At 60.0% G+C, this 56,386-nt stretch carries 53 protein-coding genes (1 of these 53 running past the window's edge); 31 read left to right on the top strand and 22 right to left on the bottom strand.

Annotation, left to right across the window (positions count from 1 at the left end):
* Both ACIPZE_RS18140 and ACIPZE_RS18135 read left to right on the top strand, forming a co-directional pair.
* Nucleotides 1–376: the end of an efflux transporter outer membrane subunit gene (locus tag ACIPZE_RS18140; RefSeq protein ID WP_400774351.1), read on the top strand. It extends 1,001 nt beyond the left edge of the window; only the last 376 of its 1,377 coding nucleotides appear in the window; the start codon falls outside the window, past its left edge; the stop codon is at nt 374–376.
* 381 nt (nt 377–757) lie between these two features.
* Nucleotides 758–955, top strand: a complete 198-nt coding sequence (locus ACIPZE_RS18135) for a hypothetical protein (protein WP_096818055.1) — start codon at nt 758–760, stop codon at nt 953–955.
* Between the two features lie 176 nt (nt 956–1,131).
* Here ACIPZE_RS18135 and ACIPZE_RS18130 read toward each other — a convergent pair whose 3' ends face one another.
* A complete protein-coding gene (locus ACIPZE_RS18130) occupies nt 1,132–4,026 on the bottom strand; it encodes a ribonucleoside-diphosphate reductase subunit alpha (RefSeq protein ID WP_400774348.1) in 2,895 nt (964 codons plus the stop codon).
* An 852-nt stretch (nt 4,027–4,878) separates the two neighbouring features.
* Between ACIPZE_RS18130 and ACIPZE_RS18125 the strand changes: the two genes are divergently transcribed.
* Complete coding sequence (locus tag ACIPZE_RS18125) at nt 4,879–5,601, top strand: response regulator (RefSeq protein WP_283439154.1); 723 nt, start codon at nt 4,879–4,881, stop codon at nt 5,599–5,601.
* Entirely contained in the window at nt 5,598–7,208 is a 1,611-nt protein-coding gene (locus ACIPZE_RS18120) for an ATP-binding protein (protein ID WP_283439153.1), read from the top strand. Before ACIPZE_RS18125 ends, ACIPZE_RS18120 begins: the two co-directional genes overlap by 4 nt.
* 116 nt (nt 7,209–7,324) lie before the next feature.
* On the opposite strand, the gene ACIPZE_RS18115 is transcribed toward ACIPZE_RS18120, so the two are convergent.
* On the bottom strand, nt 7,325–8,050 hold the full coding sequence (locus tag ACIPZE_RS18115; protein ID WP_400774345.1) for a 4'-phosphopantetheinyl transferase: 726 nt from the start codon (nt 8,048–8,050) through the stop codon (nt 7,325–7,327).
* A 139-nt stretch (nt 8,051–8,189) separates the two neighbouring features.
* Complete coding sequence (locus tag ACIPZE_RS18110) at nt 8,190–8,981, bottom strand: dienelactone hydrolase family protein (RefSeq protein ID WP_400774343.1); 792 nt, start codon at nt 8,979–8,981, stop codon at nt 8,190–8,192.
* Between the two features lie 144 nt (nt 8,982–9,125).
* Between ACIPZE_RS18110 and ACIPZE_RS18105 the strand changes: the two genes are divergently transcribed.
* From ACIPZE_RS18105 to ACIPZE_RS18095, 3 genes are all read left to right on the top strand, one after another.
* Nucleotides 9,126–9,731 carry a hypothetical protein gene (locus tag ACIPZE_RS18105; RefSeq protein WP_400774341.1) on the top strand — a complete coding sequence of 202 codons (606 nt, stop codon included), beginning with the start codon at nt 9,126–9,128 and terminating at the stop codon, nt 9,729–9,731.
* A gap of 149 nt (nt 9,732–9,880) precedes the next feature.
* On the top strand, nt 9,881–10,558 hold the full coding sequence (locus ACIPZE_RS18100; RefSeq protein WP_008079190.1) for a response regulator transcription factor: 678 nt from the start codon (nt 9,881–9,883) through the stop codon (nt 10,556–10,558).
* A complete protein-coding gene (locus ACIPZE_RS18095) occupies nt 10,555–11,901 on the top strand; it encodes an ATP-binding protein (RefSeq protein WP_129395091.1) in 1,347 nt (448 codons plus the stop codon). Before ACIPZE_RS18100 ends, ACIPZE_RS18095 begins: the two co-directional genes overlap by 4 nt.
* 122 nt (nt 11,902–12,023) lie before the next feature.
* Here ACIPZE_RS18095 and ACIPZE_RS18090 read toward each other — a convergent pair whose 3' ends face one another.
* Nucleotides 12,024–13,022, bottom strand: coding sequence for an AraC family transcriptional regulator (locus ACIPZE_RS18090; protein WP_400774339.1), 999 nt, complete (start codon nt 13,020–13,022; stop codon nt 12,024–12,026).
* 351 nt (nt 13,023–13,373) lie between these two features.
* Here ACIPZE_RS18090 and ACIPZE_RS18085 point away from each other — a divergent pair, with 351 nt between their 5' ends.
* Nucleotides 13,374–14,708: a dicarboxylate/amino acid:cation symporter gene (locus tag ACIPZE_RS18085; protein WP_129395089.1), complete on the top strand. Its 1,335-nt coding sequence runs from the start codon at nt 13,374–13,376 to the stop codon at nt 14,706–14,708.
* Between the two features lie 231 nt (nt 14,709–14,939).
* Nucleotides 14,940–16,121 carry a CaiB/BaiF CoA transferase family protein gene (locus ACIPZE_RS18080; RefSeq protein ID WP_400774336.1) on the top strand — a complete coding sequence of 394 codons (1,182 nt, stop codon included), beginning with the start codon at nt 14,940–14,942 and terminating at the stop codon, nt 16,119–16,121.
* Between the two features lie 85 nt (nt 16,122–16,206).
* Here ACIPZE_RS18080 and ACIPZE_RS18075 read toward each other — a convergent pair whose 3' ends face one another.
* Nucleotides 16,207–16,701 carry a SprT family zinc-dependent metalloprotease gene (locus ACIPZE_RS18075; protein WP_283439147.1) on the bottom strand — a complete coding sequence of 165 codons (495 nt, stop codon included), beginning with the start codon at nt 16,699–16,701 and terminating at the stop codon, nt 16,207–16,209.
* Nucleotides 16,702–16,840: 139 nt separating this feature from the next.
* Complete coding sequence (locus ACIPZE_RS18070) at nt 16,841–17,443, bottom strand: Yip1 family protein (RefSeq protein ID WP_129395086.1); 603 nt, start codon at nt 17,441–17,443, stop codon at nt 16,841–16,843.
* 426 nt (nt 17,444–17,869) lie between these two features.
* Between ACIPZE_RS18070 and ttcA the strand changes: the two genes are divergently transcribed.
* Both ttcA and ACIPZE_RS18060 read left to right on the top strand, forming a co-directional pair.
* Nucleotides 17,870–18,694: a tRNA 2-thiocytidine(32) synthetase TtcA gene (ttcA, locus tag ACIPZE_RS18065; protein WP_129395085.1), complete on the top strand. Its 825-nt coding sequence runs from the start codon at nt 17,870–17,872 to the stop codon at nt 18,692–18,694.
* A 135-nt stretch (nt 18,695–18,829) separates the two neighbouring features.
* Nucleotides 18,830–19,504, top strand: a complete 675-nt coding sequence (locus ACIPZE_RS18060; RefSeq protein ID WP_400774332.1) for a DNA-3-methyladenine glycosylase I — start codon at nt 18,830–18,832, stop codon at nt 19,502–19,504.
* Nucleotides 19,505–19,589: 85 nt separating this feature from the next.
* Here ACIPZE_RS18060 and ACIPZE_RS18055 read toward each other — a convergent pair whose 3' ends face one another.
* From ACIPZE_RS18055 to arsC, 3 genes are read right to left on the bottom strand one after another with little or no spacing between them, the layout of a single operon-like run.
* Nucleotides 19,590–20,015: a DUF2069 domain-containing protein gene (locus ACIPZE_RS18055; protein WP_283439145.1), complete on the bottom strand. Its 426-nt coding sequence runs from the start codon at nt 20,013–20,015 to the stop codon at nt 19,590–19,592.
* A 2-nt stretch (nt 20,016–20,017) separates the two neighbouring features.
* Nucleotides 20,018–20,614 (bottom strand): NAD(P)H:quinone oxidoreductase, encoded by a 597-nt coding sequence (wrbA, locus tag ACIPZE_RS18050; protein ID WP_283439144.1) that lies wholly within the window; start codon nt 20,612–20,614, stop codon nt 20,018–20,020.
* Nucleotides 20,611–20,964 (bottom strand): arsenate reductase (glutaredoxin), encoded by a 354-nt coding sequence (gene arsC, locus ACIPZE_RS18045; protein ID WP_283439143.1) that lies wholly within the window; start codon nt 20,962–20,964, stop codon nt 20,611–20,613. Before arsC ends, wrbA begins: the two co-directional genes overlap by 4 nt.
* A gap of 113 nt (nt 20,965–21,077) precedes the next feature.
* Between arsC and ACIPZE_RS18040 the strand changes: the two genes are divergently transcribed.
* Nucleotides 21,078–21,545: a TlpA disulfide reductase family protein gene (locus tag ACIPZE_RS18040; protein WP_400774327.1), complete on the top strand. Its 468-nt coding sequence runs from the start codon at nt 21,078–21,080 to the stop codon at nt 21,543–21,545.
* A 95-nt stretch (nt 21,546–21,640) separates the two neighbouring features.
* Here ACIPZE_RS18040 and ACIPZE_RS18035 read toward each other — a convergent pair whose 3' ends face one another.
* Nucleotides 21,641–22,045, bottom strand: coding sequence for an META domain-containing protein (locus ACIPZE_RS18035; RefSeq protein WP_400774324.1), 405 nt, complete (start codon nt 22,043–22,045; stop codon nt 21,641–21,643).
* Nucleotides 22,045–22,479 carry a hypothetical protein gene (locus ACIPZE_RS18030; RefSeq protein WP_400774322.1) on the bottom strand — a complete coding sequence of 145 codons (435 nt, stop codon included), beginning with the start codon at nt 22,477–22,479 and terminating at the stop codon, nt 22,045–22,047. The genes ACIPZE_RS18035 and ACIPZE_RS18030 overlap by 1 nt, the downstream gene beginning before the upstream one ends.
* A gap of 133 nt (nt 22,480–22,612) precedes the next feature.
* On the opposite strand from ACIPZE_RS18030, the gene ACIPZE_RS18025 reads away from it, so the two are divergent.
* Entirely contained in the window at nt 22,613–23,080 is a 468-nt protein-coding gene (locus tag ACIPZE_RS18025) for a hypothetical protein (RefSeq protein WP_400774319.1), read from the top strand.
* Between the two features lie 12 nt (nt 23,081–23,092).
* On the opposite strand, the gene ACIPZE_RS18020 is transcribed toward ACIPZE_RS18025, so the two are convergent.
* Both ACIPZE_RS18020 and ACIPZE_RS18015 read right to left on the bottom strand, forming a co-directional pair.
* Nucleotides 23,093–24,082, bottom strand: a complete 990-nt coding sequence (locus ACIPZE_RS18020) for a 2-hydroxyacid dehydrogenase (RefSeq protein ID WP_400774316.1) — start codon at nt 24,080–24,082, stop codon at nt 23,093–23,095.
* Between the two features lie 83 nt (nt 24,083–24,165).
* Nucleotides 24,166–26,919, bottom strand: coding sequence for a response regulator (locus ACIPZE_RS18015; RefSeq protein WP_400774368.1), 2,754 nt, complete (start codon nt 26,917–26,919; stop codon nt 24,166–24,168).
* A gap of 219 nt (nt 26,920–27,138) precedes the next feature.
* On the opposite strand from ACIPZE_RS18015, the gene ACIPZE_RS18010 reads away from it, so the two are divergent.
* The 8 genes from ACIPZE_RS18010 (at nt 27,139) to ACIPZE_RS17975 (ending at nt 36,878) form a co-directional block, all read left to right on the top strand.
* Nucleotides 27,139–27,861 carry a response regulator transcription factor gene (locus ACIPZE_RS18010; RefSeq protein WP_400774315.1) on the top strand — a complete coding sequence of 241 codons (723 nt, stop codon included), beginning with the start codon at nt 27,139–27,141 and terminating at the stop codon, nt 27,859–27,861.
* Nucleotides 27,848–29,272, top strand: a complete 1,425-nt coding sequence (locus ACIPZE_RS18005; protein WP_400774313.1) for a histidine kinase sensor domain-containing protein — start codon at nt 27,848–27,850, stop codon at nt 29,270–29,272. The genes ACIPZE_RS18010 and ACIPZE_RS18005 overlap by 14 nt, the downstream gene beginning before the upstream one ends.
* 255 nt (nt 29,273–29,527) lie before the next feature.
* Nucleotides 29,528–30,430 (top strand): cysteine synthase CysM, encoded by a 903-nt coding sequence (gene cysM, locus ACIPZE_RS18000; RefSeq protein ID WP_026000780.1) that lies wholly within the window; start codon nt 29,528–29,530, stop codon nt 30,428–30,430.
* Nucleotides 30,430–31,806 carry a 23S rRNA (uracil(1939)-C(5))-methyltransferase RlmD gene (rlmD, locus tag ACIPZE_RS17995; protein ID WP_400774311.1) on the top strand — a complete coding sequence of 459 codons (1,377 nt, stop codon included), beginning with the start codon at nt 30,430–30,432 and terminating at the stop codon, nt 31,804–31,806. The genes cysM and rlmD overlap by 1 nt, the downstream gene beginning before the upstream one ends.
* Nucleotides 31,807–31,907: 101 nt before the next feature.
* Nucleotides 31,908–34,151 (top strand): GTP diphosphokinase, encoded by a 2,244-nt coding sequence (gene relA / locus ACIPZE_RS17990; protein ID WP_129395074.1) that lies wholly within the window; start codon nt 31,908–31,910, stop codon nt 34,149–34,151.
* A 147-nt stretch (nt 34,152–34,298) separates the two neighbouring features.
* Nucleotides 34,299–35,132, top strand: a complete 834-nt coding sequence (gene mazG / locus ACIPZE_RS17985; protein WP_400774309.1) for a nucleoside triphosphate pyrophosphohydrolase — start codon at nt 34,299–34,301, stop codon at nt 35,130–35,132.
* 25 nt (nt 35,133–35,157) lie between these two features.
* The gene (locus ACIPZE_RS17980) at nt 35,158–35,700 is read left to right on the top strand and encodes a DUF2058 domain-containing protein (protein ID WP_129395073.1); all 543 of its coding nucleotides are present in this window, start codon (nt 35,158–35,160) and stop codon (nt 35,698–35,700) included.
* Nucleotides 35,701–35,930: 230 nt separating this feature from the next.
* Complete coding sequence (locus ACIPZE_RS17975) at nt 35,931–36,878, top strand: hypothetical protein (protein WP_400774306.1); 948 nt, start codon at nt 35,931–35,933, stop codon at nt 36,876–36,878.
* A gap of 67 nt (nt 36,879–36,945) precedes the next feature.
* Here the strand turns inward: ACIPZE_RS17975 and ACIPZE_RS17970 are convergent, their stop codons facing one another.
* The 6 genes from ACIPZE_RS17970 to ACIPZE_RS17945 form a co-directional block, all read right to left on the bottom strand.
* The gene (locus tag ACIPZE_RS17970) at nt 36,946–37,134 is read right to left on the bottom strand and encodes a hypothetical protein (RefSeq protein WP_007917473.1); all 189 of its coding nucleotides are present in this window, start codon (nt 37,132–37,134) and stop codon (nt 36,946–36,948) included.
* A gap of 437 nt (nt 37,135–37,571) precedes the next feature.
* Complete coding sequence (gene fabB, locus ACIPZE_RS17965; RefSeq protein WP_008087472.1) at nt 37,572–38,792, bottom strand: beta-ketoacyl-ACP synthase I; 1,221 nt, start codon at nt 38,790–38,792, stop codon at nt 37,572–37,574.
* An 11-nt stretch (nt 38,793–38,803) separates the two neighbouring features.
* Nucleotides 38,804–39,319 (bottom strand): 3-hydroxyacyl-[acyl-carrier-protein] dehydratase FabA, encoded by a 516-nt coding sequence (gene fabA / locus ACIPZE_RS17960; protein ID WP_400774302.1) that lies wholly within the window; start codon nt 39,317–39,319, stop codon nt 38,804–38,806.
* A gap of 247 nt (nt 39,320–39,566) precedes the next feature.
* On the bottom strand, nt 39,567–41,471 hold the full coding sequence (locus tag ACIPZE_RS17955; protein WP_283439134.1) for a response regulator: 1,905 nt from the start codon (nt 41,469–41,471) through the stop codon (nt 39,567–39,569).
* A complete protein-coding gene (locus ACIPZE_RS17950) occupies nt 41,468–42,400 on the bottom strand; it encodes an ABC transporter substrate-binding protein (RefSeq protein ID WP_400774299.1) in 933 nt (310 codons plus the stop codon). The genes ACIPZE_RS17955 and ACIPZE_RS17950 overlap by 4 nt, the downstream gene beginning before the upstream one ends.
* A gap of 1 nt (nt 42,401) precedes the next feature.
* Nucleotides 42,402–44,525: a TonB-dependent receptor plug domain-containing protein gene (locus tag ACIPZE_RS17945; protein WP_400774296.1), complete on the bottom strand. Its 2,124-nt coding sequence runs from the start codon at nt 44,523–44,525 to the stop codon at nt 42,402–42,404.
* 196 nt (nt 44,526–44,721) lie between these two features.
* Here ACIPZE_RS17945 and ACIPZE_RS17940 point away from each other — a divergent pair, with 196 nt between their 5' ends.
* The 9 genes from ACIPZE_RS17940 (at nt 44,722) to ACIPZE_RS17900 (ending at nt 52,878) form a co-directional block, all read left to right on the top strand.
* Nucleotides 44,722–45,747, top strand: a complete 1,026-nt coding sequence (locus ACIPZE_RS17940) for an NAD(P)H-dependent glycerol-3-phosphate dehydrogenase (RefSeq protein ID WP_400774293.1) — start codon at nt 44,722–44,724, stop codon at nt 45,745–45,747.
* Nucleotides 45,748–45,780: 33 nt separating this feature from the next.
* Nucleotides 45,781–46,128 carry a DUF4389 domain-containing protein gene (locus ACIPZE_RS17935; RefSeq protein WP_283439131.1) on the top strand — a complete coding sequence of 116 codons (348 nt, stop codon included), beginning with the start codon at nt 45,781–45,783 and terminating at the stop codon, nt 46,126–46,128.
* Nucleotides 46,125–46,577: a phosphohistidine phosphatase SixA gene (gene sixA / locus ACIPZE_RS17930; protein WP_283439130.1), complete on the top strand. Its 453-nt coding sequence runs from the start codon at nt 46,125–46,127 to the stop codon at nt 46,575–46,577. Before ACIPZE_RS17935 ends, sixA begins: the two co-directional genes overlap by 4 nt.
* 190 nt (nt 46,578–46,767) lie before the next feature.
* Nucleotides 46,768–48,423: an AMP-binding protein gene (locus ACIPZE_RS17925; protein ID WP_400774289.1), complete on the top strand. Its 1,656-nt coding sequence runs from the start codon at nt 46,768–46,770 to the stop codon at nt 48,421–48,423.
* A gap of 31 nt (nt 48,424–48,454) precedes the next feature.
* Nucleotides 48,455–48,898 (top strand): hotdog fold thioesterase, encoded by a 444-nt coding sequence (locus tag ACIPZE_RS17920; RefSeq protein WP_095051070.1) that lies wholly within the window; start codon nt 48,455–48,457, stop codon nt 48,896–48,898.
* A 278-nt stretch (nt 48,899–49,176) separates the two neighbouring features.
* Nucleotides 49,177–49,983, top strand: coding sequence for an alpha/beta fold hydrolase (locus ACIPZE_RS17915; protein ID WP_400774286.1), 807 nt, complete (start codon nt 49,177–49,179; stop codon nt 49,981–49,983).
* Nucleotides 49,980–50,834, top strand: a complete 855-nt coding sequence (locus ACIPZE_RS17910; RefSeq protein WP_129395064.1) for an alpha/beta hydrolase — start codon at nt 49,980–49,982, stop codon at nt 50,832–50,834. Before ACIPZE_RS17915 ends, ACIPZE_RS17910 begins: the two co-directional genes overlap by 4 nt.
* Before the next feature lie 115 nt (nt 50,835–50,949).
* On the top strand, nt 50,950–51,756 hold the full coding sequence (locus ACIPZE_RS17905; RefSeq protein WP_283439127.1) for a DUF4892 domain-containing protein: 807 nt from the start codon (nt 50,950–50,952) through the stop codon (nt 51,754–51,756).
* 69 nt (nt 51,757–51,825) lie between these two features.
* Nucleotides 51,826–52,878: an AI-2E family transporter gene (locus ACIPZE_RS17900; RefSeq protein WP_400774283.1), complete on the top strand. Its 1,053-nt coding sequence runs from the start codon at nt 51,826–51,828 to the stop codon at nt 52,876–52,878.
* A 136-nt stretch (nt 52,879–53,014) separates the two neighbouring features.
* Here ACIPZE_RS17900 and xopAW read toward each other — a convergent pair whose 3' ends face one another.
* From xopAW to ACIPZE_RS17885, 3 genes are all read right to left on the bottom strand, one after another.
* Complete coding sequence (gene xopAW, locus ACIPZE_RS17895) at nt 53,015–53,869, bottom strand: EF-hand domain-containing protein (protein ID WP_283439125.1); 855 nt, start codon at nt 53,867–53,869, stop codon at nt 53,015–53,017.
* A 230-nt stretch (nt 53,870–54,099) separates the two neighbouring features.
* Nucleotides 54,100–55,149 carry a HAMP domain-containing sensor histidine kinase gene (locus ACIPZE_RS17890; RefSeq protein WP_283439124.1) on the bottom strand — a complete coding sequence of 350 codons (1,050 nt, stop codon included), beginning with the start codon at nt 55,147–55,149 and terminating at the stop codon, nt 54,100–54,102.
* Nucleotides 55,149–55,910, bottom strand: coding sequence for a response regulator (locus tag ACIPZE_RS17885; RefSeq protein ID WP_129395059.1), 762 nt, complete (start codon nt 55,908–55,910; stop codon nt 55,149–55,151). Before ACIPZE_RS17885 ends, ACIPZE_RS17890 begins: the two co-directional genes overlap by 1 nt.
* Before the next feature lie 283 nt (nt 55,911–56,193).
* On the opposite strand from ACIPZE_RS17885, the gene ACIPZE_RS17880 reads away from it, so the two are divergent.
* A partial coding sequence (locus tag ACIPZE_RS17880; protein WP_400774365.1) for an orotidine 5'-phosphate decarboxylase / HUMPS family protein occupies nt 56,194–56,386 on the top strand: 193 nt, incomplete at its 3' end.

Raw genomic sequence — 56,386 nt, 5'->3', positions numbered from 1 at the left:
AGGTATCAGTCTGCCGTTTGTGCAATGGAATGTTCGCAAGTACACAGTGGGTATATCGGCGGTGGACTATGAGGCGGCGATAATCGATTTTCGCCAGAGCCTTTATATCGCTCTGGCGGAAGTTGAAAATGCGCTGTCGGCGCAAGTGCAGTTTGCTGATCAGGGGGTACGGCGAGAGCAAGCTCTGGTCGCCGCAATGAAAGCCGAAGGGTTGGCCGAAATTCGTTATCGCAGCGGGCAAACGGGTATCAAGGAGTGGCTGGATCTACAAGAGAGCCGTCGTGCCGCGCAAATTTCGCTGGCGCAGAATCGCTTCGAGCGACTGAAGGCACAAATGGGGTTGTACCTGGCGCTGGGCGGAGGCTTCGCGCGTTAATTTATTGTGCAGACAAACGTTAACTTGTTGGAACGTTATTTTTATTAAGGAAGATTGTGTCGCGTGTCTGGTTTTAGTTAGCGTATTTTTTTGATTTGGGTCAATGGTTTATATGCAATTAAGGTTGTAGGTTTTTGCGTGTTTGTTGGTTTTTTTGAGTTTATTTAATTAATAAATAATTTTGGTTGTGAGAGTTTTCGTTATTGTTTTTAGTTGTTTCGCAATGTAAGGTGCGCGCTCTTTCGTCAGGGTCTTGATGAAGGGTTGAGTGTTCGGTTGCAACACTCTTACTGCTGTCTCTGGTTGTGTCGGCAAGATGATGAACTATGAAGTTATTGCGCTGACGGCCGTTTGAGACGTTTATTTGAAATGGAGATCGTTATGTCGCTGCGTATTGGTTTTGGTCTGACTTTGGCCGCAAGTTTGCTGTTGGGCGCAGTCGTTGTTCAAGCTGCTCCGGCTTCCTGGTGGCTTTATGAGTCGGCTTCGACCGGCCGTACTATGTGCAGCAACGTTCCGCAAGCCAGTGGCTGGGTTCGTGTTGCCGGTCCTTTCAACAACGGCGGCTGCCGTCGGTAAGTACCGATAGGGAGGCTCCTTCTGTGAAGGGGCCTTTTTTGTATCTGCTGAAACCTGTTCGTTAGAGCGTTGGTGTTTGGCAGACAAAAGAAAACCCCCGACAAACCAGAAGTCTGTCGGGGGTTTTCTTTTGTCTGGAGCAATCAGGCGTCTCGCAACGCCTGACTCCGCTCAGCTTATTGGCAAGCTTCGCAATCCGGCTCGTCAATCGCGCAAGCCTTTGGCACTGGCGCCGGACCGGCAGGTGCTGCCAGAACCGAATCGTCGCCGTGGTTGCCGCCGCTGGAAACAGCATTCAGCTTGCCGGTGTTGATGGTCGACTTCTCGGTGCTGGTCGCGGCCAGGGCACGGAGGTAGTAAGTGGTTTTCAGACCACGGTACCAGGCCATGCGGTAGGTCACGTCGAGCTTCTTGCCCGATGCACCAGCGATGTACAGGTTCAGCGATTGGGCCTGGTCGATCCACTTCTGACGACGGCTGGCCGCGTCAACGATCCACTTGGTGTCCACTTCGAACGCGGTCGCGTAGAGCTCTTTGAGTTCTTGCGGGATGCGCTCGATCTGCTGAACCGAACCGTCGTAGTACTTCAGGTCGTTGATCATGACCGAGTCCCACAGACCGCGAGCCTTGAGGTCGCGAACCAGGTACGGGTTGATCACGGTGAATTCGCCCGACAGGTTCGATTTCACATACAGGTTCTGATAAGTCGGTTCGATCGACTGCGATACGCCAGTGATGTTGGCGATGGTCGCGGTCGGTGCGATGGCCATGATGTTCGAGTTACGAATGCCTTTCTGTACACGGGCGCGAACCGGTGCCCAGTCGAGGGATTCGTTCAGGTCGACATCGATGTACTTCTGGCCACGCTGCTCGATCAGGATCTGTTGCGAATCCAGCGGCAGGATGCCTTTGGACCACAGCGAGCCCTGGAACGTCTCGTAGGCACCGCGCTCATCAGCCAGGTCGCAGGAAGCCTGGATCGCGTAGTAGCTGACCGCTTCCATCGACTTGTCGGCGAACTCGACGGCAGCGTCGGAACCGTAAGGGATGTGCTGCAGGTACAGCGCGTCCTGGAAGCCCATGATGCCCAGACCGACCGGACGGTGCTTGAAGTTGGAGTTCTTCGCTTGTGGCACCGAGTAGTAGTTGATGTCGATAACGTTATCGAGCATGCGTACTGCGGTGTTCACGGTGCGTTCCAGCTTGGCGGTGTCCAGCTTGCCGTTGACGATGTGGTTCGGCAGGTTGATCGAGCCCAGGTTGCAAACGGCGATCTCGTCCTTGTTGGTGTTCAAGGTGATTTCGGTGCACAGGTTCGAGCTGTGAACCACGCCGACGTGCTGCTGCGGGCTGCGCAGGTTGCACGGGTCTTTGAAAGTCAGCCAAGGGTGGCCGGTTTCAAACAGCATGGAGAGCATTTTGCGCCACAGGTCTTTGGCCTGGATGGTCTTGAACAGTTTGACCTTGCCCGGGTATTCGGTCAGGGCTTCGTAGTACTCGTAGCGCTCTTCGAAGGCTTTACCGGTCAGGTCGTGCAGGTCCGGAACTTCGGATGGCGAGAACAGGGTCCACTTGCCGTCATCGAAGACACGATTCATTAACAGGTAAGCGATCCAGTTGGCAGTGTTCATGTCGTGGGTACGACGACGATCATCACCGGTGTTCTTGCGCAGCTCGATGAACTCTTCGATGTCCATGTGCCAGGTTTCCAGGTAAGCACAGACAGCGCCTTTGCGCTTGCCACCCTGGTTAACGGCTACCGCGGTGTCGTTCACCACTTTCAGGAACGGAACCACGCCTTGCGACTTGCCGTTGGTGCCCTTGATGTACGAACCCAGTGCACGCACCGGCGTCCAGTCGTTGCCCAGGCCACCAGCGAATTTCGACAACATGGCGTTGTCGTGGATCGCGTGGTAGATGCCCGACAGGTCATCCGGCACGGTGGTCAGGTAGCAGCTCGACAGCTGTGGACGCAGAGTACCGGCGTTGAACAGTGTTGGCGTCGACGACATGTAGTCGAAGGACGACAGCAGGTTGTAGAACTCGATCGCACGGTCTTCTTTGTTCTTCTCTTCGATCGCCAGGCCCATGGCCACGCGCATGAAGAAGATCTGCGGCAGTTCGAAACGCACGCCATCCTTGTGGATGAAGTAACGGTCGTACAGGGTCTGCAGGCCCAGGTAGGTGAATTGCTGATCGCGCTCGTGGTTGATCGCCTTGCCCAGTTTTTCCAGGTCGAAGGAGGCCAGCACAGGGTTCAGCAGTTCGAACTCGATACCTTTGGCGATGTAGGCCGGCAGCGCCTTGGCGTACAGGTCGACCATTTCGTGGTGAGTGGCGCTTTCGGCCACACCGAGGAAGCCCAGGCCTTCGGCACGCAGGGTGTCCATCAGCAGGCGGGCGGTCACGAACGAGTAGTTCGGCTCGCGCTCGACCAGCGTACGGGCGGTCATCACCAGAGCGGTGTTGACGTCGGTCAGCGCTACGCCGTCGTAGAGGTTTTTCAGGGTTTCACGCTGGATCAGGTCGCCGTCGACTTCGGCCAGGCCTTCGCACGCTTCGGTGACGATGGTGTTCAGGCGGCCCATGTCCAGCGGCGCCAGGCTGCCATCAGCGCGGGTGATGCGGATCGACGGGTGAGCGTTGACCGCTTCTTCCGCCGGGGCGTGGGCAGCGCGTTCTTTCGAACGACCGTCACGATAGATCACGTAGTCGCGCGCCACTTTCTGCTCGCCGGCACGCATCAGGGCCAGTTCAACCTGGTCCTGGATTTCTTCGATGTGGATGGTGCCGCCCGATGGCATGCGACGCTTGAAGGTCGCGGTGACTTGTTCGGTCAGGCGCGCAACAGTGTCGTGGATTCGCGACGAAGCGGCAGCAGTGCCGCCCTCAACTGCGAGAAACGCTTTGGTGATAGCGACGGTGATCTTGTCATCGGTGTAAGGAACGACAGTGCCATTACGCTTGATCACGCGCAGTTGACCAGGCGCGGTGGCTGCCAGATCCGAAGTCGAATCGGCGGCCTGCGGCAAGGTTCCCTGCGGGTTCTCGCGAGTTGTGTCGGTTTGCATGGGGGGTGATCTCCACATTCTCTATGTTTGTTTGGGCACCATCATGGTGCCCACCGTTCTGGCCAGAAGCACTACAACCGACGGGCGTCGGGCATAACAACTTCGGACCAGTAGGAAAAAGGCTAATGACGCCGCGTCCCTGCCGAAGTTTTTGGCTGCGAGCCAAGGCTCGAGCCTGGTTCCTTCCCGGGTGACAGTAATGACTGCAACACCCGTACCGTTTCGGTCGTTTCCGAGCTAAAAAACGGTGCCATCCGCAAGTGCGGTTTGGGCTTCAGAAAACTTGCTTGGTTCAACCGGAAACCGGCAATAAATCGCTTGAGTTTCAGGTCTGAAATGTGGTTGGGCGTTTGAGTCGAAAACCCTATATGTAGGGTTTTTTTTGCGCCGTGCTACAAGATAATGCGTTTTGAGGGGTGTTGCAACGTACTACCTGTGGATAAACCTGTGCGTAAATTGTGTAAGAAAGGTCGAATTCTCGTGTAGGCCGCGAACCTGCTGAGCTAGACCGTTTGTCACCGATTTCTCACCGGGAAAAACGCTTCAGCGGATTTTTAAGGGCGCGAACCCTACCACAAAAAACCGCCGTGTCCGAACGCATTTACCGACTTGTGTTCTGGCTGTACGCCGTTTATACAATCGGGCCATGTGAACGCATTCTTATCCTCCCGAAACATGACAAAAAGACGGGAGGATCCCTGTAGGAGCTGCCGAAGGCTGCGATCTTTTGATCTTGAAAAAACAAAATCACAAGATCGCAGCCTCGTTTCACTCGTCAGCTCCTAAAGGGGATCGTGTGTATTCGGGCAAGCGCCTTCTTCTATTAATAAAAACAGCAAGCAGAGGTCACCGGTGGAGCAACAAGCCTTTCAGGTTTTGATCGTCGAGGATGACCAGCGACTGGCCGAACTCACGCGCGACTACCTGCAAGCCAATGGACTGCGCGTCGACATTGAAGGCAACGGCGCGCTGGCGGCGGCACGCATCATCAAGGAACAACCGGATCTGGTGGTCCTCGACCTGATGTTGCCCGGTGAGGATGGCCTGAGCATTTGCCGCAAGGTGCGCAATCAATTCGACGGGCCGATCCTGATGCTCACCGCGCGCACCGACGATGCCGACCAGATTCAGGGCCTCGACCTCGGCGCCGACGATTACGTCTGCAAACCGGTGCGTCCACGATTGCTGCTGGCACGAATTCAGGCGTTGCTGCGCCGCAGTGACAGCGCCGAGCCAGTCGCGGAAAAATCCCGCCGGTTGCAATTCGGCCCGTTGGTGGTCGACAACGCCTTGCGCGAAGCCTGGCTGAGCGACACCGGCATCGAGTTGACCAGCGCTGAATTCGACCTGCTCTGGCTGCTGGTGTCCAACGCCGGGCGGATTCTCTCGCGCGAAGAAATCTTCACCGCCCTGCGCGGCATTGGCTACGACGGCCAGGACCGCTCGATCGATGTACGCATCTCGCGGATCCGCCCGAAAATCGGTGACGACCCCGATCATCCGCGCCTGATCAAGACCATTCGCAGCAAAGGTTATCTGTTCGTCCCTGAAGCCTGCGTAGACCTGTCGCTGTGAATTCGATCTTCCTGCGCATCTACGGCGGCATGTGCGCAGCGCTGATTCTGGTGGCGGTGCTCGGCGTCCTGGCGTTGAACCTGCTCAATCAGGTGCGCAGCGAGCAATACCGCGAGCGCCTGGCCCACGGCACGTTTTCGCTGATGGCGGGCAACCTGCAACCGATGAACGAGACCGAGCGCCATCGGGCGCTGCTGGTGTGGGAACGTCTGCTGGGGATTCCGCTGGCGCTGAAGAAAATTTCCGAGACCGATCTTGATCTGTCCCAGCGCACCCGCGTGCAGCGTGGTCAGGCGCTGGTCGAGCAGACCGGGCCGCACGCGGCCAAGGTCTATCGAATGGTCAGCGACAAGGAACAACTTGTGCTCACGGGCGAGGTGCAGCAGATCAGTGAGCAGTTGGCCCGCGCGACTATTTATCTGCTGGCCGATGAACTGGTGCGCGTGCCGGTCGGCGAACAGCCGAAACGTCTTGCGCAGATAAAGGAAGAAAAAGGCTTTGGTTTTGACCTGCGGCTGGTCACGGTGAACGATGCCGACATGGACGAAGACCAGAGCCGTCGCGTGGCAGAAGGCGACACGGTGATGGCGTTGGGCAAGGGCGGCGACTCGATCCGCGTGTTTGCCGGCATGGTCGGCACGCCGTGGGTGCTTGAGATCGGCCCGCTGTACCAGATGAATCCGTACCCGCCGGAATGGCTGGTGCTGATTGCTGCGCTGGGGCTGAGCTTGATCGGCCTGATCGTTTATCTGTTGGTGCGCCAGCTCGAGCGACGTTTGCGCGGCCTCGAAGCGGCGGCCACGCGGATCGCCAAAGGCAGTCTGGAAACCCGTGTGCCGGCGCGCGGTGCCGACTCGGTCGGGCGTCTGGCCTCGGCGTTCAATGGCATGGCCGAACACTTGCAGCAGTTGCTGGCGATCCAGCGTGAACTGGTGCGCGCGGTGTCCCATGAATTGCGCACACCGGTGGCGCGTCTGCGTTTCGGCCTGGAGATGATCGGCTCGGCGACCACCCCGCAAGCGCTGGAGAAGTACCGCGAGGGCATGGATCACGACATCGAAGACCTCGATAAACTGGTCGACGAAATGCTCACCTATGCGCGACTGGAGCAGGGCTCGCCGGCGCTGACGTTCCAGCGGATTGATCTGGATGCGCTGGTCAATCAGGTGATCGAAGAGCTGGCGCCGTTGCGCGCCGAGGTCACGGTGCAGCGCGGTTTGTGTTTGTCTGCCGCGGATAACGACGATGCCTGGGTCGAAGCCGAGCCGCGTTATCTGCACCGGGCGTTGCAGAACCTGGTGAGCAACGCGATGCGTCATGCGCGCTCGAACGTGACGGTGAGTTATCAGGTCGGGCAGTTGCGCTGCCGGGTCGATGTTGAAGATGACGGCCCGGGTGTGCCTGAGGTGGCGTGGGAACGGATCTTTACGCCGTTTCTGCGTCTGGATGACAGCCGCACTCGAGCGTCGGGCGGGCATGGTCTGGGGTTGTCGATTGTGCGGCGGATCATTCACTGGCATGACGGCCGGGCGATCATTGGCAAGAGCAAGAGTTTGGGTGGGGCGTGTTTTAGTTTGAGTTGGCCGCGGAATCAGGAGCGCCGTTGAGAGGTGTGGTGGTTTTGCTGGCCTCTTCGCGAGCAGGCTCACTCCTGCATTTGGAATGCGTTCCCCTGTAGGAGTGAGCCTGCTCGCGATGGGGTCAGCGGCCACCCTAAAAATCCTCAGGCTTTAATGCTGACCAAACTCAACAACTGCCCATCCCGCACCCCAAACTGCGCATCCAGCTCCGTCCCGCTGCACCACTGCGCAGACAAATCCGTCAGCAGCCGCAACCGAACCTCACCCGCCTCAGTCCACTCCAGCACTTCAGCATGCTCGAAATAAAAGCGCTGCTGCACAATCGGGTACAGCGCCTTGAACAAGCTCTCTTTCACCGAAAACGTCAGCGTCACGCAAAGTGCGAGTTGCTCCGGCGAGCCGGCAGCCATGCGCTGCATTTCTGCCGGGGTGAGAATTTCCCCGGCCAGACGCTCGGCGCGCTCGCTGCCGAGAATATTCTCCAGGTCCATACCCAAACCGCGCCAATGCTGTTTGTTTGCGACAATCGCCGCCGCACGCCCGGTGCTGTGGGTGATCGAGCCGCAGATGTGCGATGGCCAGACCGGCGCGCGATCTTCACCGATCGCCGGCACCACGCTCGAACCTTCCAGTTGTTGCAATGCTGCACGGGCGCAGATACGTCCGGCGAGAAACTCGGCCTGTCGCTTGGCCACCGAACGTTGAATGCTCGGCGGCGGCTCGATGGCGCTACGGCGAAAGTCATCGCCCAGCAATTGAGCCGGATCGAAGTGGGTGCTGCGCAGCACGGTATCAGGCAACACCGTCGGCAACGGCCAGTGGCTGTCGAGCGCGGTGCAGCAGGCGGGCAGGGCGGGGGTGAGATTCATGGCGGGCATTTTGCCGTTTAGTCGAGCCGAGGTCGAGATTGGCGGTGAAGCTATCGCGAGCAGGCTCACTCCTACAATTGAAATGCGTTCCCCTGTAGGAGTGAGCCTGCTCGCGATGGCCGCGCCGCGGTGTCGCTGATTAGCTGAAGATTTTCTGGAAGAACGCTTTCATGTCCGCCCAGGATTTTTCATCGGCCGCCTTGTTGTAACCGATGTCTGGGCCGCCGTGGTCGCCATGGCTCAGGCGATCGGCGTCCGGATTGGTAAACCCGTGCTTGGCGCCATCGAGGCTGACGAATGTGTAGTCAGCGCCAGCCTTGTCCATCTCCGCTTTGAATGCGCTGACGTTGGCCGGGGTGACCATGCTGTCCAGCGCGCCATGCTCGACCAGAACTTTCGCCTTGACGCTGCCAGGCGTCGCCGGGGTATTGGTCGCCAGCGCACCGTGGAAACTCACCACGCCGGCCAGCGGCTCACCCTGACGCGCCGCATTCAACACCACGCCACCGCCAAAGCAGTAACCGATAGCGGCGATTTTATTGACGTCGGTCTGTGGCTGTTTCTTCAGCAAATTCAGCCCGGCGTCAAACCGTTTGCTGGAGGCTGCCGCGTCCGCCGTCGCCGCCTGCATGAACGCCATCGCATCTTTCGGGTGTTCGGTGTTCTTGCCTTCGCCGTACATATCGATTGCCAGCGCGCTGTAGCCGAGCCCGGCGAGATCGCGCGCGCGGCGCTTGGCGTAATCGTTCAGGCCCCACCATTCATGCACCACGACCACGCCGGGGCGCGCGCCTTTTATGGCGTCGTCATAGGCGTAGTAACCGATCAGTTTCGTACCGTCGGCACTCTGGTAGGGGATTTCTTCAGTCTTGATCGCAGCCTGGGTGAGGCTGCTGATCGCCAGCAACGTGAGGGCGAGGAACAGGCGCATGGTCGGGTGTCCTTATCGAAAAGTGTTCAAAACAGCCTAGTCGATTTGATTCAGGTCAGGTTCAGAGAGCGTTCAGGGGAGGTACAGGGGCAGGTCAGTAACCTTGCGTCATACCCAAACAGCACTGTGAAAGAGGAAATACTCATGACTCGTTTTAACAAACTGCTGCTGGCATTTACCTTGTTAGGCTCCAGCATCGCGGCCAACGCCGACGACACAACCAATTTCGCCGGCCTGACTTTCGGCCAGACCAGCGACAAGATCGATAAGTCCCGCGCACTGAATGACAACCTCGGTCACCCGAATGCCACAGGCGCCATCGACGGCAACAACACCTACGGCGTACGCCTCGGTCAGCAAAACAGCCAAGGTCGCTACTACGCCACCTACGATAATGTGTCGGGCTCGCACAATGGCATTAAACTGCGCCAGGAAAACCTGCTGGGCAGCTACGATCTGTTCTATCCGGTGGGCGGCAGCACCAAGCTGTTCGGTGGCGCCACGGCCGGTTTGACCAAGCTGACGCAGGATTCGCCAGGCTACAGCCGCGACAGCGATATCGGTTACGCCGTCGGCGGCCAGTTCGGTGTGTTGCAGCAAGTCTCGCAGAGCACTTCGGTCGAACTCGGTTACCGTTACCTGATGAGCAATGCCAGCACCGAGATGAAAGAGAGCGGCGGCAGCAAACAAGGCTCGCTGGATTTGACCAGCAGCGCGCAGACTTACCTGTCGGCCAACTACTATTTCTAAGGAGCGACAGCGAAATCATTGTGGGAGCGGGCTTGCTCGCGAAGGCGCCGGATCAGTCAATATCTACATTGACTGATCCACCGCTTTCGCGAGCAAGCCCGCTCCCACAGGTGTGTTTTTGGAGATGCTGATTTACCCGGGAGAGTGTTATGAAACTGTTGGTCGTCGAAGATGAAGCGCTGTTGCGCCATCACCTGCAAACCCGCCTGACGGAAAGCGGTCACGTGGTCGAGTCCGTGGCCAATGCCGAAGAGGCGCTGTACCAGACCGGGCAGTTCAACTTTGACCTGGCGGTGATCGATCTTGGCTTGCCGGGCATGGGTGGCCTCGACCTGATTCGCCAACTGCGCTCGGGCGGCAAGACCTTCCCGATCCTGATCCTCACTGCGCGCGGCAACTGGCAGGACAAGGTCGAAGGCCTCGCCGCCGGCGCCGACGACTACGTGGTCAAGCCGTTCCAGTTCGAAGAGCTCGACGCGCGCCTGAATGCCTTGCTGCGCCGCTCCAGCGGTTTCACCCAGTCGACCATCGTCGCCGGCCCGCTGCTGCTCGACCTCAACCGCAAACAGGCGACGCTCGACGAGCAACCGCTGGCGCTGACCGCCTACGAATACCGCATCCTCGAATACCTCATGCGTCATCACCAGCAAGTGGTGCCCAAGGATCGCTTGATGGAGCAGCTCTACCCGGACGACGACGAGCGCGATCCAAACGTGATCGAAGTGCTGGTCGGCCGCCTGCGCCGCAAACTCGAAGGCCCGGCCGGGTTCAAACCGATCGACACCGTGCGCGGCCTCGGTTACCTGTTCAATGAGCGCTGCACTTGATTCGTTCGCTTCGCGTTCGGCTGATGCTCGCCGCCACCACGTTGGCGGTGTTGTTCATGCTCGCCTTGCTCCCGGCGATGCAGGGCGCCTTCAGCCTCGCGTTGCAGGACTCGATCGAACAGCGGCTGGCCTCGGACGTCACCACGCTGATCTCTGCCGCACGTATAGAAAACGGCCGGCTGGTGATGCCCAATCAGTTGCCGGATGAGCGTTTCAACCTCACTGACTTCCGCCTGCTCGGCTACATCTACGACCGTGAAGGGCATCTGGTCTGGCGCTCGAAAGCCACCCAGGAAGAGCAGATCAATTACAAACCGCGCTACGATGGCCTCGGCAACGAGTTCGCGCGGATCCGCGAGGTCAACGGTCAGGAATTCTTCGTTTACGACGTTGAAGTCAAACTGCTTGGCGGCAAAAGCGCGGCGTTCAGCATCGTCGCCCTGCAACCGGTGCGCGAGTACGAAACCACCCTCGAAGGCCTGCGCGAAAACCTCTACCTCGGGTTTGGCGCAGCATTGCTGGTGCTGCTGGCGCTGTTGTGGATCGGCCTGACCTGGGGCCTCAAGGCCTTGCGCCAACTCAGTCAGGAACTCGACGAAATCGAAGGTGGCACCCGCGAAAGCCTCACCGAGCAACACCCGCGTGAACTGCTGCGCCTGACCGGCTCGCTCAACCGTTTGCTGCTCAGCGAACGCCAGCAGCGCAGCCGTTATCGCGACTCGCTCGATGATCTGGCGCACAGCCTGAAAACCCCGTTGGCGGTGTTGCAAGGCGTCAGTGAAGACATGGCCCAGCGCCCCGAAGACCGCGATCAGGCGTGGGTGCTGCAAAGTCAGATCGAGCGCATGAGCCAGCAGATCAGCTATCAACTGCAACGCGCGAGCTTGCGTAAAAGTGGTCTGGTGCGCCATCAGGTGCGTTTGCAACCGGTGCTGAAAAGCCTCTGTGACACGCTGGACAAGGTCTACCGCGACAAACGTGTGCGCGTGGCGTTTGATCTGCCGGAGCATTGCTATGTGCCGATCGAGCAGGGTGCCTTGCTGGAGATGATGGGCAACCTGCTGGAAAACGCCTATCGCCTGTGTCTGGGTGAAGTGCGCATCAGTGTGCGTGAATCTCTGGCCGGGATTGAGCTGTGCATCGAAGACGACGGCCCAGGCGTGCCGCCGGATCAGCGCGCGCGGATTCTGGAGCGCGGCGAACGGCTGGATGCCCAGCATCCGGGACAGGGGATCGGGTTGGCGGTAGTCAAGGACATCATCGAAAGTTACAGCGCCAAACTGGCGCTGGGGGATTCACCGATGGGTGGGGCGGCGTTCCGGATTCATTTTCCGGCGGTTTAGGTGTTGGCCTTTCTGGCCCTATCGCGAGCAGGCTCACTCCTACAGGGGGAACGCATTTCAAATGTAGGAGTGAGCCTGCTCGCGATGGCGTCAAAGAGAGCACCGCAAGCTTCAAAAATGCCTCACTGCTCCTGCGCCCGATAAGCCCCCGGCGTCAGCCCCGTCCACTTCTTGAACGCCCGGTGAAACGCCGACGGTTCAGAGAACCCCAACTGCTCGGCAATCTGTTGCAACGACAGATCCGCCCGCCCCAGATGGTAGATGGCGATATCCCGCCGCAGCTGATCCTTCAACTCCTGAAAACTCGTGCCTTCCTCGCGCAAATGCCGGCGCAGCGTCTGCGGGCTGATGTGCATATGCGCCGCGACCGCTTCCAGATCCGGCCAGCGCGCACTGTCGCGGCTGAGCAAACGGCGCAGGCGACTGCTCAGGCTGTCGCCGTCGTCCGGGCGTGAGAGCAGGTCGGCGGGCGAGCGTTCGAGGAAGTGTTTGAGCGTGCGTTCATCCTGCAACAACGGCATATGCAGGTAACGACTGTGAAACAGCAGGCTGCTCTGTTCGGTGCCGAAGGTCGTCGGGCAGGGGAACAGCAGATCGTACTCGGCGCCATGCTCCGGGCGCGGGTAACTGAATGTCGCCTGTTCGAGGCGAATCCGCTGGCCGATCAGCCAACTGCCGAGGCGATGCCAGATCACCAGCAGGCTTTCCGTCAAAAAGTGATCCGGATCCCACAATGGCGAATCGTCGAGGCTCAAACGCACCCATTCGTCTTCGCGGCTCAGGGTCAGGCGCGGGGCTGCGGGGAATAGGCTATAAAACAATAAACCGCGTTGCAGTGCCTTCTCCAGATTGCGGCAGTGAATCGAGGCGTGGCACATCATCGCGAAGCTGCCGGGTTTGCTCGGTGCATTGCCGAAACCCAGATACTCGTCGTCCAGCGCCAGCCACAGGCCCTGGATCAAGCGGGTGAATTGTTCCGGAGCGAGGCGCGCACGCGGCTCGTCAAGCAACTCCGGGCTGATGCCCAGTTGCACCAGCAACTCCGAGTAGTCGAACTGCAGGCGCCGCGCGCCACCGAGGGCAGCACGGGCGAAATGACTGGCAATGGTGCGTTCGCGCATAAGCGGCAGATCCTTCCTCAGGCGCTGGATGGTAGCCGGGGGTGACAGGGCGCAACAAGGCGGATTTCCGCCAAATTGTAGGACGAGATCAAGCAACTTGGCGGAAATCCGCCACACTCAAGTCACCAGTGGGTGACGGAAAAGAACCTGCAGCCCCTGATATCAAAAGGCTTGCAGCGAAATGCACCAAAGTGGCACGGCGTTTGCGATATGAGCGACAGAAGCGTGCGTTGATCCTGTCCGGACAGCGCCGCTCCAACAACAAATCCCTCCAGTGCAGGAGGGTTCGCAATTCAGGTTTCGCGGCCAACAGATGGATGTTGCTACGCGGGACTCTTGAGGAAACTTGCAATGACGACTCGTCAGCCACTGTACAAATCCCTGTATTTACAGGTGATCGTCGCAATCGTTATCGGTATCGCGCTCGGTCACTACTACCCGCAGTTCGGTGTGGCCGTAAAGCCGCTGGGTGACGGGTTCATCAAACTGATCAAAATGATCATCGCCCCGATCATTTTCTGCACCGTGGTCAGCGGCATCGCCGGCATGCAAAGCATGAAGTCGGTCGGCAAGACCGGCGGCTACGCACTCCTGTATTTCGAAATCGTTTCGACCATCGCGCTGCTGGTCGGTCTGGTTGTGGTCAACGTTGTGCAACCGGGCGCCGGCATGCACATCGACGTCGCCACCCTTGACGCTTCGAAAGTCGCTTCTTATGTAGCGGCTGGTGCTGACCAAAGCGTGGTCGGTTTCCTGCTCAACGTGATCCCGACCACCATCGTCGGCGCGTTCGCCACCGGTGACATCCTGCAAGTGCTGATGTTCTCGGTGATCTTCGGTTTCGCCCTGCATCGCCTGGGTGCTTACGGCAAGCCGATCCTCGACTTCATCGATCGCTTCGCCCACGTGATGTTCAACATCATCAACATGATCATGAAGCTCGCGCCAATCGGTGCCTTCGGTGCCATGGCCTTCACCATCGGTGCCTACGGTGTCGGCTCGCTGGTGCAGCTGGGTCAACTGATGATCTGCTTCTACATCACGTGCCTGTTGTTCGTGCTGATCGTGCTTGGCGGTATTGCGCGCATGCACGGTTTCAGCGTGCTGAAGATGATCCGTTACATCCGTGAAGAACTGCTGATCGTCCTCGGCACCTCGTCGTCGGAATCGGTGCTGCCACGCATGCTGATCAAGATGGAGCGTCTGGGCGCGAAGAAATCGGTAGTGGGTCTGGTGATCCCGACCGGTTACTCGTTCAACCTCGACGGTACCGCGATCTACCTGACCATGGCCGCCGTGTTCATTGCTCAGGCAACTGACACGCACATGGACATCACTCACCAGATCACGCTGCTGGTGGTGTTGTTGCTGTCCTCCAAAGGCGCAGCCGGTGTCACCGGTTCGGGCTTCATCGTGCTGGCAGCGACCCTGTCGGCGGTAGGTCACCTGCCGGTGGCCGGTCTGGCGCTGATCCTCGGTATCGACCGCTTCATGTCCGAAGCACGCGCACTGACCAACCTGGTGGGCAACGCCGTTGCGACCATCGTGGTTGCCAAGTGGGTGAAAGAGCTGGACACCGACACGCTGCAAGCCGAGCTGGCCTCGGGCGGTCGCGGTATTGCTGATACCCGTCCGGAAGATGACCTGGGTGTGGCTGAAGGCCCAACTCCGAGCAGCGTCAAGTAAGTAAAAAAGCCCTTGTGGCGAGGGGATTTATCCCCGTTGGGTCGCGAAGCGGCCCCTTCTGAAGATAAGAGAAGGGGCCTGCTGCGCAGTCCAACGGGGATAAATCCCCTCACCACAGGGTTTTTTATTGCCTGCGATTTGAGCGTTACGGTCACTGTTGCTGACACATCGGGTGATTGCTGTATGCGGCACGGCTGCCTAGGCTGCTTGCATCGCTCAAGGAGTTTGCCCATGTCCGCACCGCTGGCCTCACTGAAGATCCTCGATTTTTCGACCCTGTTGCCGGGGCCGTTCGCTTCGCTGTTGCTGGCGGACATGGGCGCCGACGTGCTGCGCATCGAATCGCCGACGCGCATGGATTTGTTGCGCGTGTTGCCGCCGCACGATGGCGGGATATCGGCCAGTCACGCCTACCTCAATCGCAACAAGCGCAGCCTGGCGCTGGACCTGAAACAGCCCGAGGCGCTGGCAGTGGTCAAGCAGTTGCTCGCTGATTACGACATCGTCCTGGAACAGTTTCGCCCCGGGGTAATGGAGCGATTGGGCCTGGGGTATGAGGCGCTGAAGGCGATCAACCCGAAGCTGATTTACGTGTCGATCACCGGCTATGGGCAGACCGGCCCGTACAAGGATCGCGCCGGGCATGACATCAACTATCTGGCGCTGGCGGGCCTCTCCAGTTACACCGGCCGCGCCGACAGTGGGCCGTTGCCTTTGGGCATGCAGGTGGCGGATGTTGCCGGTGGTTCGTTGCACGGCGTGATCGGCTTGCTAGCGGCAGTGATTGCGCGTCAGCAAACCGGGCAGGGCACGCATCTGGACGTGAGCATGACCGACTGCGCGTTCAGTCTGAATGCCATGGCCGGCGCCGGCTATCTAGCCTGCGGCGCGGAGCCTGGCTGGGAAGACCAGATGCTCAATGGCGGCAGCTTCTACGATTATTACCGTTCGCGGGATGGCCGCTGGATGTCTGTCGGCAGCCTGGAGCCGGCGTTCATGCAACAGCTGTGTGCCACGCTCGGTCGGCCGGAATTGGCGGCGCAAGGGTTGTCGCCGAAACCTGAGCAACAGCGGGCGCTGAAGGAGGCGTTGAAGATCGAGTTTGAACGGCATGACTTTGCTGAACTGTGCGAGATGTTTGCCGGGATCGATGCGTGTGTCGAGCCGGTGTTGAATTTGAGTGAGGCCGTGCGCCATCCGCAATTGCAGGCGCGTGAACTGGTGACGCAAGTGCCGCGCGGGGATGGCACGACGCAGGCGCAGATGGCGTGTCCGTTGAAATTTTCCGAGGAGTTACCGGCGCCACGGCATGTCGGGGCGGTGTTGGGGCAGCATACGGATGAGGTGTTGGCAGAGTTAGGATTTAGTGTTGAGCGGGTTGCTGAATTGCGTGCGGCAAAAGTGGTGGGGTAGATGCAAAAGATCGCAGCCTTCGGCAGCTCCTACAGGGGTATGCAATCTCATGTAGGAGCTGCCGAAGGCTGCGATCTTTTGATCTTTATTCCACCCGCATCTCACCACTAAAGACCAAGGTATTGCGGCAACTACGACACAAATACCGCCGTCCCTGCCGCACCAGTCCATGGCGCTGCGCCGAAAAGGGAAAATCACTGTCCGCGCACGGGCATTTGTAGATATAGCGCGTCACGCTGCGGCGCTTGATTGCGTAGGTGTGGCAGCGATCCGGCGGCAGTTCGTACACCCCGCGCATGATCAATTGCCATTCTTCGCCATGCGGCTGAATGCGCTCGCCGAACAATTGATGGGCGATCAGGTGCGCGACTTCGTGGGCCACGGTCTGCTTGAGGAAATGCTCGGTGTTTTCCCGGTACAGCTGCGGATTGAAGCGCAGCAGGTTCTCGTGCAAATGCGCGACACCGGCTTTTTGCCCGCGCAGCTTGAGGCTGACGACAGGACGTGGGAAGGAACGTTTGAAAAAGGCTTCAGCGAGTTGGTAACAGTCTTCGACGCGGGTATTGAGTTGCTCGGGCATGCTTGATGGATCTCCAGAGACCATGAGTATGCCGCAACGCCCCGGACTTGCGAATCGTCGAGCTGCCGAATGGTCATCCGGAAACGAGAAGGCCGCCTTGCGGCGGCCTGAATGGGCAGATGTGGTTTTTCTCGGCCGGTCAGTTCGTATACACAGGGCCTACGCCCAGGCCCCAGACAATCACGGTAAACGCCATGATGGCGACCAGCACCACCAGACCCACCGCCAGCACCGAGCTGGAAAACAGAAAACCTTCGTCCGATGGAATGTTCATGAACGTCGGCAGCCCCACGTACAGCAGATAAACCGTGTAACAGATGGCCGCCGTGCCGACGATCATCCCCAGCCACATATGTGGATACAGCGCCGCCAGCCCACCGACGAACAATGGTGTCGCGGTGTAGGTAGCGAACGCGACGCAGCGCGCCAGGCTTGGGTTGGCGTCATAAGTGCGCGCCATCCAGTGCACGAAAGCGCCCATCACCGCGACGCCGCCGAGCATCGCCAGGTAGGACATGACGGTCATCCAGACGGCGCTTTCAACAGTGAGCATCACTGGCGAGCGACTACCGATCACCCAGCCGACCTGTGTGGTACCAATGAACGCCGAGACAGCGGGAATCGCCGCCAGAATCAGCGTGTGTGTCAGGTACATGTGGCTGATGCTTTCCTCTTGGTCGCCACGGATTTCCTTCCATTCCTGATCGGGGTGGGTAAAAAGTCCCACTACGTGATGGATCATGCCAGTCACTCCTCTTGTTATTGCCATCGCCCCCCAACGGAGCGCCTACGGGCCAAGGTGGCCGAGCAAATACAGGTCTTCAGATGTGTGCGACCTTATGACGCAGTATAGAAAGGACTTACCCGCACAGGTATTAGGGGCTTAGAGCAAATCGCGCTGTAAACACGGGGCTTAATCGCCTTGGGGTCTTGCCGGTAAGGCATTTTTGATGCTTGAAATACTTTTGTGGCGAGGGGATTTATCCCCGTTCGGCTGCGCAGCAGTCGCCAAACCATTCACCGCGCAGTGTCAGGCAATACGAGTTCTCAGGTTTTGGGGCTGCTTCGCAACCCAACGGGGATAAATCCCCTCGCCACAGGTGCTTCGCGCATTCGGGGTTTTTGCGTAAAATGCCGGCCTTTCGTCACACCTCACGGATTTCGCGTCATGGGCACTCTTACGGTCAACCAGAACAAACTGCAAAAGCGCCTGCGCCGCCTGGCCGGCGAAGCGGTCGCCGATTTCAACATGATCGAAGACGGCGACAAGGTCATGGTCTGCCTGTCCGGGGGCAAGGACAGCTACACCATGCTCGACGTGCTGCTGCACCTGCAGAAGGTTGCACCGATCAAGTTCGAGATCGTCGCGGTGAACATGGACCAGAAGCAGCCGGGCTTCCCCGAGCACGTGCTGCCGGCCTATCTGAAAGAGCTGGGCGTCGAGTACCACATCGTCGAGAAAGACACCTACTCGGTGGTCAAGGAATTGATTCCGGAAGGCAAGACCACCTGCTCGCTGTGCTCGCGCCTGCGTCGCGGCACGTTGTACACCTTCGCCGACGAAATCGGCGCGACCAAGATGGCCCTCGGTCATCACCGTGACGACATCGTCGAGACGTTCTTCCTCAACATGTTCTTCAACGGCAGCCTGAAAGCGATGCCGCCGAAGCTGCGCGCCGATGACGGCCGCAACGTGGTGATCCGTCCGCTGGCGTACTGCAACGAGAAAGACATCCAGGCGTATTCGGACCTCAAGGAATTCCCGATCATCCCGTGCAACCTCTGCGGTTCGCAGGAAAACCTGCAGCGTCAGGTGGTCAAGGACATGCTCCAGGACTGGGAGCGCAAGACCCCGGGTCGAACTGAAAGCATCTTCCGCAGTCTGCAGAACGTCATCCCGTCGCAACTGGCCGACCGTAACCTGTTCGACTTCACCAGCCTGAAGATCGACGAGACCGCGGCTTCGCGCTTCGTCAACATCGTCAATCTGTAAACCCATTTCAAATGTGGGAGCGAGCCTGCTCGCGAAGAGGGAGTATCAGTCAACAAATCAGTTGAATGACACACCGCTTTCGCGAGCAGGCTCGCTCCCACATTGGTTTCTTCGCTTCATTCAATAGGAGAGGGCATGCGCGATTACAAGTGGCTGCACGAATACTGTCTGAACCGCTTCGGTTCGGCAGCTGAACTGGAAGCCCATCTGCCCGTTCCCAAGACTCCGGCACAACTGCGCAAGATCAGCGACGACCGCTACCTCTCGACCATTGCCCTGCGCGTGTTTCGTGCCGGCCTCAAGCACAGTCTGGTCGACGCCAAGTGGCCGGCCTTCGAAGAAGTGTTCTTCAAGTTCGATCCGGAAAAAGTCGTGCTGATGAGTGCCGAGCATCTCGAACGCCTGATGCAGGACGCACGGATCATCCGTCATCTGGGCAAGCTCAAGAGTGTGCCGCGCAATGCGCAGTTCATTCTCGATGTCGAGAAGGACAAAGGCAGTTTCGGCGCGCTGATTGCTGACTGGCCGGTGACCGATATCGTCGGTTTGTGGACCTACCTGAAAAAGCACGGCCATCAACTCGGCGGGCTGTCGGCACCACGCTTTTTGCGCATGGTCGGCAAGGACACATTCGTGCCGAGCTACGACGTGGTCGCGGCGCTGAATGCGCAGAAGATCGTCGACAAGGTGCCGACCAGCCAGCGTGATCTGGCGATTGTGCAGGACGTGTTCAACCAGTGGCATGAACAAAGCGGCGGGCGGGCGATGAGCCAGATTTCGATGATGCTCGCGTACACCGTCAACCATTGAATAGCAAAAGATCGCAGCCTTCGGCAGCTCCTACAGGGGAATGCATTCCAAATGTAGGAGCTGCCGAAGGCTGCGATCTTTTCCATCAGGCGACGGCGATTTCGCCCTCGCCAGCCAATTTGCGATTCAACTGATACCGCCACCGCACATACAACAGCGCCGAGCAGAACACCGCCAGACTCGCGACCATCTCCAGCACCCCAAACAACTGCCGATTCGGGTCATACGCCGCCAGTGCGCCTTTGATGAAGTACAGATTCACCACAAAACACATCCACGAATGCCCGCGCGCGCTGCCCATGATCATCGCCGGGGCGAGGACAATCCACGGGATCAGTTCGACCAGCAGAATCACCCACGGCCGCGCGCCGTGCAGGTCGGCGAAGACCAGGTAATAAGCGGCGAGCAAACCGGCCAAGGCGAAAAAACTCAGCAGGCTGATTACCCGCATGGCCTTGACGCGTGGCGCCAGCCATTCGACGGAAGGCAAAATCTTCGGCTTCTTCGCCACTGTCAGCCCTCCAGTTTTTGCGCAGTCTTGGCCAAGCGCAGGCCGAGGGCGCGACACAGCGCCACTTCGTGCTGATCCAGACCTTTTTTACCGTCAGCCCCGGCGTGATGACTGGCGCCATAAGGCGTGCCGCCACCCTGGGTTTCCAGCAGCGCCGATTCGCTGTAGGGCAGGCCGGTGATCAGCATGCCGTGGTGCAGCAGCGGCAGCATCATCGACAGCAGAGTGGTTTCCTGGCCGCCGTGCAGGCTGGCGGTGGAAGTGAACACGCCGGCCGGTTTGCCGACCAGAGCGCCGGTCAGCCACAGGTTGCTGGTGCCATCGAGAAAGTATTTCAGCGGCGCCGCCATGTTGCCGAAACGTGTCGGGCTGCCGAGTGCCAGGCCGGCGCAGTTCTTCAGGTCATCGAGGGTGGCGTACAAGGCGCCTTCATCCGGAATCTCTGGCGCTACCGCTTCGCACTCGGTGGAGATCGCCGGTACGGTGCGCAGGCGCGCTTCGAGGCCGGCCTGTTCGACGCCGCGCGCAATCTGCCGCGCCATCTCGTTGGTCGAGCCGCTGCGGCTGTAATACAGCACCAGAATGTACGGCGCGCTCACGGCAGCAACTCCAGGATATTTTCCGGCGGACGACCGATCACGGCTTTGTCGCCGACTTCGAGAATCGGTCGCTCCATCAGTTTTGGATGCGCGGCGATGGCGTCGATCAATTGCGCTTCGCTGAGGCTGTCGTCAGCCAGCTGAAGCATTTTGTATTCATCTTCTCCAGTGCGCAGCAACTGGCGCGCGCTGATCCCGAGTTTGCCCAGCAGGACCTTGATTTGCGCTGCATTCAGCGGGGTTTCGAGGTAACGCACGACGTTTGGCGTCAGGCCGCGGGCTTCAAGAAGTTCCAGCGCACCGCGGGATTTCGAGCAGCGCGGATTGTGATAAAGCGTCAGATCGGTCATGGCGGGTCGCTTCTGGCGTAAAGTGGCGGCTATTCTAACTGTGCAGCGCGCAATCCAGAACCGTCAGAGGCGATGGGTCGCAGGCGCTTTCAAATTTTCACAAGGGACACGACATGACACGGCGATTGGCAGCGGCATTGACGATTATCGGGGCGTTGATGCTGGGGGGCTGCGGCAACGATTACGGGATCGACCAGAACGGCCAGAAAGTGGCGTCCGAGCGTCTGGACAAGCAATGGGTGGTGCTCAACTACTGGGCCGAATGGTGTGGCCCGTGCCGCACGGAAATTCCCGAGCTTAACCATCTGGCGGATGAGCTGAAGAGCAAGAATGTCGGGGTGTTCGGGGTCAATTTCGACAACGTGCAGGGTGCGGAACTGAAGGAGGCCAGCGAAAAACTCGGCATCAAGTTCACCGTGCTGGCGCAGGATCCTGCGGAGTTGTTTGACGTGCCGCGCAGTGAGGCCTTGCCGGTGACCTACATCATCGACAACAAGGGCAAGGTGCGTGAACAGTTGATGGGCGAACAGACGGCGGCGGGAGTGCTGGCCAAACTCGAAGCGTTGCAGGCGGCCCAATAGGTCGTTAGTGGAAGAAAAGATCGCAGCCTTCGGCAGCTCCTACAGGGTATACACGATCCATGTAGGAGCTGCCGAAGGCTGCGATCTTTTGCGGTTCAACCCTCTTCCAGCCACCAGCGCAGCGGCTTGCCTTCAGCCGGCCAGAAGCGCATCTGCTCGATCGGCGAGATGTCCCAGCGCTCGACATGTTCCAGCGCCTGCAGAAAGCGTTGTTCCTGTTCCATCAGCGCTGGTGCACAGAGCTTGCGGGTCTTGCCGATCTTGCCGAAGGTCAGTTTGTCACCGTCCAGCGTATACGGCGCGAACCAGTGGTTGCAGCCGCCGTTGCCGTAGGCGCGACCATCATCGCCGAGGGTCACGGTCAGATGGCTGTAATCCATCAATGGCCGTTCGCCAATCCACTCCAGAATGTAGCTGCGGTTCTGTTGCAGTTGCACAGGCTCCGCCACGCAACCGACCAGACCGACACTGACCAAAGCGGTCAGGGCAAGGCGTTTCATCATGCCGGCTCCTGGCATTTCGGGCACAGGTGCTTGTCGCCAAGTGTGTTCCAGCCCAGTTCGGCGATGCGCGCAGTGGCCGCCGGTTTTTCTGCGGTTTTGCCCAGTTTGGCATCGACCGCAAATTCAAAGCTCAGCTCTTTGGCGCAGCTGTCGCAGTTGACCTGCCAGGTGTGGATCGCCAGTTCGCCGAATACCGGGCCGGTGGTCATCGCGGTCCATTGGCCCGGCGGGTTGATCAGGTGGCGGACGGTTTCGACGGTCAGGCGCATGGACAAGTCCTTGCTGCCTTTAAGGGTCACCAGCAGGGCGTCACCGATGCGAATCGAACCACCGTTGCCGGTGACCTGATAGCGGCCCGGAACGAGGGCGCGGCATTCGGTGAGGGTGTGTTGCGGGTTCATCAGGGTGTAGCGGAAATCGTGTTCGACCATGGGTCCTCCAAATATGCGCGACATGCTAGCACGGGCTCGATTGCAGGATGATGCGCGCTTGCGACCTTCGATCCGGTTCAAATCGACAGGCGCTCATGGCAAACTGCCGGCCTCGACTCTGAAGGAACGGAACATGGCGCTGATCGAATGTTATGAATGCAAGCGGAGCATCAGCTCCGAAGCCTTGGTGTGCATTCATTGTGGGGCGCCGATGGCCGAGCATATCGCTCACGCAAAGAAATTCGCGGCACCGGCAACGGCTCAGTCTTCGACGATTTCTTTCGGCAGCCTGCCGCGCAACAAGTCAGTCCCCGAGGCCGTGGCGCCAGCCCCTGCGCCGGAGCCTCTGCCGAAAGTCATGCCGGCAGCGGTGGGGCGTCGGCGCCGGCAGGCAACCGAGCAACCGGCACCAGCGTTTCAAGCGCAGGCCAACGCCGATGGCAGCCGCCCGGTAGAGGGCTGGCTGAAGATCATGGTGTTTCTGTTGCCGATGATGTTCGTCTGGTTTCTGCTGCGCAGCGGTCACTCGATGAAGCAGCGCTTTTTCGGCTTTGGCTGGCTGGCGCTGTTGATCCTCGCGTCGACGCTGTCACCAAAGTAAACCGTCTGGCGATCAGCCCTCGACCTGGTTCTGCGGCGCACCTGCCGCCCAGGTCGCGATGTTGTGCAGGGTGGTCGCGGCAATCGCGCCCAATGCTTCATGGGTCAGAAAGGCCTGATGCGCAGTGATGATCACGTTAGGAAAAGTCAGCAAGCGCGCCAGCACATCGTCCTGCAACGGCAGGTCGGAGCGATCCTCGAAAAACAGCTGCGCCTCCTCCTCGTAGACATCCAGTCCCAGATAACCGAGTTGTCCCTCTTTCAGCGCATCGATCAGCGCCGGCGTGTCGACCAGACCACCGCGCCCGGTGTTGATCAGCATCGCTCCCGGCTGCATGTGCGCCAGCGAATCGCGGTTGATCAAATGCTTACTGTGCTCGTTGAGCGGGCAGTGCAAGCTGATGATGCGCGATTGCGCGAGCAGTTCGGGCAGGCTCAGATAACGCGCGCCCAAGGCCACGACATCCGGGTTCGGATACGGATCGTAAGCGAGCAACTGGCAGCCAAAGCCGTGCATGATTTTGGCGAACGTCGCGCCGATCTGCCCGGTGCCGACGATGCCGACGGTTTTCCCGACCAGATCGAATCCAGTCAGACCGTGCAGGCTGAAGTCGCCTTCGCGGGTGCGGTTATAGGCGCGATGCAAACGGCGATTGAGCGCCAGAATCAGCGCGACAGCATGTTCGGCCACGGCATGCGGCGAGTAGGCCGGGACGCGCACGACTCCCAGCCCCAGGCGTTTTGCCGCGATCAGATCAACATGGTTGTAACCCGCCGAACGCAGGGCGATCAGGCGCGTGCCGCCAGCGGCCAGGCGTTCCAGCACCGGCGCGCTGAGGTCATCATTGATAAACGCGCAAACCACTGCATGACCGTCGGCCAGCGCGGCGGTGTCAAGACTGAGCCGAGCGGGCTGGAAATGCAGTTCGATCCCGGCCGGGCAAGCGGCGCCGAGGAAGCTGTCGCGGTCGTAGGTCTGGCTGCTGAAAACGATCGTGCGCATGAAATCCTCCTGGAGCATCGACGCGGGCACCCATCACCCGCGACAACTGTAGCGTCCGGCAGCGTTGCCGGCATTGCCGTGGATCAGGCGCTGATCTTCGCCTGCGTGGCCAGACGATTGATTGCCCGCTCCAGTTCGTCGAGCGCCATCAACGCTTTCGGATCATCCTGTTTGAGCAGGGTTTCACTGCGTTGGCAGGCGGCGCGCAACTGCGGCACGCCACAGTAACGTGTCGCGCCGTGCAGGCGATGAACGCGTTCGAGCAGGGCATTCTGGTCGTGATTGTCGCGTGCCGTGCGGATGGCTTCGCGATCGGCTTCCAGGGAGGCGAGCAGCATCGCCAGCATGTCCGCCGCCAGATCGGCCTTGCCGGCAGCAAGACGCAAACCTTCTTCGTGATCGAGCACCGGCAATTCATGATTGCCCAAGGCGCTGTCGCTGCTGCGCTCCGGGCCTTGATTGCGCAGGGCCAGCCCGGTCCACTTCAGCACCACCTGCGCCAGTTGCCGTTCACTGATCGGCTTGGTCAGGTAATCGTCCATGCCGCTTTGCAGCAGCGCGCGTTTTTCGTTGGCCATGGCGTGGGCGGTGAGGGCGACAATCGGCAGCGGTGTGCAATGTCGTTCGCTTTCCCACTGGCGGATGGTTTCGGTGCTCTGGCGGCCGTCCATGCCCGGCATCTGCACGTCCATCAGCACCAGATCGAAAGATTCGCTCTGCACCGCTTTGACGGCGGCGTAACCGCTTTCCACGGCGAGAACCTTGGCGCCCATGTCTTCGAGCAGGGTTTGCACCAGCAGCAGGTTGGCCGGGTTGTCGTCGACGCAAAGTACTTTCGGTGCACGGCTCGACAGCGGTTCGCCGGGCTCATTGCGCGGCTGGCGCGGGTTGGCCAGATCCGACAGCGCGCGGCGCAATTTGCGCGTGCACGCCGGTTTGGCCTGGAGCTGGCTGTGCGGGTTCGGCACCGACAGATGGAACAGCGTCTGCTCGGTGGTCGGGCACAGCACCAGCACTTTGCAGCCGAGGTGTTCGAGGTCCCAGATGTGCTGGTTCAAACGTTCCGGGAGCATGTCGTTGCTGGTGATGCCAAGCACCGCCAGATCAATCGCCTGATCGGTCTGATGCGCAGCGGTGACGCCGTTGGTCAGGCTTTCGAGGGTGTTGAAGGTGGTGACGTCGAGGCCGCAGTCTTCCAGTTGATGCTGCAAGGCCTGGCGCGCCAGTTCGTGGTTTTCCAGCACCGCCACGCGGCGTCCGAGCAGCGGCGCCGAAGGCAGGTCTTCGGCATCGTCGCGGGTCTTCGGCAGGCTCAGGCTGATCCAGAATTCGGAGCCCTCGCCCGGCGTGCTGTCGACGCCGATTTCGCCGCCCATCTGCTCGATCAGGCGCTTGGAAATCACCAACCCGAGGCCGGTGCCACCCGGTTGGCGCGATAACGAATTATCGGCCTGACTGAAAGCCTGGAACAACGCGCGGACATCCTGACTGGACAGACCGATGCCGGTGTCCTGAATGCTGATGCGCAATTGCACGCTGTCTTCGTGGTCTTCTTCGAGCATCGCGCGGGCAACGATGGTGCCTTCGCGGGTGAACTTGATCGCGTTGCTGACCAGGTTGGTGAGGATCTGCTTGAGGCGCAGCGGATCACCGACCAGCGACAGCGGCGTGTCGCGATAGACCAGGCTGACCAGTTCCAGCTGTTTGGCGTGCGCGGCGGGCGCAAGAATGGTCAGGGTGTCCTGCAGCAAATCACGCAGGTTGAACGGAATATGGTCGAGCACCAATTTACCGGCCTCGATTTTCGAGAAGTCGAGGATCTCGTTGATGATCCCCAACAAACTGTCGGCGGACTTTTCGATGGTGCCCAGATAGTCGAGCTGGCGCGGGGTCAGCTCGCTTTTCTGCAAGAGATGGGTGAAACCGAGAATGCCGTTGAGCGGCGTACGGATCTCGTGGCTCATGTTGGCGAGGAATTCGGATTTGATCCGGCTGGCTTCCAGCGCCTCTTTGCGCGCCAGGTCCAGTTCGATGTTCTGGATCTCGATGGTTTCCAGATTCTGCCGGACGTCTTCGGTGGCCTGATCGACGCTGTGCTGCAGTTCTTCGCGAGCGTTCTGCAACGTTCCGGCCATGCGGTTGATGCCCGACGCCAGCTCATCCAGCTCCTGGCTGCCGAGCGGCGGCAGACGGGTTTCGAGGTGGCCGTCCTTGAGTTGCGCGACGGCTTGTTTGATCTGGCTCAGCGGGCGGTTGATGGTGCGGCCCATGCGTAACGCGAGCAACGCCGCCCCGGCAAGACCAGCGGCGATCAGCAACAGGCTGGCAAACAGGCTGCGGTAACCGCGCAGCAACATGCCGTTGTGCGACAGCTCCAGTTCGACCCAGCCGAGCAGGCGATCGGATTCTTCCGGGATCAGTTCACCGGCAAGATTGCGGTGCTTGCCGAACACCGGCATCAGGTAGCGAGTCGCGTCATTGCCGCTGCGCCGTTGCAATCGCGCGCTGTCGCCACTCGGTGCCTGATTGAGCATGGTCGGGCCGGCGTGGGCCAGCGGCGAGCGATCCGGCGCAAGAAACGTGACGGCGCGCACGTCCGGTTGTTCGAGGGATTGCGTGGCGATGCGTTCGAGCAGCTCATTGTTGCCATGGCCCATCGCAGGCGCCACCAGCGGCGCCAGTTGCTCAGCGATCATTTCGCCGCGCTGCATCAACTGGGTCTGCAAGTCGGACTGTTGCGCCCAGGTGAAATATCCACCCAGCACCAGCGCCATCAGGCTGGTCGGCAACAAGGTCAGCAATAACACACGACCTTTGATTCCCAGTTTCTTGAGCACACCTATCTCCTGCATCCCGCTGAACTGTTGACTCATACGTGCATCCGGCACGCGACATTGGCGCAGTGTAGCGATTTGCTCGCGGGCAATCTCCGGAAAAATGCGCTCGCGGTGGGTCAGGGCGCAGGTGTGCGTTTGTCTGTTGGGTCAACCTTGGGTTGCCCGATGCCCGGCAATCTTGAATAATCACTCTCAACTGAGAATTACTTGCAGATACTCATGACTCCTGTTTCCGCTGGCCAGCCACACATACTTTCCATCGAAGACGATCCGGTGCTCGGCGCCTATGTGCACGAGCATCTTGGTCGCAGCGGGTTTCAGGTGACCTGGTGCCAGAACGGTCAGGAAGGCCTGAGCATCGCCAGGCGCCAGCCGTTCGATGTAGTGCTGATGGATATTCTGTTGCCGGGCATGGACGGTTTGAACGTATTGACGCAGTTGCGGCAGAGTCATTCAACGCCGGTGCTGCTGATGTCGGCCCTCGGCGCCGAGGCGGATCGCATCAGCGGCTTCCGCCTTGGCGCCGACGATTATCTGCCCAAGCCGTTCAGCATGGCTGAACTGCACGTGCGCATCGAAGCGATCCTGCGGCGAGTGGCGCTTGATCGTCGGCCGTCTGCCACTGCCCCGACTGTGGCGACAGGCACGCTGCGCTTCGACGATGAACAGTGCGACGTATTCTTTCGCGATCTATCGGCCGGGCTGACTCGCAGCGAATTCCGTCTGCTGGAAACGCTCAATCGCAATGACGAGGAAGTGCTAAGCAAAGCCTTCCTTTATCAGCATGTCCTGCAACGCGGTTATGCCGCGCATGATCGCAGCCTCGACATGCACATCAGCCAGATTCGCCGCAAACTCAAAGCCATCGGTTACACCGAGCGGGAAGTGCGCACGGTGTGGGGCAAGGGCTACGTCTTGAGCGCTGCCGATGAAACTGTCTGAACTGCCGGGGCGGCATTCGCTGTTCTGGAAACTCGCCTGTTTGCTGGTCGCGTTCTGCCTGCTGATGATCTGGCTGAGCTGGTCGTGGGGCCGTTATATGGAGGAGCGCAATCAGTTCCTCTCCGACGAGGCGCGCGGCACGCTGGCGCGTTATGCCGGCGAGGCCGAGCGTGCATGGCAGCGCGGTGGGCGCAATGGAATTGATGACTGGTTGCAGAGCATGGAGTTGCGCGAAGCCAGTTGGGTTGGGGTGATCGGCGGCAATTTGCAATCGCTGGGCAGTGATCCGCTGAGCGAACAGGAAATCCAGCACCTGACCTTTTTGCGCGGGCTCGATTGGCCGATTCACAAACAGGGACGGCCGTGGTTGCGCATTCCGTTCCCCAAAGATCCTTCCGCCGGCAGTCTGGTGATCGAATTGCCCGAGCGTTTTTTGCCGGGTAAATATCGCCTGTTCTGGCGCGTGATCACCAACGGGGTGATTCCTGGGCTGTTCACGTTTTTGTTGTGCGTCGGTCTCTATCGTCTGTTGGTGGTGCCGTTGAACAACCTGCGCGAACAGGCCAATGCCTGGCGCGCCGATCAACTGAATGTGCGGCTGTCGAGCGGCATTACCCAGCGCCCGGATGAACTCGGTGAACTGGCCCGGGCGTTCGACTCGATGTCCGAGCGCCTGCAATCGACCGTCGCCCTGCAACAACAATTACTGCGTGACCTGTCCCACGAATTGCGCACGCCGCTGAGCCGCTTGCGCGTGGCCAGCGAAAGTGAACAAGGCCTGGCACAATTGCGCGAGCGCATCGGCCGGGAAGTCGACGGCATGCAGCGGTTGGTCGAGGAAACCCTGCAACTGGCCTGGCTCGACACCGACCGCACGCCACTTCCCGACGAGGCGATCGAAGTTCAGGCGCTGTGGGAAATGCTTACGGACAATGCCTGTTACGAAAGCGGCTGGCCGAGCCAGCGCTTGCAGTGCTCGGTGGAAGCGTCGTGCTGGGTGCGCGGCAATCTGAATACTTTGGCGCAAGCGCTGGAAAACATTTTGCGCAATGCCATTCGTCATTCGCCGGAAGGCGGCTTCGTCCGGCTCGACGGGCGCCGCGATGGTGATTACTGGCAACTGTGGCTGGAAGACCAGGGCGGCGGCGTAGCGGAAACGGAGCTGGAGCGAATCTTTTTGCCGTTCACCCGTCTCGACGGCTCGCGGCCTGGCGACGGCGGGTTTGGCTTGGGGCTGAGCATTGCGCGCAATGCCGTGCAGCGCCAGGGTGGGAGCATTTGGGCGGAGAATGGCGGGGCGGGGTTGCGGCTGAATTTGCGGTTATTGGCGGAGGATTGCGGTGCAGCGACAGACGCTTTCGCGAGCGAGCCCGCTCCCACATTGGATTTGCGTACACCGCAGATCGTGTGAGCAACACTGAAAATAGTGTCAGCACTGCTGACACTTTTTTTTGAGCGATACCGTCCCCTGTGGGAGCGGGCTTGCTCGCGAAGAGGCCATCTGCATTACATAGAACTTCAAAGGTACACATCAAAAGTCGCACCACTGGCGCGACTTTTGTTTGCTTATTCCTATAAACCATAAGCACCGCACTTTGCGTGATATGGCCTGCGCGGGTTTGCCGGTATGATAGGCGCCCCCGCACGTCTGGATTGCGAATACGCCATGACCTTGCAGTACCCAACCATCGCCGATTGCGTCGGCAACACTCCGCTGGTGCGTTTGCAGCGCCTGCCCGGTGCTACCAGCAACACCCTATTGCTCAAGCTCGAAGGGAATAACCCGGCGGGTTCGGTCAAGGACCGGCCGGCGCTGTCGATGATCACCCGGGCCGAATTGCGCGGGCAGATCCATGCCGGCGATACGCTGATCGAAGCGACCTCGGGCAACACCGGGATCGCCCTGGCCATGGCTGCCGCGATCAAGGGTTACAAGATGATCCTGATCATGCCGGACAACTCCAGCGCCGAGCGCAAAGCGGCGATGACCGCCTACGGTGCCGAGTTGATTCTGGTCAGCCAGGAAGAGGGCATGGAAGGCGCGCGCGATCTGGCGCAGCGTATGGAAGCCGAAGGCCGTGGCAAGGTGCTCGATCAGTTCGCCAATGGCGACAATCCTGAAGCCCACTACACCACCACCGGCCCGGAAATCTGGCGTCAGACCCAGGGCACCATCACTCACTTCGTCAGTTCGATGGGCACCACCGGCACCATCATGGGCGTTTCGCGCTACTTGAAAGAGCAGAGCGACAGCGTGCAGATCGTCGGTCTGCAACCGATGGAAGGCTCGGCCATTCCCGGTATCCGCCGCTGGCCGCAGGAATACCTGCCGAAGATTTATCAGGCCGACCGCGTTGATCGCATCGTCGACATGGCACAAAGCGAGGCCGAGGACGTCACCCGTCGTCTGGCCCGCGAAGAAGGCATCTTCTGTGGCGTGTCCTCGGGCGGTGCGGTGGCAGCGATGCTGCGCCTGTCCAAAGAAGTTGAGAACGCGGTGATCGTCGCGATCATCTGTGACCGTGGCGACCGTTATCTGTCGACCGGCATTTTCGACGCGCCCAACTGATGGCCAAGCACGAGAGAGGCCTGCGCTTCCAGCCCACCGGCGGCAGCAAGGCTCCGCAAATACCGACCGGCAAAAAGCAGCGTTTGACTATCGAGCGCCTGGCCAATGACGGTCGCGGTATCGCGTTTTTCGAAGGCAAAACCTGGTTCGTCCTTGGCGCCCTTGCCGGTGAGGAGGTCGAAGCGCGGGTGCTCGGCGCCCACGGCAAAGTGGTCGAAGCGCGCACCGAGCGTGTGTTCAAGGCCAGCGAATTGCGTCGCCCGGCACCGTGTCAGCACGCTGGCCGCTGCGGCGGTTGTAGCGTTCAGCATTTGCCCCATGACGAACAACTCGCCCTGAAACAGCGCATGCTTGCCGAGCAATTGTCGCGCGTTGCCGGTGTCGAACCTGAAGAGTGGGCAGCGCCGCTGACCGGCCCCGAGTTCGGCTATCGCCGTCGCGCGCGGATCGCGGTGCGCTGGGACATGAAGGCGAAGAAGCTCGAAGTCGGTTTCCGCGCGGCCGGCAGCCAGGACATTGTCGCGATCAGCGAATGCCCGGTGCTGGTACAGCCCTTGCAACCGATCATGACCCGTTTGCCGGAGATGCTCCGTAGGTTGAGCAAGCCGCAAGCGCTGGGTCATGTCGAGCTGTTCAGCGGCTCGTCGCTGGCGGTGTTGCTGCGGCACATGGCGCCGTTGTCCGAAGCGGATCTGACGATTCTCAAGGACTTCTGCCAATTCCATGAAGCGCAATTGTGGCTGCATGGCGAAGGCGAACCGCAACCGGTCGATGCCAGCCAGTCGCTGGGCTATCGCCTGGAGCAATGGGATCTCGATCTGGCGTATCGGCCGGGCGACTTTATCCAGGTCAACGCCGGCGTCAACGAAGCGATGGTGGCGCAGGCGCTGGACTGGTTGAAACCACGTAGCGAGGAGCGCGTGCTGGATCTGTTCTGCGGCTTGGGCAACTTCGCTTTGCCGTTGGCCAAAGCCGTGCGCGAAGTGGTGGCGGTCGAGGGTGTGCAGACCATGGTCGAGCGCGCCGCAGCCAACGCCGCTAGTAACAATTTGCATAACACAAAGTTTTTTCAAGCCGATTTATCCCAGCCTTTGAGCGATGCCCAATGGATCGGAAACGGCTTTTCTGCGGTACTCTTGGACCCACCGCGTGACGGTGCTTTCGAGGTGGTGCGCAAGCTCGCGACCCTGGGCGCGAAGCGGTTGGTGTATGTGTCGTGCAACCCGGCAACGCTGGCGCGCGATACGGTCGAATTGATCAAGCAGGGCTACCGGTTAAAACGTGCCGGGATTCTCGATATGTTTCCTCAGACGGCACATGTCGAGGCCATGGCGTTATTTGAAGCGAGCCAGGATGGCTCGTCTGAATCCGTCTGATCTGTCCGCGCAGCGCTCGCATTAGCCCCGCGAGCGCAAACGGACACTGAAGGTCAGCGATTTGACGCATTGAATCTGCGTCGTAGGGAAGGTAAAGCAAGATGGTACAGGTGAGAGCACACCAGCCGATCAACACTGACGGCAGTATCAATCTCGAGGCTTGGCTCGATCACGCGGTCAGTGTCGATCTGGCACTGGATCGCGAAGCCTTGAAAGAAGCCTGCGAGTTCGCTCGCGAGGCCGAACAACAGTCCAATGCCAAGAAGAATCTGTGGGCCGAAGGCTCGGGCAGTTTCAGTACCGGTCTGGAAATCGCCGAGATCCTCGCCGACCTCAAGCTCGATCAGGATTCGCTGGTCGCGGCGGTTCTGTATCGCGGCGTACGCGAGGGCCAGATCGAACTCGCGGCCGTCGGCCAGCGCTTCGGTCCGGTGGTGGCCAAGCTGATCGACGGCGTGCAGCGCATGGCGGCTATCAGTGACAGCCTCAGCCCGCGTCAGTCGATGGTCATGGGCACGCAAGGGCAGGTCGAGAACCTGCGCAAGATGCTCGTGGCGATGGTCGACGACGTGCGTGTCGCACTGATCAAACTCGCTGAACGCACCTGCGCGATCCGTGCGGTGAAAACCGCTGACGACGAGAAGCGTAACCGTGTCGCCCGGGAAGTCTTCGACATCTATGCGCCGCTCGCGCACCGGCTCGGCATCGGTCATATCAAATGGGAACTGGAGGACTTGTCCTTCCGTTACCTGGAGCCGGATCAATACAAGCAGATCGCCAAGTTGCTCCACGAGCGACGGCTCGATCGTGAGCGGTTCATCGCCGACGTGATGACCCAGCTCAAGGACGAATTGCAGGCCACCGGGGTTGATGCCGACATCAGCGGCCGGGCCAAACACATCTATTCGATCTGGCGCAAAATGCAGCGCAAGGGTCTGGAATTCAGTCAGATCTACGACGTGCGTGCGGTGCGCGTGCTGGTCCCGGAAATGCGCGACTGCTACACCGCGCTGGGCATCGTCCACACCCTGTGGCGGCACATCCCGAAAGAATTCGACGACTACATCGCCAACCCGAAAGAGAACGGCTACCGCTCGCTGCACACGGCGGTAATCGGCCCTGAGGGTAAAGTGCTTGAGGTGCAGATTCGTACGCACTCGATGCACGAAGAAGCCGAACTCGGCGTCTGCGCGCACTGGCGCTACAAGGGCACCGACGTCAAATCCGGTTCGAATCACTACGAAGAGAAAATCTCCTGGCTGCGTCAGGTCCTCGAGTGGCACGAAGAGCTGGGCGATATCGGTGGTCTGGCGGAACAGCTGCGCGTCGATATCGAGCCGGATCGGGTCTACATCTTCACTCCCGACGGTCACGCCATCGACTTGCCGAAAGGCGCGACGCCGCTGGACTTCGCCTACCGCGTGCACACCGAGATCGGCCACAACTGCCGTGGCGCGAAGATCAACGGCCGCATCGTGCCGCTCAACTACAGCCTGCAGACCGGTGAGCAGGTCGAGATCATCACCAGCAAGCACGGTACGCCAAGCCGCGACTGGCTGAACTCGAACCTCGGTTACGTCACCACCTCGCGGGCGCGGGCGAAGATCGTCCACTGGTTCAAGTTGCAGGCGCGCGACCAGAACGTTGCCGCCGGTAAAACCCTGATCGAACGCGAACTGACGCGCCTCGGTCTGCCGGCGGTGGATTTCGACAAGCTGGCCGACAAGGCCAACATGAAAACCGCCGAGGACATGTTCGCCGCCCTCGGTGCCGGCGACTTGCGTCTGGCGCAACTGGTCAACCTCGCGCAGCAACTGGTCGAGCCGGAACGCGGCAACGAACAGCTGGAACTGATCCCGCGCAAGGCTACGGGGTACAAACCGGGCAAGCGCGGCGACATTCAGATCCAGGGCGTCGGCAACCTGATGACGCAGATGGCCGGCTGCTGCCAGCCACTGCCGGGCGACGCGATTGTCGGTTACATCACCCAGGGCCGTGGCGTGAGCATTCACCGTCAGGACTGCGCCTCGGTGCTGCAGCTGGGCGGGCGTGAGCCGGAGCGGATCATTCAGGTCAGTTGGGGGCCGGTGCCGGTGCTCACTTATCCGGTCGACATCGTCATCCGCGCCTACGACCGTTCCGGTCTGCTGCGTGATGTCTCGCAGGTGCTGCTCAACGAGCGCATCAACGTGCTGGCGGTCAACACCCGCTCGAACAAGGAAGACAACACCGCGCTGATGTCCCTGACCATCGAGATTCCGGGTTTGGATGCACTGGGGCGATTGCTCGGGCGTATATCGCAGTTGCCGAACATCATCGAAACGCGGCGTAACCGTACCCCTTGAAGATGACTTCGATTGATCGTTCCCACGCTCCGCGTGGGAACGCCTCAAGGGACGCTCTGCGTCCAGTGACGCGGAGCGTCACGGGCTGCATTCCCACGCAGAGCGTGGGAACGATCAAGATCGCAGAAAGGGTTGAGTGAGATTTTTATGTACAGCCTTGAAGACCTGCTCCATCTGATGAACCGTCTGCGCGATCCGCAGTTCGGTTGCCCGTGGGACATCAAGCAAACCTACGCGACCATCGTCCCGCACACCCTCGAAGAAGCCTACGAAGTGGCCGATGCCATCGAGCGCGGCGACTTCGATCATTTGCAGGGTGAACTCGGTGATCTACTGTTCCAGGTGGTGTATTACAGCCAGCTGGCGCGGGAAGAAGGGCGCTTCGAATTTGCCGGGGTGATCGACAGCATCACCCGCAAACTGATCCGTCGTCATCCGCACGTGTTCCCCACTGGCGATCTTTACGCGCCACTGGATGTACCGCGCTTGACCGAAGAACAGGTCAAGCAGCGTTGGGAAGAGATCAAGGCCGAAGAGCGCGCGGAGAAATCCGCCGCGCCCGAGCAACTGTCACTGCTCGATGATGTGCCGGCAACGTTGCCGGCATTATCCCGTTCAGCCAAGTTGCAGAAGCGTGCCGGGCAGGTCGGTTTCGACTGGCCGCACGCCTTGCCGGTGCTCGACAAGGTGCGCGAAGAGCTCGATGAAGTGCTCGAAGCGATGGCTGAAAACGATCCGGTCGCTGTGGCTGACGAGATCGGCGACCTGCTGTTTTCCGTGGTCAATCTGGCCCGGCATCTGAAGGTTGATCCGGAAACCGCACTGCGTGGCGCCAACGGCAAGTTTGAAAGACGTTTCCGTTTTATCGAACAGGCATTGCGCGACACCCACCGTCCCATAGAAGATTGCACCCTCGAAGAGTTGGACGCCCTGTGGGGCGAAGCCAAACGTCAGGAAAAGAATGCGCCCAGCTGCGGCTGAGCAACTGCCCTAGTGAGTAAGCCCGATGAGTATTTCCCTTCGCGACCAGTTGCTCAAAGCAGGTCTGGTCAACCAAAAGCAGGCCAAGCAGGTCAGCAAAGACAAGCAGAAGCAGCAACGCCTGGCCCACAAAGGTCAGGTCGAACTGGATGACTCGCAACAGCGCGCCGCTCAAGAAGCCATGGCCGAGAAGGTCAAGCGTGATCAGGAGCTGAACCGCCAGCAGAAAGAGAAGGCGGATGCCAAGGCGCGTGCGGCGCAGGTCAAGCAACTGATCGAGGTCTCGCGTCTGCCGAAGCTGACGACCGAGGACTACTACAACTTCGTCGACGACAAGAAGGTCAAGCGCCTCTCGGTCAACACGCTGATGCGCAACAAGCTCAGCAGCGGTTCGCTGGCGATCGTGCACCATGCCGGCGGCTACGAAGTGATCCCGCGTGAAGCGGCTCTGAAGATCCAGGAGCGTGATCCGCAGCGCATCGTCCAGCTCAACGTGCAGACCGAAGAGGTCAACGCCGAAGACGATCCGTATGCGGCGTATCAAATCCCTGATGATCTGATGTGGTAATCGCTTTATTGTTCTAGCGGCTTACACTTTTGCTAGTACTTTGAAGATTTTTATATATTGAACCCGCCGATTCGTATCGATACGATTGGCGGGTTTTCTTTTGGCGGAAATTAACTTTTTGAGTGTAGAAATTTTGCGCTGCTCATGCGCAGTGCGTTGCGCTTTTATATAAGTATTTTTGTGTGGGGGAGAATAAATGGAGTTAAATTAAATGAATAAGGATATTGTTAATGTTGTTAAGCATTGCTTCGTTGCGCCAACCTACTTTTAATCCGCAGTTTTTTCAGTTGCGGGCACCTGGCCAGTCGATTACCGATTACGTGATCAGCGAACTGGATGCGCGGGTCGAGTACGTACGCCGTAAAATCAGGATCGCAGCAAAGGCCGCAGCCGCTGATCACGCTGGCGCGGAGTGTCTCTTCTTCACTCTGCCAGAGTTCTTCTGGAATATCCCTTGGCGCGAAGTCGACAGCGAGGAAGAATTGCATGAACTAACGACCGTCTACCTGGAAAAAGTGCCCGCTTACGTTTCGTCATTAATGAAAGATATGCCCAGGGAACGCTATGGCAAGATTGTATTGTTGGCGGGAAGTTGTGCGACGTTGATCAAAGTCGGCGAGGGTGACGAAAGTTATTATGACGTCATCAATTATCTGCTGACCGTTACCAATAAGGAATATGAGGCCGACATGCCGCTTATGTCGATGTGGCCGAAGCGTTATGTGTCCGGCATCGATTTTGGTCAGCATATTGGCAGTGAAGATGGCTTCTGGTTTTTCCGACTGTTTGATGAATTTGTCATCAAGGTCAAGGATTACAGTGCGGTCAGCGCGGAACACAGTTACTTCGACGGTTACGACGGGCTGTTTATCAATAGCCTGGTTGCGGGATGTCCGTTCGGCATTAACGTGTGCCTCGATTATGCGGTGCTCAGAGAGCGGGAGCGTGACAAGGAAGTTGAAATTCCCGAGGTGAAGATCGACTTTCTGATTGCTTGCGGCATGCCCTTTGACTTTCGCAAGCGGCACCCGACCGCCGTCCAGTACTCGATCAGGAATGACGGCATGGGGGAGGGGGCATGTGAGGTGGTCAAGCTTGAAGACGGGAAGATCGTCGATGCGGTCGCGTCGGTTGAAATCGACGACGACCTGTATCTGAGTGCTATTCGCGTGGCGTGATGATCATGATGTTGTTGCAGCCTGTCACCCTGTGAGTGAGCAGGCTGCAACCATGAAAAGTGGTGGATCAGGCGGATTTCAAGTCCCGCTGCTGTTCTTGCACTTCGAGTTCGGCCTTGTAGTTGTGGGCGTCGATCTCGTTATGAAACATGCCGACCAGCAAGTCTTGCTGATGCACATCCCAGATGCGGATACCGGCGGCTACGCCTTCGTGGGACATGTGTGAATCGTCGCGTTCAGTTACTTTTACAGTCATCTGCTAGCTCCAAATCTCAAGTTATCTGCAGCAAGGCGTGTGCAGGACTCTTTTATATTATTTGTTAGCTTGCTAAGTAAACGCTCAGTTTGTGCAATGTATTTTTGCGAAAACCGCAACAGTGCTACAGCCCACGGAATCCGCGACATTCGGTCGCAGGCCGCTAAGTTTCATGACAGAAGTTTCATCTCCAGAACACCCAATCCCCCTGTTGATCGTTCCCACGCTCCGCGTGGGAATGCCTCTAGGGACGCTCCGCGTCCAGTGACGCGGAGCGTCACGGGCTGCATTCCCACGCAGAGCGTGGCAACGATCAAGATCGCAGCCTTCGGCAGCTCCTACATAAGGGATTTGTGTCGGCCGTGAGTTTTCTGCAGGCGAAAAAAAACGCCCCGAACCAGTCGGGGCGTTTTTGTGTGTGGCTCAAGCGGGGGGAATTACTTGCCTTCCCAGCGCTTCAGTACCAGCGTGGCGTTGGTGCCGCCGAAGCCGAAGCTGTTGCTCATCACGGTGTTGATGGTGGCGTTCTCGCGGGTCTTGGTCAGCACCGGCAGATCGGCCACTTCAGGGTCCAGCTCGTCGATGTTGGCGGAACCGGCAATGAAGTTGCCTTCCATCATCAGCATGCAGTAGATCGCTTCGTGAACGCCGGCAGCGCCCAGGGAGTGACCGGACAGGCTTTTGGTCGAGCTGATCGCTGGAGCCTTGTCGCCGAACACTTCACGCACACCTTTCATTTCCGCGACGTCGCCGACCGGAGTCGAGGTGCCGTGGGTGTTCAGGTAGTCGATCGGGGTATCAACGGTGGACATCGCCATCTGCATGCAGCGGATCGCGCCTTCGCCGCTTGGGGCAACCATGTCGTAGCCATCGGACGTTGCGCCGTAGCCAACGATTTCGGCGTAGATCTTGGCGCCACGGGCCAGAGCATGTTCCAGCTCTTCAACCACGACCATGCCGCCACCGCCAGCGATGACGAAACCGTCACGGTCTTTGTCGTAGGCACGGGAAGCCTGTTCCGGGGTGTCGTTACGCTTGCTGGACAGAGCGCCCATGGCGTCGAACAGGAACGACTGGCTCCAGTGCTCTTCTTCACCGCCACCGGCGAAGACGATGTCCTGCTTGCCCATCTGGATCTGTTCCATGGCGGTACCGATGCAGTGAGCACTGGTGGCGCAGGCAGAAGCGATGGAGTAGTTCAGGCCCTTGATCTTGAATGGCGTGGCCAGGCAAGCGGAAACGGTGCTGCTCATGGTCCGCGTTACACGGTATGGGCCAACGCGTTTCACGCCTTTCTCGCGCAGGATGTCCAGCGCTTCCATCTGGTTCAGCGTGGAAGCACCGCCGGAGCCAGCCACAAGGCCGGTACGCGGGTTGGACACTTGCTCTTCGGTCAGGCCGGAGTCAGCAATGGCGTCTTTCATGGCCAGGTAGGCGTAAGCCGCTGCGTGGCCGACAAAGCGATAGATCTTGCGATCGATCAGCTCTTCAAGGTTGAGGTCGATGGAGCCGGAAACCTGGCTACGCAGACCCATTTCAGCATATTCCGGGTTGAACCGGATGCCAGGGCGGCTTGCACGCAGGTTAGCGGAGACGGTCTCTTTGTCATTGCCCAGGCACGAAACAATGCCCAGACCAGTGATAACGACGCGGCGCATGCGAATAACCCTTAGAAGTTGTCAGTGGAGGTGAACACGCCGACGCGAAGGCCTTCGGCGGTGTAGATTTCGCGACCGTCAACAGACACCGAACCGTCGGCAATGGCCAGGTTCAGCTTGCCCTTGAGGACGCGCTTGATTTGAATGTTGTAGGTGACTTTCTTGGCGGTCGGCAGCACCTGACCGAAGAATTTCACTTCGCCCGAACCCAGCGCACGGCCACGGCCCGGCAGGCCTTGCCAGCCCAGGAAGAAACCAACCAGTTGCCACATGGCATCCAGACCCAGGCAGCCCGGCATCACCGGATCGCCTTCGAAATGGCAGGCGAAGAACCACAGGTCAGGGGTGATATCCAGCTCGGCGACCAATTCACCTTTGCCGTACTTGCCACCTTCTTCGCTGATATGGGTGATGCGATCCACCATCAGCATGTTCGGGGCGGGCAGTTGCGCGTTACCTGGGCCGAACAGCTCACCGCGACTGCAGCGCAGCAGATCTTCCCGAGTAAAGGAGTTTTGTTTGGTCATGCGAGCTCCTCAATAATCCCATGCGGCAGGTGGGGCAAATCTTCCCGACCGATCGACGCGTTCATGCCTCGAACCGGCAGCCTACTCATAGACTATTGCGTTGTGGTGAAAGTCACAGCACCAAGGACATGAATGTACACTTGTGCACTGAAATTTTTATTCAAGCCCCTTTTGAGGCTTGTTCGGGTGCCTAAGACTGCCGCACTTTCGCTTTTCACGCCAGTCGCAGATGGTCGAAAGGCCCACACTACGACACCCAGCGCTGCAGAATCTGCTGCAGATCATTACGTTTGAACGGCTTCGCCAGATAATCGTTCATGCCCGCCGCCAGGCAGGTTTCGCGGTCACCCTGCAAGGCGTTGGCGGTCAGGGCGATGATCGGCACTTCGCTGTGTCCCGGCAGGCGCCGGATCTGTCGCGTGGCTTCGTAGCCATCGATGATCGGCAAGCGGCAATCCATCAGAATCACTTCGAAATCATTGTCTGCAGCGCTGCTCACGGCCTGCGCGCCATCGGTGGCGACGCTGACAGTAAAGCCCAGACTGCGCAGCATCGCTTCGATAACGGTCTGATTGACCGGATTGTCTTCCACCAGCAAGACATTGCGACCTTCACCATGGGCCTTGCCGTTGAGCGCGCGTGGCGCGGCCAGTGGCGGCAGCGCCTGCTTATAGAGGGCCAGCGGGATTTCCAGGGTGAACACCGAACCGCGACCTTCCTCGCTCTGCGCGCGCAAGGTGCCGCCCATGCGTTCAGCGAGGGTGCGCGCGATCGGCAGGCCGAGGCCGGTGCCGCCGTAACGCCGCGAAATCGAGCTGTCGGCCTGCTGGAAGGCGTTGAACATCAGCTCCAGGCTCGCCGACGAGATACCAATGCCGCTGTCGCGCACCGAGCAGGTGAACCACAGCAACTCGTGGTCCAGCGATTGCCATTGCGCCTCGATGCTGACCCGGCCCTGTTCGGTGAACTTCAGCGCGTTGCCGACCAGGTTGACCAGAATCTGCCGGATCCGTGTCGGATCGCCCTGCACCTGCAAACCGCGCATGTCGTCGGGAATTTGCAGGTGCAATGCCAGGCCGCGTTGCACCGCACTGTGCTGGAACGACTGCGCGCAGGCACCGATCAGCTCGGTGAGGTTGAAAGGTATGTGCTCCAGTTCCAGTTCCGAACGTTCGATCCGCGAGAAGTCGAGAATGTCGTTGATGACCTTCAGCAAATGCTCGGTGGACTCCGACGCGAGGGCGGCATATTCGATCTGCTCCTCGGTCATCTCGGTGGTTTCGAGCAATTGCAGCATGCCCAGTACGCCGTTCATGGGGGTGCGCAGTTCATGGCTCATCATCGCGAGGAAATCGGATTTGGCGTTGTTGGCCTTTTCCGCTTCTTCGCGGGTCTGGATCAATTGCGCCATGGCCTGATGCTGTTCGCGGCTGGCCTGCTCCAGCGCCTGGGCGAGGTTGTTGATGTGCTGCGACAAGGCGCCCAGTTCGGTGTCATCGACAATCGGCAGCGGGGTTTTATAGTCGCCGTCCTGAATCGCCTTGACCGCGTTGCCGATGTCGCGAATCGGCTGCGACAGGCTGCCGGCCAGACGCCGCGCCAGGACAAAGGTGAAGAGCAGGGCGAACAGCGCCAGAATCCCGGCCTTGAGCAGAATTTCCTGCTGGCGCTGACTGAAGGCATCGTTGGACAGACCGACAATCACGCGTCCCAGATAATCCTCGGCGGCCGCTCCATTGCTGACTTTGCCGTCCTGAAAGAAATCATTGTGCAGGGAGATTCGCTGCAGCCGTACCGGCGCCTGAAACACTTCGACCTGATGCGGGCGATTGTGCGTGTCCGCTGGTTGCTCGACGTACACCAGAATCCGGTTGGCGCTGTCCTGTACTTCGAGAAAACGCACATTGGGCGTGGCCAGCGTGGCTTTGAGCAGACTTTCCAGCACTTCGTTGTTGCCGGAAATCACCCCGTACTCGGTGGCGGGCGCAAGTTGGTTGGCGATCAGTTGGCCGGTGTGATTCAGTTCCTGGCGCAAATCCTGGATGCGCACAAAGGTGAAGAAGCTGATCAACAGCAAGGTCAGCAACAACGCCGGGCCCAGGCTGATCAACTGAGTGCGGGTGTTGATGTCCCAACGGCGACGGAAACTCATGGGCGGCGTTCTCCTTCAGCCAGCGCTCTGGCGACAGACGCATCATTCAGCGGTTCGATACCTAGTGAACGAGCCACCTGCGCATTACTTGAAACGTTAAAACGTGCGGGGTAGAGCGATCGCGGCCATGTAGTCGAGGGCTGGTCGAGCAATTGATCGAGGATCGCCAGCCAGTCGTTCTGATCGCTGTAGCTGCTGGCCAGACTGCCGGCACGGACGAAGGCGACGTTGGGGCCGACCAGCGCGACTTGCCGCGAGTAGCTGCTGAGCAAGAGGTTTTTCGCGGTCTTCGGGTTGTACAGATCGGGATCGTCGAGGCCCAGCAACACGTCGCTGTTTTTCAGCACGGCTTGCAGCGGACGACTGTCGAGGGTGTTGTCCCAGCGCTGGCTGACGATTTGCAGATTCAGCGGTTGTGCGGCCAGATTCAGTTCTTTCAGCAGAAACTCGCTGTGCTGATCAAACAGCACACCGACCCGCCGTGCCTGCGGCAAAATCCTTCGGATCAATTGCAGTTGCCGACTCAGCGGCGGATCGCTCCACAGCAGGCTCAAGTGCGCAGGTTCGGCGTCACCAAAGCGCTGGCGGGCCTGCAGGCGGCTGATGCGCAACACCAGCGTTGCCGGGCCTTTGGAATCTTGCAGGCGCCAGTCGAGACTCGGCAGATCGAGCAGGATCAGGCGCAGGCTGGCCGGCAGTTTACCCGGTGCCGGCAGACTGGCCAGCGGCTGGAAACGCACGTTGTCGGTCGGACGCAATTCGCTCAATGCCTGTACGAACGCTTGCACGCCAGGACTTTCCTCGGCGCCGGTCAGCAGAATGTCCGCAGCCTGCACCGCGACACCGTGCAGCCACGCGGTCAAAAACAGACAGACCCCGGCCAGCCAGTGGCCCAGGGTTGGCGTCTTCCGTGACAGGCCGTTGCGCATCCTAGAACTCCAGCTCGGCGCTGAAGTACATCACCCGGCGTTCGTCGTAGTTGTTATCGACGAAGGTGGTGGGCTCGTGGTCGAGGCGCTGTTGCAGCACTCCGGCCAATTGCAACTGTGCCTTGCCCAGCGGGATGCGTTTGGCGATGCGTGTGTCGACGCGTTCGAAGCGGTAGCCATTGAGCGCGTTGTCACCGTAATAGAAGAGGGCGCTGTTCCAGCCGTGGCCCCAGTCGCGCAGCCAGCCGGCGGAACCGCTGTTGCGTGAGGTGAATTGCTGATCCAGCGGATTGCTCGCCTCGGCATCGACAAAGGCGTAAGTGAAACGCAAGCGGTCGGCCCGGCTCACGCGCCAGTCGAGCTGGGTTTCAGTACCGCGAAAACGTGAGCTGTTGGCGTTGCTGGCGATGTACTGGTTATTGCGCAATGGCTCGCTGATCATCCCGGTTATTTCGTCGTAGAACAGCTTTACGTCGAGTGCCAGGCCGAGTTCGGCAAAATAGCCGTTGTAGCCCAGCTCGCGCGAGCGCATGTGTTCCTGATCGAGATCGCCCGGGCCGCGCGTCTTGACGAAGTAACGCGCCGAAGACTGTCCGTAGGCCGAGGGCCGCAGGTTGTTGACCTGATAGCTCCAGTTGACATTGTTCTCGAACATGTCCGGTGAGCGGATCGCTTCCGAGTACACCGCGCGCAGGCCATGGCGCGGATTGATCAGATAGTTGACGGCAAAGCGCGGCGTCAGCGAGCTGCCGATCAGTTGCGTGTCTTCGAACATCGCCCCGCCCTGTAACAGCCAGTGTTCAGTGGCGCGCCATTCGAGTTGGCCGAACGCGCGCCAAGTGGTGTCGTCCAGCGTGCCATTGAAATAGGTTTCGGAGTCGGCGCGGTCGTAACGATAGTTCATGCCGCTGACCAGACGCAGGCTGTCGGACAGGCTGAGGGTATCCTGCAACTCCAGGTCGTAGCGCGATTCGCGGGCGCTCTGGTCGATGTCGCCGCACAGGGTCTGGCTGGCACCGTTGCGCCATTGATCGAGCACCTGATTCGCCAGGGCCATTTCCTGCGGGGTGCCGGGCGCCGCGCCGGGGCCGGTAAACCGGGTGATGTTGCGCGCCAGACGTTCGGTGTAATTCGGGTCGAGTTGCCACAGTTGGGTCAACTCCGGGCTGAACGACACCTCGGCGTCACAGGCGCGCCAGGTTTGCTGACGATCCCAGTGTTGCGCCGAGCCTTGTATATAGAGGCTGTGTTCCGGGTTGATGTCGAGATTCCAGCGCACCGAACCGGCGTAATCCTTGGCCACCACGTCGGAATTGTTGCCGGCGGCGGTAATCCCCGAGAACACCGGACGGTAGGTGTAGGGCCGCTGGTTGCTGCCATCTTTGGCGTTGACCTGCCAGTCGAGACTCTGGTCGTCGCTGAGGCTGTGGCTGACCGCAAGACTGAAACGGTTCAGACGGCGGCTGTCGCGATAATCGGCGCCGCTGCGATCCGTGTCGAAGCCGTCGTCTTCCTGGCCGGACAGCGACAGGCGCAAATCGCCGCCATTCCAGCCAGTGCCCTGACTGGCGTAGAAATCGTTGATGCCACGTTGGCCACGGCTGTATTTCAGGCGTGTGCCGTGGCTGTCCGCCGGGTTGCGGGTGATGATGTTGACCACCGCCATCAGCGCGTTGGCGCCATAGCTGACGGTATTCGGGCCGCGAAAGACTTCGATGCGCTCGATGTCTTCCATGGCCACCGGGATGTCACTCCAGTCCACCGTGGCCAACCCTGCGCGGTACACCGAGCGGCCGTCGATCAGCACCTGCATGCGCCGCGCTTCAGTGGCGTTGGTGCCGTGGTAATTGACCGCCGCCTGATTGCCGCTGATGTTGCCGACCATCATCCCCGGTACCAGCCGGAGCAATTCGCTGATGTCGCGGGCGCCGCTGGCATCGATCAATTCGCTGTCGATGACGGTCATGCTCCCGGGCACTTCTGCCGGTGTCTGTTTCAGGCGCGTGGCCGTCAGCACTTGCGGCAACGTTTCGCTGTCGACAAACAGGTCGTCCGCCTGCACCAGCGGGCTGAACAGCAGCGCCAGCAGCAGGGTCGAACGCGGTGGGGGAGGAGCAAAAAACACAACGCAGCCTTGATCGTAAAGATTTGGCGCGCATGTTAACCGAGGGCAGCGACTTTTCCAGTCACGTTGCAGGCATTTTCCTCGGTTTTATTGGTCTTCTGCCTACAAGTGTCGGTAATTGTTGCTGGGGCTGGCCGCGACTCGGTCGCCCCGTATAATGCCGGCATCGCCACTGGTATGGATTAACGGATTGCATATGACTGAACAGCGCCCGATTGCGGTCCTGGGAGGCGGAAGTTTTGGTACCGCCGTGGCCAACCTGTTGGCCGAGAACGGCCATCAAGTCCTGCAGTGGATGCGTGACCCGGAGCAGGCCGAGGCCATCCGCGTCAATCGCGAAAACCCGCGTTACCTCAAAGGCATCAAGATTCTGCCAGGCGTGACCGCTGTCACTGACCTGCAAGCCACCCTCGACGCCTGCGATTTGTGCTTTGTCGCGCTGCCGTCCAGCGCGTTGCGCACGGTCTTGGCCGCTCACGCCGAGCGCTTGCGCGGCAAGATGCTGGTCAGCCTGACCAAGGGCATCGAAGCGCAGACCTTCAAATTGATGAGCCAGATCCTCGAAGAGATCGCCCCGCAGGCACGCATCGGCGTGCTGTCCGGACCGAACCTGGCGCGCGAGATCGCCGAACATGCGCTGACCGCGACGGTGGTCGCCAGCGAAGACGAAGAACTCTGCAGGCAAGTGCAAGCGGCTTTGCACGGTCGCACCTTCCGCGTTTACGCGAGCGCCGACCGCTTCGGCGTCGAGTTGGGCGGGGCGTTGAAAAACGTTTACGCGATCATCGCCGGCATGGCCGTCGCACTGGAGATGGGCGAGAACACCAAGAGCATGTTGATCACCCGCGCGTTGGCCGAGATGACCCGGTTTGCGGTGAATCAGGGCGCGAACCCGATGACTTTTCTCGGGCTGGCCGGCGTCGGCGATCTGATCGTCACCTGCTCGTCGCCGAAGAGCCGCAACTATCAGGTCGGTTTCGCCCTCGGTCAGGGCTTGAGCCTTGACGAAGCGGTGTCGCGCCTCGGTGAAGTCGCCGAAGGGGTCAACACCCTGAAAGTGCTCAAGGCAAAATCCCAGGAGGTCGGCGTGTACATGCCGCTGGTCGCCGGGCTGCATGCGATCCTGTTCGAAGGACGCACCCTGGAGCAGGTCATCGGTCTACTGATGCGGGCCGAACCGAAAACCGACGTCGACTTTATTTCCACCAGCGGTTTCAACTGATTCAGCGTTTATCTACGGACAGGGGAGCAAGCCATGCACGATCCGAAAACCGAAGCCAAGTACGAATCCATCCTCCTGCGTGTGCTGTGGATGATCGTCTACGTGCTGGTCTGGCAAGTGGCGCAGTTCATCCTCGGCGCGGTGGTGCTGGTACAACTGATCTATCGTTTGATCTATGGCGCGCCGAGCGCCAGCCTGATGAATTTCGGCGACAGCCTGAGTCAGTTCCTGGCCCAGATCGGCCGTTTCGGCAGCTTTCACAGCGACCAGAAACCCTGGCCGTTCGCCGACTGGCCAGCGCCGCGTACCCCGGAAGGTGAAGCGCCGCACGCCGTGCCGCCAGCACCGCATCCGGTTCGAGATGAGGAACCCAAGCTATGAAACTCTGGGTATTGCGTCACGGTGAGGCCGTGCCTTACGGCTCGTGCCCCGACTCCGAACGGGAGCTGACCGATCACGGTCGCAAGGAAGCCTTGAGCAGCGCGGCGCGCTTGATCGGCCAGCCGCTCACGGCGATTTACGCCAGCCCTTATCTGCGCGCGCAACAGACCGCGCAGATTGTTCGCGAGGCGCTGGGGTTCGAGCCGCAGATTCGTACGGTCGAGTGGCTGACGCCGGAGGTTGATCCGGACAAGGTCACCGATCAACTGATGTCGGTGAGCAATGTGCTGCTGGTCAGCCATAACCCGCTGGTGGGCAATCTGCTGAGCTATCTGCAACATGGCGCCGGGTATCCGCCGGAGAAGGTCAGTACTGCGGGGTTGGCGGAGCTGGAAAGTCCTGAATTGCTGATTGGCTCGATGACCCTTAACAGCCTCAAACATCCTTAAAAGATCGTCCGAACGCGGCCCGAACCTGCGGCAGCTCCTACCTTGGAATGCATTTCCCTGTAGGAGCTGCCGAAGGTTCGGGCCGCGTTCGGACGATCTTTTGATCTTATTTCTTTTGGTAAAAAATCCAACCAAGCACTTGCTTGGTTGACTACGCTTGCTCCAGACCCAAAAAACAGGAGCGAGTCGCATGTCTGCCGCATTCCGTTTGCCGCTGGACGTGTTCTACGAACGTGAAGCGCGGCACCCGCGTCAGCGCTTTCTCGTGCAACCGATCGGCGGCGGGCAGGTCGAGACGTTGACCTGGGCCGATGTTGGCCACCAGGCCCGTTGCGCCGCACACTGGTTGCGCGCGCGGGAGTTGCCGCAAGGCAGCCATATCGCCCTGATCTCGAAAAACTGCGCACACTGGATCATCGCCGACCTCGCGATCTGGATGGCCGGGCATGTCTCAGTGCCGCTGTATCCCAACCTCACCGCCGAGTCCGTGGCGCAAGTGCTCACGCACTCGGAAAGCGTGCTGGCGTTTATTGGCAAGCTTGATGATTGGCCGAGCATGTCCAAAGGCGTGCCGGCCGATCTGCCGACCATCAGCCTGCCGCTGCACCCACCGGGCGATTTCGATTTCAACTGGGCGGACTTGCAACGCAGCTCGCCGATTCAGGACGATCCGCATCCTGCCGCCGAGCAGCTGGCAACCATCATCTATACCTCCGGCACCACAGGCTTGCCGAAAGGCGTGATGCACAGCTTTGCCAATCTCGGTTTTGCCACCACGCGCGGTACGCAATTGTTCGGGCTCAATGAGAATGACCGGCTGCTGTCGTACCTGCCGCTGTGCCACGTCGCCGAACGCATGTTCGTTGAATTGGCGTCGATCTACACCGGACAGACCGTATTCTTTGCCGAGAGCCTCGACACCTTCATCACTGATCTGCAGCGTGCACGGCCGACGGCGATGTTTGGCGTGCCACGGATCTGGACCAAATTCCAGATGGGCGTGTACAGCAAGATCCCGGCAAAGCGCCTGGATTTTCTGCTTGGCCTGCCTTTCATCGGCAAACGGGTAGGGCACAAAGTACTCGCCGGTCTGGGGCTGGACGCTTTGCGCGTGGCGTTGTCCGGCGCGGCGCCGGTGCCGCAGACCTTGCTCGGTTGGTATCAGAAACTCGGACTCGACGTGCTAGAGGTCTACGGCATGACCGAGAGCTGCGGTTACTCGCACATCTGCCTGCCGGGGCAATACAAACAAGGCTGGATCGGTAAACCGTGCCCGGATGTCGAGGTACGCATCGATGAGTCCGGAGAGGTGCAGGTGCGCAGTCAGGCGAACATGCTCGGCTACTTCAAGGAGCCGCAGAAAACCGCCGAGACCCTGACCAGCGACGGCTTTCTGCGCACTGGCGACAAGGGTGAACAGGATGCCGAAGGGCGTCTGCGCCTGACCGGACGGCTCAAGGAAATCTTCAAGACCAGCAAAGGCAAATACGTCGCCCCGGCGCCGATCGAGAATCGGCTGGCGGTGCATTCGCGGATCGAGCAAGTGTGCGTGGTCGGCGATGGCCTGAGCGCGCCGCTGGGGCTGTGCGTGCTGTCGTCGGTCAGTCAGGAGGAGGGCCGGGCGAGCCTGCATTCGAGCTTGGAAAAACTTCTGGAAGAGGTCAATGCCGTGCTCGACAAGCACGAACGCCTGCGCCGGCTGGTGGTGGTCAAGGACAGCTGGGCAGTGGAAAACGGCTTCCTCACGCCGACCCTGAAAATCAAACGCAACGTCATTGAAGACACTTACGGCGCCCGCTTCGAGGAATGGAGCGAGCGCAGTGAGGCGGTGCTGTGGCAGGATTGAGCGACGACCAAAACAACCAAGGAAGTCTGCGATGAGCTTGTGGCGTACCACTCCCAACATCGAGCAGTTGAACGCGATCCAGAAGAACACCATCGGTGAAGTGCTGGACATCCGCTTCGAAGCGTTCGACGAAGAATCGCTGACCGCGAGCATGGTCATCGACCATCGTACGCACCAGCCATACGGCTTGCTGCACGGCGGCGCGTCCGTGGTGCTGGCGGAAACCGTCGGCTCCATGGCCAGTTACCTGTGCATCGATGCCAGCAAGTTTTATTGCGTGGGGCTTGAGATCAATGCCAACCATTTGCGCGGCTTGCGCAGTGGGCGGGTGACGGCGGTGGCCAAGCCGATTCATATCGGGCGGACCACGCACGTGTGGGATATCCGCTTGACCAGCGATGAGGGCAAGGCCAGTTGTGTGTCGCGGTTGACCATGGCAGTGGTGCCGCTGGGTGAGCAGCCACCCTCACCCTAACCCTCTCCCAGAGGGAAAAGGGGACTGACCGGGCTGGATGTTCGAGTTGTGCCGACCTGAGTTATCGAGCCGAACTCAGGTTTTGAAATTCATGCAGATCTGCTCCCTTTCCCCCTCGCCCCCTTGGGGGAGAGGGTTGGGGTGAGGGGGGAAGCAATCTCCCTGACACACCATCACGCTGACCGGACTGTCATCATTCCTGGCAGTTACGGTCATTGCTGTGTGACGCGGTCTTACGGACAATCAACGCCACGTTTCCCGCCCATGGATTTACCGGTATGTCGCAACCGATCTTTTTCGCCCACGCCAACGGGTTTCCTTCGGGCACCTATGGCAAGTTGTTCGCGGCGCTGGCGCCCGAGTACCGGGTCGCGCATCTGGAACAGCATGCCCATGACCCGCGCTTTCCGGCGGATGACAACTGGTACAACCTGGTTGACGAGTTGATCCACCATTTGCAGCAACAGGATCAACCGGTGTGGGGTGTCGGCCATTCCTTCGGCGGTGTGCTGCATCTGCACGCGGCGCTGCGTTGCCCTGAGCTGTATCGCGGCGTGGTGATGCTCGATTCGCCAGTGCTGACCCGCACCGACCAGTGGGTGATCCGTGCCGCCAAGCGCTTTGGTTTCATCGACAAACTGACGCCGGCCGGGCGCACATTGGGCCGGCGTGAAGAGTTCGCCGATCTCGACAGTGCGCGCAGCTACTTTGCCGGTAAAACGCTGTTCCGGGGATTCGATCCGGAATGCTTCGATGCCTACCTGCAACACGGCTTGCACCAGGTCGGCGACAAGCTGCGCCTGCGTTTCGACCCGGCCACTGAAATCAGCATCTATCGTGGCGTGCCGCACACCAGCCCAGGTCGCACCCGACAACTGCAGGTGCCACTGGCGGTGGTGCGCGGGCACAAGAGCCGTGTGGTCATGCGTCATCACACCCGCTTCGTTTCGCGTCTGGCACAAGGCGAGGCGTTGAGCATGCCCGGCGGGCACATGTTCCCGCTGGAGCGTCCGCAGGACACCGCGCGGCTATTGAAGAACCTGTTTACCCGTTGGGAAAACCGTCTGGACAAGGATTGCGCATGAGCCCGACCTTCGAAGAAGTGCGCCTGAGCCTGCCGCATATCGAGCTGGCGGCGCATTTGTTCGGCCCCGAGGACGGTTTGCCGGTCATTGCCCTGCATGGCTGGCTCGACAACGCCAACAGCTTCGCGCGGCTGGCGCCAAAGCTCAAAGGCTTGCGCATCATCGCCCTGGACATGGCCGGGCACGGGCATTCCGCGCATCGGCCAAAGGGCGCCGGTTATGCGTTGTGGGATTACGCCCATGACGTCTTGCAAGTCGCCGAGCAACTCGGCTGGAAGCGTTTCGGCCTGCTTGGGCATTCAATGGGCGCGATCGTGTCCATGGTGTTGGCGGGATCGATGCCGGAGCGCATCAGCCATCTGGCGTTGATCGACGGCGTGATTCCTCCTACAGACAAAGGCGAAAACGCTGCCGAGCGCATGGGCATGGCCTTACAGGCGCAGCTGGATCTGCGTGAGAAACGCAAACCGGTCTACAGCACCCTCGACCGCGCCATCGAAGCGCGGATGAAAGGGCTGGTCGCGGTCAGTCGTGAGGCGGCTGAACTGTTGGCGCAGCGCGGATTGATGCCGGTACCTGGCGGCTACACCTGGCGCAGCGACAATCGTCTAACCCTGGCATCCCCGTTGCGGCTGACCGAGGAACAGGCGATGGCGTTCGTGGCGCGCATCGGTTGTCCGGCGCAATTGGTGGTCGCGGCCGACGGCATGCTGGCCAAACATCCCCAACTGCTGGAACGTCTACCCTTTAGCAGGGAACAGCTGCCGGGCGGGCACCATTTGCACCTGAACGATGAGGCCGGTGCGAGTCTTGTCGCAGACTGTTTCAATCGCTTCTTCGCCATTCCTTGACTTGCCGTTGGCAACTGTCGAGGCTGGGCGGGTTGAAATGGGAGACAACCACGATGGATTTCTATACCGCTACGACCCCGCCTAGCCACGCCATGCCGATCCGATGAGGCTGCCCATGCGGTCACTCAGTCTGCTGGCGCTGTGCTGTTTCAGTTCCCTTTCGTTCGCTGCCGATGTGCCGGGCAGCCAGGATTTGCAGATCGTGCCACGTCTGGCCGATGCGCAAATCGTCGACTATCGCCCTCCGGCCGAGCTGGAGCGCATCTATCCGTTGGGCGCGATCCGCAAGATCAGCGGCCAGTTACGCTTCGACGGCCAAGTCACTGCGCGTGGCCAGACCACCTCGGTGACCTACGAGTTGCCACCCGAACATTCCGCCACCGAGGCCTTTACCGCTGCCCGCGAAGCCTTGCAAAAGCAGGACGCCGAGTTGCTGTTCTGGTGTCAGGCCCGCGATTGTGGCGAAAGCAGCCTGTGGGCCAACGAAGTGTTCGGTAATTCCAAGCTGTACGGCGCCGACGAGCAGCAGGCGTATCTGTTGCTGAGGCTGGCGGCACCGAAAGACAACACGCTGGTGGCGCTCTACAGCATCACTCGCGGCAATCGCAAAGCCTATCTGCATGTCGAGCAGTTCGAAGCGGTGGCACCGCTGGGCGAGTTGCTGCCGACCTCGGCGACCCTGTTGCGCCAACTCAAAAGTACCGGCGAACTGGATTTACCGAAATTGGTGAATGATCCCGACGACACCTGGTTGCGCCTGATTTCCCGTGGCCTGAACCTCGACACGACATTGCGCGTGACGGTTTCCGGGCCCAAGGCCGAAGCCTGGCGCCAGGCCCTGATCAATCAGGGCGTGCGTGCTGCGCGGATGGAAACCGCCAGTGTCGACGGTGCCGGTCTGCGCATCGACCTGTTGCGATAAGCTCTGCCGGGCGAGCACGCGCGGCGTGTTCGCCTACTCTTGGCCTGACTGACTTTTTCGGAATCCTACATGCTCAATAACGATCGCCTGCTGGTGCAGATCCTGCTTCTGGTGTTGTTCGGCGCCAGCCTGTGGGTGATGGCGCCGTTCTGGTCGGCGCTGTTCTGGGGCGCGGTGCTGGCGTTCGCCAGTTGGCCACTGATGCGCCTGTTGACCCGCTGGCTGAATGGCCGCGAATCGTTGGCGGCGGCGATTTTGACCTTGGGCTGGATGTTGCTGGTGGCGGCACCCTTGGTCTGGCTGGGTTTCAACCTGGCCGACCATGTGCGCGATGCCACGGCGTTCATCAAGGATGTGCAGGTCGATGGCTTGCCGGAAGCGCCGGTATGGCTGGGGACTGTGCCGTTTGTCGGCGAGCGGCTGGTCGGCCTCTGGAACAGCATCGATCAGCAGGGCGCGGCACTGATGGTCTCGGTAAAACCGTATCTGGGGCAGGTCGGCAACTGGCTGCTGGCGCGCAGTGCGCAGATCGGCGGCGGGATTCTCGAGCTGACGCTGAGCATTGTCTTCGTGTTCTTTTTCTACCGTGACGGTCCGCGCCTGGCCGCTTTCGTGCACAGCCTGCTGGAACGTCTGATCGGTGAGCGTGCCGGCTATTACATCGAACTGGTGGCCGGGACGGTGCAGCGGGTGGTCAACGGGGTCATCGGCACGGCGGCGGCGCAGGCGATTCTGGCGTTGATCGGGTTTTTGATTGCCGGGGTGCCAGGTGCCCTGGTGTTGGGGATCGTGACGTTTCTGCTGAGCCTGATTCCGATGGGCCCGCCATTGGTGTGGGTGCCCGCTACGGCCTGGCTGGCGTGGAAAGGTGAATATGGAATGGCGGTGTTTCTCGGAATCTGGGGGACGTTTGTCATCAGTGGCGTGGATAACGTACTCAAGCCGTATCTGATCAGCCGCGGGGGCAATTTGCCGTTGGTGATTGTGTTGCTTGGGGTGTTCGGCGGGTTGATTGCGTTTGGCTTTATCGGGTTGTTTATCGGGCCTACGTTGTTGGCGGTGGCTTATAGCTTGTTGACGGACTGGAGCAAGAGTCAGGGGCGGGTCGAGGAACGGCGGTAACCGAAACCAGGTTGGGAGCACGGCATTTGCACATCCCCCCCTGTAGGAACTGCCGAAGGCTGCGATCTTTTGATCCTGGTTTTCAATAGCAAGAGCAAAAGATCGCAGCCTTCGGCAGCTCCTACAGGGGCAGATTTTACGTGGCGACGTTGAGGTATTTGCCGACCGAGGCAGTGTTGTCGAGTGAGTACTGTTTGCTCAGGTTGGCGATCATGCGATTCAGCGCTTCGGTGGTGCTTTGAGTCGAGGCGGTCTGTTCTTCATCCGGGCGTTCGCGGCCGGCGTGCAAAGCGGCTTTCAATTCGTCGCTGCTGACGCCGCCGCTGCTGTCGCTATCCAGAACCTTGAGCAATGCTGCGCTGGTATCGGTGCTGCTCGTTGCAGTGCTGCTATCGCTGGCCTGCAGCGCGCTGTTCAGTTCGGTGGCGGTTACGTTGCCATCACCGTCGGCGTCGAGTTGGCTGAACAGTTCGTCGCTGTTGATTTGAGGCGGTGGCGGTGGTGGCGGGGTCAGGCTGGCGGTGAGTTCGTCCTGGCTGACGGTGCCGTCCTTGTTCTTGTCGAGGGCGGAAAAGATTTCGTTGCTGTCGGCGGTGCTGCCGGCGCTGGTCAGGCCGCTGCTCAGTTCGTCGCTGCTGATGGCGCCGTCGCCGTCAGTGTCGAGGGCGCTGATCAGGGCGTCAGCGAGGTCGGTGTTCGGTGCTTGATCTTGTGGCGGCGGTGGCGGCGCCATGGCGGTCATTTCTTCGGCGCTGAGGCTGCCGCTGTCGTCGCTGTCGAGATCGCCAAACTGTTTGCTCAGATTGACCAGCAGGCCGTCGTCGGACTTCTGCGACAGGGCGCTTTTCAGTTCGTCCTGATCCACTGCGCCATCGCCGTTACTGTCGAGCTTGGCGAACAGTTCTTTTTGCAGTTGCTGGCTGCGCGAGTTTTGCGTGGCGTTGCTGCTGGTGCTGGTATAGCTCGTGTAGTTGCTGACGCTACCGATCATCGGACTCACTCCCTGGAATGGAAAACCGGTGGGTGTACCGGCTTATGCAGCGTCAGGGCGCAAGTTGTCGGCGTTATGTGAGATTTGTACCGGTTGGTACACAGACAGGATTTCACCTCAATCCACTGTAGGAGTGAGCCTGCTCGCGATAACGGTATATCAGTGACATTTGGGGTGACTGACACACCGCTATCGCGAGCAGGCTCACTCCTACAGGGGTGGTGGTGTTCTCAGGGGCGTGGCAGGCGAATGATGGCCGTGAGACCGCCGCCGGGGGTTTCTTCCAGGTTCAGTTGTCCGCCCAATCGCTGCGCCGCCTCGCGGGCAATAGTCATGCCCAGGCCCACGCCACCGGAATTGCGATTACGCGAACCTTCCAGGCGATAAAACGGCTCGAACACGGCTTCACGCTTGTCCTCGGCAATCCCCGGGCCGTGGTCGATCACGCGGATCAGCAGTTGTTCGCGCTGATCCAGGAGTTCAATCCGTGCCTTCCCGGCATAGCGCAGGGCGTTGTCCATCAAGTTGTTGATGCACGAACGCAGGGCCATCGGCTGTACCTGCAGCGGGGCGCAATGGCCGCTGACTTGCACGTCTGCGTTCTGATCCTGAGCGTTTTCGCACAGCGACTCGACCAACGCCTGCACGTCCATCAACTGCAAGGCTTCGCTGGTGCGTTGTTCGTGCAGGTAGGTGAGGGTGGCGTCGAGCATGCCGATCATGTCGTCCAGATCCTGACGCATCTGGCCTTGCAGCTTTTCATCACTGATGTTTTCCAGGCGCAGTTTCAGGCGTGACAGGGGCGTGCGCAGGTCGTGCGATACCGCACCGAGCATGCGCGCACGCTGCTGCACCTGTTCGCGAATACGTTGCTGCATCAGATTGAAAGTGTGCGCCGCTTGCCGGGCTTCTTTCGGACCAGACTCGTCGAGCGGTGCACTGTCGAGGTTTTCACTCAGGCGTTCGGCGGCGTCGCTCAGGCGCTGGATGGGTCGACTCAACAGTTTGGCGCCGTACCACGCGGCGATCATCAGCGAGATGAACTGAAACGTCAGCGGCACCACCGGGCCACCGAACCATGGCCGCGGTGGTCGTTGCGGGTAACGCGGATCCGGCATCGGCCGCTGCCCTTCGACACCTTGGGAAAACTCCGGCGGCGGTGGCGGCGGGGGCGGGCCGTAGAGGTGAAACCAGGTGAACGCGAGCAAGTGCGCCAGGACGATCGCCGCGAACAGCATGCCAAACAGGCGGCCGAACAGCGTGTCGAAGCGCGCTCGCATCAGCCAATGTCTCTTGCGTCGAACAGGTAACCTTCACCGCGCACGGTCTTGATCAACTGCGGGGCTTTCGGATCGTCGCCGAGCTTCTGGCGCAGGCGCGAGACCAGCAGATCGATGCTGCGGTCGAAGGCCTCGATCGAACGACCTCGGGCGGCGTCGAGCAGTTGTTCGCGGCTGAGTACCCGGCGCGGGCGTTCGATAAACACCCAGAGCAGGCGGAATTCGGCGTTGGACAGCGGCACCACCAGGCCGTTGTCGGCGATCAATTGGCGCAGCACGCTGTTCAGGCGCCAGTTGTCGAAGCGAATGTTCGCCCGTTGCTCGGTACGGTCGTCACGCACCCGCCGCAGGATGGTCTGGATGCGCGCCACCAGCTCGCGCGGCTCGAACGGTTTGGCCATGTAGTCATCGGCGCCGAGTTCGAGGCCGATGATGCGGTCGGTGGGTTCGCAGCGGGCGGTGAGCATCAGGATCGGGATGTCCGATTCGGCGCGCAGCCAGCGGCACAGCGAAAGGCCGTCTTCGCCCGGCAGCATCAGGTCGAGCACGACAACGTCGAAATGTTCGGCCTGCATCGCCTGACGCATCGCTGCGCCATCGGTGACGCCGCTGGCGTGGATGTTGAAGCGCGCGAGGTAATCGATCATCAGCTCGCGGATCGGCACGTCATCGTCGACGATCAGCGCACGAATGCTCCAGCGCTTGTCGTCTTTAGGCTCATCAGTCGCGGTCGTTTGGGTGTTGTGCATGGGGCTGTTCATCTGCCAGTAGGCCGCCAACCACAAAGATGGGCTGCGAGGTTGTGGTTTCAGCATAGGCGTCCGGCCGTGAGGCGGGAAGTGCTGATGTAAGGACGTGTTGCGGCTGGCGAGGCTAGCGCCGGTGCTTGTTGCTGGCATGTCGGTTGTGTATCGGAGTCGACACAATAGCAGCGGGCGCTATGCTGATCACGGTTGGTGCGACGATTTACCGATCATCGGGTGCCGCGCCGCCGCCGGTTCCGCTACAATGCGCGCCGATTTCGACCTGCCTGAGAGCCCATTCATGTCCGCCTGCCAGACTCCTATCATCGTCGCCCTGGATTTCCCCACCCGTGACGCCGCACTGAAGCTGGCCGACCAGTTGGACCCAAAACTGTGCCGGGTCAAAGTGGGCAAGGAACTGTTCACCAGTTGCGCCCTTGCTGGACGCGCCCGAGCAGACACTGAGTTCCCCGGAAACGGTAATTGCCCGTGTG

This window comes from Pseudomonas sp. NPDC089741 (assembly GCF_044748825.1).
In the GTDB taxonomy this organism is placed as follows: Bacteria; Pseudomonadota; Gammaproteobacteria; order Pseudomonadales; family Pseudomonadaceae; genus Aquipseudomonas; species Aquipseudomonas helmanticensis.
The sequence above is the reverse complement of the archived record's forward strand: the minus strand, read 5'-3'. Positions and strand labels throughout refer to the sequence as shown.

Excerpts from the sequence above, each read along its gene's own strand:
- ACIPZE_RS18085 (WP_129395089.1), top strand. The coding sequence starts at position 13,374 with ATGACGACTCGTCAGCCACTGTACAAATCCCTGTATTTACAGGTGATC.
- ACIPZE_RS18005 (WP_400774313.1), top strand. The coding sequence starts at position 27,848 with ATGAAACTGTCTGAACTGCCGGGGCGGCATTCGCTGTTCTGGAAACTC.
- cysM (WP_026000780.1), top strand. The coding sequence starts at position 29,528 with ATGACCTTGCAGTACCCAACCATCGCCGATTGCGTCGGCAACACTCCG.
- sixA (WP_283439130.1), top strand. The coding sequence starts at position 46,125 with ATGAAACTCTGGGTATTGCGTCACGGTGAGGCCGTGCCTTACGGCTCG.
- ACIPZE_RS17970 (WP_007917473.1), bottom strand. The coding sequence starts at position 37,134 with ATGACTGTAAAAGTAACTGAACGCGACGATTCACACATGTCCCACGAA.
- ACIPZE_RS18010 (WP_400774315.1), top strand. The coding sequence starts at position 27,139 with ATGACTCCTGTTTCCGCTGGCCAGCCACACATACTTTCCATCGAAGAC.
- ACIPZE_RS18080 (WP_400774336.1), top strand. The coding sequence starts at position 14,940 with ATGTCCGCACCGCTGGCCTCACTGAAGATCCTCGATTTTTCGACCCTG.
- ACIPZE_RS17910 (WP_129395064.1), top strand. The coding sequence starts at position 49,980 with ATGAGCCCGACCTTCGAAGAAGTGCGCCTGAGCCTGCCGCATATCGAG.
- relA (WP_129395074.1), top strand. The coding sequence starts at position 31,908 with ATGGTACAGGTGAGAGCACACCAGCCGATCAACACTGACGGCAGTATC.
- ACIPZE_RS18110 (WP_400774343.1), bottom strand. The coding sequence starts at position 8,981 with ATGCGCCTGTTCCTCGCCCTCACGTTGCTGGCGATCAGCAGCCTCACC.
- ACIPZE_RS18135 (WP_096818055.1), top strand. The coding sequence starts at position 758 with ATGTCGCTGCGTATTGGTTTTGGTCTGACTTTGGCCGCAAGTTTGCTG.
- ACIPZE_RS17975 (WP_400774306.1), top strand. The coding sequence starts at position 35,931 with ATGTTGTTAAGCATTGCTTCGTTGCGCCAACCTACTTTTAATCCGCAG.
- ACIPZE_RS17900 (WP_400774283.1), top strand. The coding sequence starts at position 51,826 with ATGCTCAATAACGATCGCCTGCTGGTGCAGATCCTGCTTCTGGTGTTG.
- ACIPZE_RS18020 (WP_400774316.1), bottom strand. The coding sequence starts at position 24,082 with ATGCGCACGATCGTTTTCAGCAGCCAGACCTACGACCGCGACAGCTTC.
- ACIPZE_RS18070 (WP_129395086.1), bottom strand. The coding sequence starts at position 17,443 with ATGATCCATCACGTAGTGGGACTTTTTACCCACCCCGATCAGGAATGG.
- ACIPZE_RS17890 (WP_283439124.1), bottom strand. The coding sequence starts at position 55,149 with ATGCGAGCGCGCTTCGACACGCTGTTCGGCCGCCTGTTTGGCATGCTG.
- fabB (WP_008087472.1), bottom strand. The coding sequence starts at position 38,792 with ATGCGCCGCGTCGTTATCACTGGTCTGGGCATTGTTTCGTGCCTGGGC.
- ACIPZE_RS18035 (WP_400774324.1), bottom strand. The coding sequence starts at position 22,045 with ATGAAACGCCTTGCCCTGACCGCTTTGGTCAGTGTCGGTCTGGTCGGT.
- ACIPZE_RS18030 (WP_400774322.1), bottom strand. The coding sequence starts at position 22,479 with ATGGTCGAACACGATTTCCGCTACACCCTGATGAACCCGCAACACACC.
- ACIPZE_RS17905 (WP_283439127.1), top strand. The coding sequence starts at position 50,950 with ATGCGGTCACTCAGTCTGCTGGCGCTGTGCTGTTTCAGTTCCCTTTCG.
- ACIPZE_RS18090 (WP_400774339.1), bottom strand. The coding sequence starts at position 13,022 with ATGCGCGAACGCACCATTGCCAGTCATTTCGCCCGTGCTGCCCTCGGT.
- ACIPZE_RS18025 (WP_400774319.1), top strand. The coding sequence starts at position 22,613 with ATGGCGCTGATCGAATGTTATGAATGCAAGCGGAGCATCAGCTCCGAA.
- rlmD (WP_400774311.1), top strand. The coding sequence starts at position 30,430 with ATGGCCAAGCACGAGAGAGGCCTGCGCTTCCAGCCCACCGGCGGCAGC.
- ttcA (WP_129395085.1), top strand. The coding sequence starts at position 17,870 with ATGGGCACTCTTACGGTCAACCAGAACAAACTGCAAAAGCGCCTGCGC.
- ACIPZE_RS18100 (WP_008079190.1), top strand. The coding sequence starts at position 9,881 with ATGAAACTGTTGGTCGTCGAAGATGAAGCGCTGTTGCGCCATCACCTG.
- ACIPZE_RS17950 (WP_400774299.1), bottom strand. The coding sequence starts at position 42,400 with ATGCGCAACGGCCTGTCACGGAAGACGCCAACCCTGGGCCACTGGCTG.
- arsC (WP_283439143.1), bottom strand. The coding sequence starts at position 20,964 with ATGACCGATCTGACGCTTTATCACAATCCGCGCTGCTCGAAATCCCGC.
- mazG (WP_400774309.1), top strand. The coding sequence starts at position 34,299 with ATGTACAGCCTTGAAGACCTGCTCCATCTGATGAACCGTCTGCGCGAT.
- ACIPZE_RS17885 (WP_129395059.1), bottom strand. The coding sequence starts at position 55,910 with ATGAACAGCCCCATGCACAACACCCAAACGACCGCGACTGATGAGCCT.
- ACIPZE_RS18115 (WP_400774345.1), bottom strand. The coding sequence starts at position 8,050 with ATGAATCTCACCCCCGCCCTGCCCGCCTGCTGCACCGCGCTCGACAGC.
- ACIPZE_RS17915 (WP_400774286.1), top strand. The coding sequence starts at position 49,177 with ATGTCGCAACCGATCTTTTTCGCCCACGCCAACGGGTTTCCTTCGGGC.
- ACIPZE_RS18040 (WP_400774327.1), top strand. The coding sequence starts at position 21,078 with ATGACACGGCGATTGGCAGCGGCATTGACGATTATCGGGGCGTTGATG.
- ACIPZE_RS17955 (WP_283439134.1), bottom strand. The coding sequence starts at position 41,471 with ATGAGTTTCCGTCGCCGTTGGGACATCAACACCCGCACTCAGTTGATC.
- ACIPZE_RS18075 (WP_283439147.1), bottom strand. The coding sequence starts at position 16,701 with ATGCCCGAGCAACTCAATACCCGCGTCGAAGACTGTTACCAACTCGCT.
- fabA (WP_400774302.1), bottom strand. The coding sequence starts at position 39,319 with ATGACCAAACAAAACTCCTTTACTCGGGAAGATCTGCTGCGCTGCAGT.
- ACIPZE_RS17940 (WP_400774293.1), top strand. The coding sequence starts at position 44,722 with ATGACTGAACAGCGCCCGATTGCGGTCCTGGGAGGCGGAAGTTTTGGT.
- ACIPZE_RS17980 (WP_129395073.1), top strand. The coding sequence starts at position 35,158 with ATGAGTATTTCCCTTCGCGACCAGTTGCTCAAAGCAGGTCTGGTCAAC.
- ACIPZE_RS18060 (WP_400774332.1), top strand. The coding sequence starts at position 18,830 with ATGCGCGATTACAAGTGGCTGCACGAATACTGTCTGAACCGCTTCGGT.
- xopAW (WP_283439125.1), bottom strand. The coding sequence starts at position 53,869 with ATGATCGGTAGCGTCAGCAACTACACGAGCTATACCAGCACCAGCAGC.
- ACIPZE_RS17935 (WP_283439131.1), top strand. The coding sequence starts at position 45,781 with ATGCACGATCCGAAAACCGAAGCCAAGTACGAATCCATCCTCCTGCGT.
- ACIPZE_RS18130 (WP_400774348.1), bottom strand. The coding sequence starts at position 4,026 with ATGCAAACCGACACAACTCGCGAGAACCCGCAGGGAACCTTGCCGCAG.
- ACIPZE_RS17925 (WP_400774289.1), top strand. The coding sequence starts at position 46,768 with ATGTCTGCCGCATTCCGTTTGCCGCTGGACGTGTTCTACGAACGTGAA.
- ACIPZE_RS17920 (WP_095051070.1), top strand. The coding sequence starts at position 48,455 with ATGAGCTTGTGGCGTACCACTCCCAACATCGAGCAGTTGAACGCGATC.
- ACIPZE_RS18105 (WP_400774341.1), top strand. The coding sequence starts at position 9,126 with ATGACTCGTTTTAACAAACTGCTGCTGGCATTTACCTTGTTAGGCTCC.